Consider the following 47,129-nt stretch of genomic DNA (forward strand, 5'->3'; position numbering starts at 1 on the left):
AGAAATCCATTGACATCTCTATAATGACAAAATGCAGACTCAAAAATGGCGGGGTTTAAACCGACCATCAGTGGCGGGGTTTAAAGCGACCGGTGACAAAGAAAGAGGAAAAAGAAAAGATATTAACCGCAGGATGAACGCTGATGGACGCAGACGTAGAGGCGCCTGTCGCTGACTTGCGCAGGCGGGAATCTGATCGAGAAGAAAAACGAACCGCGAATGGACGCGAATGCACGCGAATTATTACATCCAGTCAAAAGATTGGAACATGTTCGCCGGCAATACGGCACCCCAATATGTTCTCAATCTCAAAGGAGAAGATAAGAAACAGGAGTGGGATCAAGCTATAGCAAGAAACTTTTGAACGGGAGGGACAGAGAAAAGAATACTCGGAGACTACTGAATCAGGCGCGCCTTTCGCCAGTTTCCGTGAAAGAACGCCAAAGAATTTCCTTCTGGGATAATTTTTCTATTGACAAGGCCACAGGCGAGTGATAAATTCTTATGCGCGGGATTCACGTCCGTTTTATCTCTTGAGCTATCCAGTTCAATTGAGCAACATCAAGAAAGTTCCGAAAAATTCTTGGAGGAAAAAGATTATGGCTTCACGCCTCTTGTTGCGTATGCTGTTCCTCCTCATAGTTTCGTCTGTTGCACTTAAATGTACTGTAGCAAGTGCTTTTTCAGAAACACCAGTAAACAAGTGGTATCAGATTGGCCCTTGGGGAGGTAGTATTCTCTGCCTTGCCATTGATCCAGTAAATATATATGCGGGAACATTTTATGGTGTTTACAAGAGTATGGATGGGGGGGAGAACTGGTATCCTGCTAACGCGGGCTTGGAGGATATTAGGGTCATAAGCCTTGCGATTAACCCTATGAGTCCAAAGACGATATACGTTGCTAAGCCTGACGGATTATGGCAGTTGAATCAAGAAATTCTGCCCGAGACTTTTGCAGCGCCGATAGTCGAATGGGACAAGACATTTGGTGGAATTGAACCAGATGAGGGACAAGATGTAAAGCAGACGTCGGACGGTGGCTACATTATTGCAGGATGGACTACGTCATTTGGAGCTGGCTCGTCCGACATATGGCTGATAAAAACCGACGCCAGCGGAAATAGCATCTGGGAGAGGACCTTTGGCGGAGAATCATGGGATTACGCCCACAGTGTTCAACAAACTATTGACGGTGGGTACATTATCGTTGGAGAGTCTTACTCATGGAGCCCAGGAAATTGCGACATATGGCTAATTAGAACCGATTCCTCCGGAAATATTATTTGGAGTAAATTTTTTGGGGGATTACGAGATGATTATGGCGAAGATGTACAACAAACCGCCGACGGCGGTTACATAGTTACAGGCAGCACTTGGTCTTTTGGATCAGGCGATAGCGATGTATGGTTGATAAGGACGGACTCCTCAGGAAATAAGCTTTGGGACCAGACGTTTGGAGGACTGGAAAATGATGATGGATATGGCGTGCAGGAGACTAGCGGTGGCGATTTCATAATTGTCGGGGATACTCAGTCTTTTGGATATCAGGATGTGTGGTTGATTAAAACCGACGCTTCCGGAAATGAACTTTGGAATAATACTTTTGGGGGAACAATTGGTAGTGCGGCGGGTCGAAGTGTACAGCAATGCTCTGACGGTGGATATATAATATCTGGTTTTATGCTACCGTCCGGATCAGGTTACTGGGACGTTTGGTTAATAAAAACCGATGCTTATGGAAACAAGGTCTGGGATAAAAACTTCGGAGGCTCTGATCACGATCTTGGATTCAGTGTTCAGCAGACACCTGATGGCGGATATATAATTGGCGGATACTCTCTTTCTTTTGGAGCGGGCAGTTATGATGTCTGGCTCGTGAAGACTGATTCTTTCGGAGAAATGATTTGGAATAAGGCAATCGGGGGAGTAAGTTGGGATTACGGTATAAATGTTGAACAAACGCGCGACGGCGGCTTTATAGTAGTAGGATGTACTACTTCTTTTGGAGCAGGTGATTCTGATATATGGCTTATTAAATTAGCCCCACCTGTCTCTGTCGTCAGCAAATATTGGTCAACAGGGGATTATCAGTTACATTTAAAGCTGAAGATCTCTCGGACGGATATTGTCTCGGTGACACTGACCGGGCCGGCTTATCTTGATACGGCGACTGTTAATAAATTTGGGGACCCGTACAGCCAGGATGACCCGAAGCGGCTGTATAATGACGGATTGCACTGGGATGGCGAGGCGGATGATACCGAATGGGCGGTTTTGCTGAATCTGGATACCATTCCCGTTGTCGGCGACCAGATCACGTTCCACATTACCTACGCCGACCTTACCACCGAAACCCGCACAGAGTCAGTCGCCAGCGTTCTTACCGATGCGCCTGCTCTCGTCTCTCCTTCTGATGGGGCTGCTCTGGCGACGACTACCGCAACCTTCGAATGGATATGCTCTTCACAAACTGGATTGACTTATTCCTTGCGCATTAACGATGGGAATCAGGCGACAATTTACTACACTTCCGGCTTGCCGGATGGAACCACGTCTCATACTGTGCCCGAAGGCTATCTGGTCGACGGGCAGGCCTACCATTGGCTTGTCGAGGCCACCGATATCTATGGGAATCAGGCGCTCACAGCATGGCGATCATTTACCATAAGTGGGACGGGACTGAACTGTGAAATTGAACTTCGAGAGCAGGGGACTTCAAATCTCGTAGAATCCATCGATATTGGAGACTTTTTTGATATCTACGTTGGAGATTCGACCGGCGAAATCGTAACTGTGCGCTTCCTGAGCGACGACTATCAAAATGATGCTGTCGATGATCCCGCTGGGTGGACCGAGAACAGTTGGGACCTGAGCACAAGCGATTGGAACCATGAGACAAAGATAAAATCGTGGTCCTTCAATACGCCAGGTGAGAAAGAAATCTGGGTGGAGGTGGAAGATGTATACGGGCAGTTCTCCAGGAATCGCGCTCCCATTTTCGCTTCGCCCGGAACGTACATGCCGCTCGACTGCATGATCGAACTTCGCGCGCAGGGGACGCATACTGCGGTAGAGACAGTCGAAATCCGAGAAATCTTCGACATATACGTTGGTGATTCATTCGGCCAGATAGCGCAGGCGCGGTTCCTGAGCGATGAACTTCAGAATGGTGTGGTGGATGATCCGGCAGGCTGGACAGAACCTTTCTCCTGGACGGAATCCTCCGGCGGATGGAATCATCTCGCAAAAAAGATGGCATGGTCGTTTGCGACGGAGGGCCCGAAAGAGATCTGGGTCGAGCTGACTGATATCTACGGAGAGACCGCAAGCTCCTGCAAACCGATCTATACGGGAAATTTTCCGGTGGTCATTATTCCGGGCACTATGGGCACGTATCTCTATAATGATGAAAACAATAATGGTTATCCGGATTTTAGCCCAGAGTGGAAAGATGATGAACTGATTTGGCTGGATGAACAGTTAATACTAAGCGTTGAAGACCTCTTTTTAAAAGCGCTTCAGCTGAGAGATGATGGAGGCGACTATAGGAATCCCTGTGGACCGGATGACCATTCCGGATGTTTTCGAATCGACACGTGCGGCATTTTCGATAATAACGACGACGAACGCCTGAACTTTTACGGCCCTCTCATGATTAAATTGACCGGCAATGGATATTCGGAGCAGACTAACCTTTTTACCCTGCCCTACGACTGGAGGAAACGAATCGAGGGAACAGCCGGCGCCGCTGAAAAGCTAAGGGATCTGGTTTCGACGGAATTGGGAGAAAATGCAAGAATAGATATAGTAGCTCACAGCATGGGTGGGCTCGTCGCGAGGGAATTTGCGAGAAAGAATCCAGGGCAGGTGCGGAAACTGATCTTTCTGGGAACGCCACAAAATGGCGCTCCAGCGGCTTATCGTACGTTTCTTGATGGAAGCCTTGCGCATGCGGGGATACTGGATTTGCTAACATGGAACGCAACTATCGAATCCCTTGTCTGTAATTGGCCAGGATCGCATGAATTGTTGCCGAACAAAAGATATCGGGTGAAGCGTTGGGATACCTGGCATAATACGTTTCTTTTCACCCTGAATGAGCCAGTCGAGTTGGAAGTTATTTATGGGCCACATAATCCTGATGTCGAAGATCTTCCCGGTCGGCTGCATGTTCCAAACCCGTATCTGAACTCGCAGGCCATGCAGTTTCATGATTCTTTCAATTTTACAGAAGGCGGGAGCGAAAATTATCTCATCATGGGGAATTTTGACAAAGGAACAATAGGAGGATATGTCTACGTTCCCTTGGCAAGTCCCTTTGTACTATCCGGCCCGGGTGATAAGACTGTCCCTCTCCAAAGCGCATTAGGGATGCCGGCCGGGTATTACAACGATACCTTTATAGAAGACGGGGTGGAGCATGGCGATTATGCCAAGAACGACGCGGTCAATAATACGATTCTGAGCCTCCTGCAGAGCGACGGAACGCGTCTGTCGGATCGCGAGTTGGCGGATATCGGGATTCGAAGATACACGGGAGAGGAAAAGGAGACGTACATCAGGATATTCGTGACTGCGCCCGGAAATCTGAAAATTTCGAATTCTGTTGGAGAGGTCGCTATGAAGCTGGGCCGCGAAGAGATCGAGGAGATACCCGGCAGCTCATTTTACGCGTTTCCAGGAACTCAAACAGCTTATTTGACGCAACCGGATGATTATCAGATAGAAATAACTTCCGATCAGGTCGGTGAATTCTCTCTATTCATTGAAGCCGTCCGCGAGGACGTACAGGTAGCGGCAGGCGCTTTCCATAATGTCTCGATTACTCCCGAATCCATATGTTCCCTGCACATGAACATGGACGGCTTCCTTTCCAATTTGAATATGGATGATGAGGCAGATGGTATTGACAAGGTAATCTCGCCGGGCGCCCTCCCCGATTTCTGGTGAGGATAATTTTCCGGGGTTGACGAAATAATTCCTTCCCGCTATGATACAGGCTCATGAGACGGCGGGAATTCATACGAGCGGTTTCCAAAGCGGCGGCCGCATCGGCATTTCTTGGCGTTGGGCCGTGTCTTTCGTGCGGCGGCGGCAATGAATCCGCTGCGGGCGATCGCCCGAACATCGTGCTCCTCGTCGCCGACAATCTCGGCTGGAAGGACCTTGGCTGTTACGACAATCCTGATGTAAAAACTCCGAATCTTGACCGGCTTGCCCGCGAAGGCATCCGGTTCACGAACGCCTTCATAACCGCCTCGAGCTGTTCCCCAAGCCGCGCAAGCATCATCACCGGCCAATATCCGCACACCAACGGCGTAAACGGCCTCACCCACATCCATCGGCGCATGATGCTTTCTCCCTTTGTGAACACGCTCCCAAAGGTTCTTTCAAGAGCGGGCTACAACACGGCAATCGAGGGCAAGTGGCACGTGGCGCCGTATCTGCCGACAAGCTGGTACGGATACCGCGAGCGCCTGAGTGGAATCCTGCCAAAGGATTTCCTCATCACGTCGCCGGAGAAGGCGACCGAATTCATCGAACGAAACAGAAACGGTTCCTTCTACCTCGAACTCAACTACATGGACACGCATCGCGACAGCCGCGGCGAATTTTCGCCCGTGGAAAGTTTTGATTATGACCCCGACACGATCGCGATACCGGAATACTACGCCCTGCCCGACTGGCCGGAGATACGGGCGGAAGTGGCGCAATACTACAGCCGCCTCTCCCGGATGGACGCGATGATCGGCGCAGTCCTGACAAAACTCGAAGAGGTCGGGCTTGCGGAGAAGACGCTTGTTTGCTTTGTCAGCGACAACGGCGCTCAGTTTCCCGGAGGCATCATGAGCCTGTACGACCGCGGCATCGGTACGCCGCTGGTCATGCGCTGGCCGGGTAAGATTCCCGCCGGTTCGGTGGATGACAGTCTTGTCAGCACGATCGACCTTATGCCGACATTGCTCGAAGCCGCGGGCGCCGTCATCCCAAAGAATTCCCAGGGAAAATCCTTTCTTCCACTGGCCAAACAAGAAAGCGCCGAAGGCCCGATCGAAGCCGTTTTTGCGGAGATGACATATCACGTCGATTATCTTCCCATGCGTGCAGTCCGCACGGGGAAGTGGAAATACATCCGCAACTATTCCGACGACGCCATCGGGCTCGACCAACTGGCTCACAAGCCATGGGCCCGCCGGCTGTGCGAGGAGCGGAATCCCGACTGGCTTGGGCCGCGCCCGCCTGAAGAGCTGTACGATTTGGAAGCGGACCCGAACGAGCAATGCAATTTGGCCGCAGACCCAACGTATGCTGAAACTTTAGGGGCGATGCGGACTCTCCTCGACAGCCGCATGCGCGAAACGAACGACCCCTACTTCGGGCGCGAGTTCGAACGCAACTATTCGGGACGTGAATCCGGGCGATCGAGGGAAGAGCCGTATTTTTAGGCGGGGACGAAAGAATCTTTTGGCCTTCGCCCTGTTATCTTCTTTAGAAATTGCCCATCCCCAGCGGTGAGACCGGCCGAATGAATTCGGCGCTACCAAAAGGGGTTTTGCAGCGCAACCAATATGTAGGGCCTGACCGTTTTTTCCCTTCACGGAGCAATACTGAATTCTATCTGATGAAGTGAAGAATAGCCTGTTCCGTTCATGAGCTTGTGAAATTCCAGATCAAGTTCGCACCAGCTCCCGGGCTTAAGGAAGCCGTCTGGAACGACATAATATGTAGCGGTCGGCGGCAGATAACCGGAATCAAGATCAACTTCGGATTCTATCTCCAGATAAATGCCGTCGATGCCGGCGGGCGGACTGTTCCAGGTGACGATAAAAGACGGTGAAGGCATAACCTGTCCATTGGTGGGACTGGTTATTGTTGGAAGCGCCGGCATGAAGGAATAATTTACCTCAAAAGGATGCCTGACTGTGAGGGCGCCTTGCGCGATCATCAGTTCATACAAACCATTCGGAATCAGATTCGTGAAAACGGACCATTCCTCATCTCGTACCAATTCCATTTCATCAAAGCCGGCTAAGTTCTGAAGAATTGTAATTGGCTTCGGTAGGCTCGCATGTTTCAGCGCAATAGCTGTAATTCCCTCTCCTTCGACTTCAATGCAGATGTCGCCTTCATAGACAGCAGATGAGCCGGTTTTTTCCTTAAAAATTTCTACTATACTCTCAATTTCCTGCGAAAATGCCGGCGCCGCGAACGTAATCGCCGCCACAACCACCGCCACCATGATCAGTCTCTTGCCCATACCTCCTCCTTTGTCAATGCTAACCCAGTTGTACCGCAGCGAGAATCGCCGCCTGCATTGAAGCCGAACGGTAAACGGTTTCGATTAAACCTGTTTTCACATGTGAAAGGAATCATATTTCCTATCGGTTAATTTGTCAAGCCGAAAAGAGCCAGGGGGACAGGGCTTACACACGTCTAATTTGGCGATTTGGGAGCTTGTGGTCGAATCTTGATTCTGCTGCAAAAGTCCATTCTTTGATAAGTTCTGCCGTGGCAAATGCGAATTTGCTCGCACATTCAAGACCGGCCGAATGAATTCGGCCCTACCAACAGGGGTTTTGCAGCGCAATCTACTCTCGAGTTTTGACACGATGTGTCATAGGACGTTGGTTGATCCTATACGATAGTCCATCAAGACTGTCCAGCAAGGCGCGCGAGATGCCAGGATTCACAGCATCAGCGGCTTGATGCCGCCACATGGATTAGCCGGTTTGTCCGGGGTCTGCGAGCATGACGCAAACCGACAAAACCTCCATCGCCTGTTCGATCTCTTCAACTGTTGGAAAACTGGGCGCTATCCGGATGCTTGAGTTATTGGGTTGATAAAGTCTGGTCTTTTTATCATACTTATAAGGCGCCGGCGCCTGCAGATGGTTCGCCCGTTACAAGCCGTTGGCTCTGCAGATTGTCGAGTCCTCGCATACAGAAGCCTCGCAGGTAATATAATGGACGAGATAACGAAAAAAATTCAGGCATATCTCGATATGAAGCGGCAGGATGCGCCGGTGCTTCGCGGACGCGATTTCCGGATAACTCCTCTGGCGCAGGGCGAGTACAACTTGAATTACCTGCTTGCCTCAGAATCCATAAAGCTGGTGTTTCGGATCAATATCGGCACGCAAATCAACAGGGCCGACCAGGTCTTGTACGAGTACAGGGCTCTGGAACTCCTGAAAGATTCAGGCGTCACTCCCCTCCCATATTTCGTCGACGATTCGCGCGAATTTTTCGAGACGGGAATTCTCATGGAAGAATACATCGAGGGCGAGCCGCTGGATTACCTGCGAGATTTCACTTCGGCGGCCCGTCTGTTTGCCGCAATTCAACAGGTGGAGGTGCCGGAAGAAAATAATCACCTCATTCGGGAGGACGCGCCTTTGACCCTTATCTACAATGAGTGCAGCGGACTTCTCCAGAAATACTTTGACTCGGACCTTGCGGACGCTAAGATTCGAGATTATCTCAACGATGTGCTCGCATGGGCGAATGAGGCGCGGGCGCGTGAAAGGTATTATAAGGAGGACCCATGCCTGTGCATTGTGAATACGGAAGTCAACTCCGGAAACTTCATCGTGAATCGAGCGCGGAATTCCATTCATCTGGTGGACTGGGAGATGCCGCGCTGGGGAGACCCCTCTCAAGACCTCTCGCATTTTTGTTCGCCATTGACAACGTTATGGAAAACGTCCTATCGCATGACCGAGCGCGACAAACTGGATTTCCTCAAGGAGTACTCGACTGCCGTGTCCGACGCGCATCTCCGCGACACGCTTGCCGAGCGGGTTCGCCTGCGTGATCCGTTCGTGTATCTGCGCGGCATATCCTGGTCGGCGATGGCGTACGTGGCCTATCAAACGGATTATAACGGCCTCAGGAATCCCGACACATGGGCGACGCTCCAGCGGTACATGGACATAGCCTTCATCCGGTCGCTCTTCGATCCGTTTCTGAATCTCCGGGTCTGACGACATCCTGGATTCCTGCCCCGGATCGGGGTCCGGGGCATGCTTTAACGCTCGCAGGAATGACGAAAAGAAGGGACTTCGTTCGGGTGATTCGGCACTGATTCGATTCATTTGTGATAGTAAGGTTTTGTTTTGGCTGCGGCTGGAAGTGACGACGGAGGCGCCACAGCGGCCTTCAAAACCCATGCAAGTTTCACGCAACCAGCGCCTTACTAGGAAAGGCAATGGAGCGGGTCAGCAAGAAACTGGATTTGTCAAAAGCGGAGGGCTGACATCTTCTTCCCGAAACGCGTCGGATCGTTCACTCATGTTGTGTCTGTTTTCGGGACCAGAGATGAAACGGTCTCGTCGATAACTGACAGAAGCTCCTTATGTGTCTCAAGCTTTAGTTGCCGGATCATGTCTCTGTCCTTCTTCAGGGGCTTTGCGAACGCGAGAGCTTCCTTCATCAGCTCGGGAAGAGGGCATGCTTTCATGATGATGTGGTGTTCTTGAGCCTCTTGAGCGGTGATCCTTTTCCCCGTGTACGCCATTTCCTCGAATTTGTAAAGGGGGAGGGCCCGCTTCGAGACAGCGGTGATGACCGGGCCGAGGGCAATACCAATATCGACCTCGTTCAGACACATCCATCCTCTGTCAGCGCGCATGAATCGAAAATCATGGATGAAAGACAATACGGCGCCGCCGGCAAACGCGTGGCCACTGATCGCGGCGACTGTGATCATCGGATACGTCGGTAGGTGTCTGAGGAAACCATAGAACTCCACCAGGAATTTGTCGAGCGCCTGCGGGCCATCTTGTTCGACTGCGGGCCTCAGCCAGTCTAAATCTATTCCATTCGACCATATTTTTTCATGGGCCGATTTCACCACGAGAACCCTTGCGTCCGTGTCGCGCTCTATCGTAGCCAGTATCTCCAGGAAATCGTTGAAGAAAGAAAAGTTGAAGCGGTTCTCTCCGCTGTTCATGGTCAGGATGGCTACATGCTCATCCATCTCATATTCAAATTTTGCCATTGCTCACTCTCCCGTCTCGAATTCGCCGCCCCGCAAAGAAAGACGTTGCCATCACCACAACCCTCTCCCGAAGCGTCCCGAAGGGGCAAGGCGAAAATGTAACTGCTATTCGAGCACGCTTATCTTCATTCGTTCCACAAGGTCCATATCGATGTCGTAGCCGAGGCCGGGATTCTCAGGAGCATGGGCAAAGCCGTCCTTGTCGATCCGGATGTTCTCGACCAGGCCGTACCACCATGCCTCGTGCGGCAACAAGACCTCCATGTACGTCGTGTTCTTGATCGCCATCTGGACGTGAAGATTCGCAACGTCATTGATCGCGTTCGATCCGTGATGGATTTCGATCTTCAAATCGAATGCCTCGGCGAGATGCGCGATCTTCATTAATGTTGTGATACCGCCTTTGAGCATCACGTCCCCACGCAGCATGTCGGTCGCGCGGTTCATTATCCAGGGAGCATACATATCGAGCCAGCCGGGCGGAAACTCGGTCGCCATAACCGGAATATCGAGCTTTTCGACAAGCTTCTGATAGTTGTAAATGTCGGAATACGGCATCGGGTCTTCATACCAGAGAAAGCCAAGCTCTTCGATGGCGCGCCCCACTCTTATCGCCTCACCGATGCTGTAGCTCGCGCGCGAGTCCAGCATCAGCGTGAAATCAGCACCAACCGCTTTTCGGACCGCCTGACACGCGGCGATGTCTTCTCGCCATCGTCCGTTCGGATGCAGCTTGTATCCATGATAGCCGGCGGCCTTCACGGCGAGCGCCTGCTCTACGTAACCCTCGACCGTCGGGTGCTGCTCGGAGCTGGCATAGACGGGAATCCTGTCGCGGAACGTGCCAAGGAGACGATGAATGGGAAGACGGGCGATCTTGCCGGCAATATCCCAGAGCGCTATGTCGACGGCGCAGATGGTGTTCGGCCCCGCCTGCTCGCGTCTCACGTAGAGCGTCTGGTAGAGGCGCTCGCGATCGAGCGGATCTTGCCCCAGCAGAATCGGCTTGAGAAAACTCACGACGCGCTGGGCATCAAGGCTTGCGGGGTGGAGCGACAGGCCGAGAAGGCTGTATCCGTTCAGGCCCTCGTCGGTCTCGATCTTGACGAGCCCCAGGTTGCTGTTCGTCGTCGTTATCCTGGCCTGCGCGTCATAACTTTTCAGCGGAATGTTTTTCCATGCGAACAGCGTCACTGTCAGATTCGTGATCTTCATTCTTGCCGCCTCCGTTTTGGTTTTCTCTTATGCCGGTAACCGGCGGTATGCTGCTCTTACAGAATAAGCGTCAAGGCTAATAAAAACTGTGGGTAAGCCACTCGTGCTTCTGCCAGTATTTCCTGAAGAAGGGGGTCTTCAGGCCGCATTTGATTATCGCGCTTGCGGTTCGCAGCCCGGCGAGAGCCGTACAGCGGTTGCCAGGATACAGGAAGTTCACCACGCACCGCCTGCAAATGGAGAACCTTTCCTTAAGTATGCGCTCGCGGAATCGCTCCGCCTTCTCGTTGGTCCAGATTTCCAGCAGGCTGTTTTGGGTGACGTTGCCGATCACGTAATCGCCGATATCAGCGCAGAAATTCACGTCGCCGTCGGGCATCACGTTCACGAGAAACCACGGCGCATAACATCTGTCGTAGCTCACGAGCAGGCTCGGTTCGTCGAACCAGTTCCCGAGCGCCTCATCATCGAGATACGGCATGAGATTGAAATTGATCTTGTCGTGATCCAGCAGCGACCGAATATTTCCGGCCAAAAGCCGGGCATCGATCTTTCTCTGCTCTTTGCGAAATCCTTTCCCCGCACGCGATGCCACGTCGAAATCTCTCTTCAGGCTCTCCTCGTAATCCTTCTCCATGGCCTCGCTGTAGAAGAAGCAGAGGGTGAGCATCACGTCTCTCACTCCGAGCTCCGCCGCGACATGCGCCATTTCCGGAATGGCTTCGTAATTGTCGGGACTCACCACGAAGTTCAGCGATATCGGCTGAACCCTGTGTATCCTCAATTCCTTCTGTGCGGCCTGTACTGCTGCGATTCCCTCGCGGGCCGCGTCAAATGTGCCCGGAACCCCTCGAATCAAATCATGCACCTCGCGCGGGCCATCGATGGATACATTAATGTGATCGACGTATTTCGCGACCTCATGGGCGTATCTCTTCAGTTGAGTCCCATTCGTATCCATCGACAAAAACAAATTGCTCTCGCTGATATGCCGCATCACATCGGCTATTCCCGGATACAGGAGCGGCTCGCCGCCCCGGAGCAGAATGATCGGCCGGAAACACCTGACGTCGTCTATGAATTGCTTCCATGCCTCGACGGACAGGTTCTTGCGATGCATGTTCAGCCCCGGCGAATTGAGATACCCGTATGTGCCCCGCTGACCGCACATCCTGCATTTCAGATTGCATGTGTTCGTGATCTCGATCCAGATATGGTACGGAAGGAACGCTCGTTTATCCCTCTGCTCGAACAGCTTGAATCGGTGTTGCGGGCAGGCATCAAGCATGTTGTCCATGATATACGTTCGCTCCCGCAGTTTGCAGCGAGCAAGGACATCGCCGTTCTTCATCACCTTTCCTTTGCGGCAATGAATGCATTCGAGGCAATCGTGCGAAATCCTGATTCTCTTCAACTTGGCATCGTGCTCGCCCACTATCTTCCTCCTCCGAAATTATTCGCCATTATAGCAAATCTCGAGATCGCGCGGCTGGAACCGCCTTCACGCGATTGCACGCCTTGCAGAATTGCCTGTTCCTCGGATATCATTACGCACGAGCGGCGCATGCGACATCCACCGGTCAAACCGCCGAATAAACCGAAAACCGAAAGGAGCTGTCAATATGTTCATCACCGACCTCTGCAAAATGCTCGGAATCAAACACCCGATCATTCAAGCGGGAATGGGACCGTTCGGCACCAACAAGCTCTCCATTGCGGCGGCAAATGCCGGCGTGCTCGGGCTGATCAGTTCAAGCGGCATCGATACCAGAGACACCCAGCCGGAAATCTATCGCCATTTCGTCACGACCGGCGGCGCGACCCTCGAAGATGACAAGAAGACCGCGCTCAAAAAGATTTTCCGGCAGACCCTCGAAGGCACCCGCAAGACAAAAGGCATTTTCGGAGTCAACGTGATGGTTTCGGCCGAATTGAAGGAACGGGCCGAAGAGATCATTAACGCTGCGATCGAGGCGCGCGAAGAGGACCCGGAAATGAAAGAGCGCTTCCGCGTCATGTTCACCTCGGCCGGCGATCCTCTGCCGTGGACCGAAAAGGTCAAGAACGCCGGCTTCAAGTGGCTTCACGTGATTCCCTCAGTCAAAGGCGCGCTCAGATGCAAAAAAGCGGGCGTGGATATCATTGTCGCTTCCGGTCACGAGGGCGGCTTTCACACCGCGTGGGAACCCGTTCATTCGATGGTCCTTTTGCCGGCCGTTGTCGACGCGCTCGCGGGCTCCGGAATTCCCGTTGTCGGCGCCGGCGGATTCTGCGACGGCAAGACTCTTGCGGCGGCGCTTTCGTTGGGAGCGGCGGGCGTCCAAATGGGAACGCGTTTTCTGGCCACCAAAGAAAGCGATTTCGCCGAATTGTGGAAAAACAGTGTTGTCAAAGCAGGTGACCGCGGAACCCTGATCGCGAGAGGATTCGTCGGGCCGGCGCGATGGATAAAGACGCCGGTGACCGAAAAACATGCTGAAAACTCGCTCAAGATGTCTCCCGGTGTCTTTCTCGGCAAGCCGGACGATTACACCACAATTCCCTATGAATTAATCATAAACGAAATAGCGGGGATCAACGCTGCATATTCCGGCGATGAGAGCAAGGCAATGATGGCCGCCGGCGAATGTGCTCAGCGCATTGACAACCTGCCGCTCGTTGAAGAACTCGTAGATCGTATCGTGCAGGACGCCGCCGAAATTGTCCGGAATCTTCCGAAGCGCGTTCTCGCTTAGACTTGATATCGCTTCCGAAACATTGAATTCGGACTATCGGCTTCACGCGTTGAATGAATTTATCGATAGAAGCACGGCAGGCCATGCCCGAAAACGTGTGTGTCGTGGAAAGGCATAATCACCCACTTCCTTGAGTACAAACGGTCCGTAAGAGCGACATCATGTGGTCGCCCGCAATGTAATCACAGCAGATCGCAGAATCGATTGCAGGAGACAGTGGGTTGGAACGACCGGAAGGATTTAAAAATGAAATGCCTGCGGAATTTTGCCGTTCCTCTTAAAATATTTGCCGCCTCACTCTGTCTGCTGGTCGTGATTGCTCAATCCTCTTTTGGCGAGGAGAGCGAGGTAAAGCAAAGCAAGACCTTCTTCAAGGCCGACCTGCAATGGAAGCTGTATCAGCTCACCGACAAGTTCGACAAATATTTCAAGCTTCCCTGCATGAGGATCGAGAATGGCACACCGGACCGATACGACAGGATCGAGGTCGAGAAAAACGTTCCGATCCCGATGCGCGACGGCGTGAGGCTCTCTGCCAACATCTACCGGCCGAAAGGGCCGAAGGCCGAGAGCAAGTTCCCGGTGATCCTGACAAGGCTCCCATACGGCAAGGACGAGTATTATTGCTGGATGCCCGCCATCGGCAAGTTCTGGGCTAAGAAGGGATATGTTTTCGTCGCTCAGGATGTCCGCGGAAAATTCTGTTCTGAAGGCGAATTCGATCCTCTCATCAATGAGGCCGACGACGGATACGACACGCTTGACTGGATTGCGGCTCAACCCTGGTGCGACGGCAACATCGGCATGGAAGGAGAATCGTACTACGGCTACACGACATGGGCCGGGGCGGTCACCGGGCATCCGAATCTGAAGTGTGTCTCGCCGATGAACACCGCCATGGATTTCCATGATCTGATGTTTCAGAACGGCGCGCTCACGCTCCAGACACTGGGGCTTTATCCGATCTGGCTGCAGGGGAAAGCGTACCAGAATTTCTTCCGGCTCGACCGAATGCATCTCCCGCTCATCACGATGGATGACGCAGCCGGCATCCCCACTCCTCGATACGACACGATCCTCCGGCACCCGCTCCGCGATGAGGTCACGGAAAGCTATAATCTCCGTACGAGGCGCGAGCGCGTGGAGATACCCATACTTGTGGTAGCAGGCTGGTACGATGTTTTTCTCAAGGCGGCCATTGATGACTGGCTTATGCAAAGACAAAAGAACATGGAGACCGGCGCGAAAGAAAAGCAATGGATACTCATCGCCCCGATCGACCACGAGTGGACGCCGACGTTGACAAACCGGATTGGCCGCCTCGATATCGGCGACAAATGTGCGAATACAACATGGGAAGTTAGACAGGCCTTTTACGACAAATATCTGAAGGGAATCGATAACGGCTTTGAGAAAACATCTCCAGTCCATATCTTCGTCATCGGCGACAACGATTGGCGCGATGAGAACGAGTGGCCCCTGGCGAGAACACAATGTACCGATTACTACCTTCACAGCGCCGGGAGCGCGAACACGCTGGACGGAGACGGTATGCTCAATCCGGACGCTCCCCTCGATGAGCCGTTTGATACATACGTGTACGATCCTCAGGACCCGGTGAAAATCCACTATGACATCGACCTCTGGGCGCTCGCCGCTGAGATGAAGGATAGGCGCGCCGCGGAAGAGAGAGAGGACGTTCTTGTTTATACGAGCGCCCCGCTCGAGAATGAGATGGAGATTACTGGACCGATTTCGGTTACGCTTTATGCGGCATCATCGGCTGTGGATACGGACTTTACCGCCGCTCTGGTGGATGTTTTCCCGGACGGCTACCTGCATTTGATCCAGGAAGGCATCCAGCGGGCAAGCGTGCGCGAGTCAGCCACCGCGCCAACACCTCTCGAGCCCGAGAAGATATATGAGTACAAAATCGATCTTTGGGCGACGAGCTACGTTCTTAAGGCCGGCCACAAGATACGCGTCGAGATATCCAGCAGTAATTTCGACCGGTTCGACCGCAATCTGAACACCGGCGCCGAATTCGCAATGAGTTCGGAAACGGAACGAGCGACACAAAGGATTTACCACAGCCAGGAACACCCGTCGCACATCACCTTGCCCGTTATTCCAAGATAAGGAATCAAGAAGATAGGGCCCAATTTCTTGCGCGATGCATCGCACCCCGCAACACACCCCTCTTTAATGGTTGGCAGTAAGCCAAACGATTAACAGCTCGTTCTTTCATTCAACAAAATGAAGGCGCGCTGAAAAAAAACGGCGCGCCTCCAACGTATCAGATTCACAGTGAATCAGAAGCCCTTATTTAGAGCCGGGCATTACTGTTTGTTCCCTCTCTTACCGCCACCAGGCTCTCCCGCGGGTGAGTTCGTCTTGCACCCCGATGTCCGGGCTCGGACGAAACCGCTGAACGTCCTCTTCTCCGTAATACTCGCGCTGTTCCTCTTCAGCGCTCGGACGCGGAGCTACCCGGCCCTCCTCGCCGAAATAGGCATTGACCTCATCACTCCATCCAGGCCCCAACGTCTCACTGCGCCACATGGGCGCGTTCTGGATATCACTGGCCGACAATGTTAAGAGGACATTGGTGCGAGTGACGTTGTCGACGAACTGCCACGGAATCATCATGTACCGTTCGGCAATGTCAAAAACTCCTCCTCTGGATAACTGAAGCATAACCTTGCCGTCCGAAGAGAGCACCAGATTCTCCACTTCTCCAAGAACCGCGCCGTCACTGCTGAGGATGGCCTTCCCTATCATCGTATCCGCATAATAATGGCGGACCGGCTGATTTGAAGGACCCGCTTCCTGCTGCTGGGCAACGATAATGGCCGGCAATAAAACGAGGACGCTGACGGCAAAGGCCGCCACAATCAGAATACTTGACTTCTTCATGACACTCTCCTTCTCTTTGCTGCAAACCTTTATTACCCACTACAGCCTTTTTGTAATTATGTCACTTTCAAAAGGTACAATAAAGAGGAGAGCAATCATGAATTTTATCATCTCTGGTTGAAGCGACGGCCCAGCATCGCGCCGGCGATGTTTATCCGCTGCATTTGGACGGTCCCGCCGGCCACCGGCCACCCGCGGCTGTCCCTCAGCATTCGCTCGATCGGGTATTCCTTCGAGTAGCCGTACCCGCCGAATACCTGCAGCGCCATATCTGTCACCTCTTTCGCCATCTCGTTGGCGAAACACTTGGCGACGGATGATTCAAATATCGAGGGCAGCCCCATCCCCGCATTCACCGCCGCCCGGTAAATCAGCAGTCTGGCCGCCTCGACCTTCATCGCCATATCCGCCAGAAGGAACTGAACGGCCTGGAATTCACATATCTGCTTGCCGAAAGCCGTCCGCTCCTGTGCGTATTTCTTCGCCGCTTCCAGCGCGCCCCACGCGATTCCGAGCGACTGCGTCGCATTTCCGCAGCGCTCCACGTCAAACGCCTGCATCAACATCGCGAACCCGCCCCCGGGAATTACCAGGTTCTCTTTCGGCACAATGCAATCTTCAAAAATCAAATCGCAGCTCGGGATGCCGCGAAGTCCCATAAATTCTTCCTGTTTGCCGAAGCTGAAACCCGGCGCCCCCTTCTCGATCACCAATCCGCCGATGCCCTTGTGCCCCTTCTTCTCGCTGAGCCGGACGTACACCATGTACCATTCTGAATGACCTCCGCCGGAGATAAACCGCTTTCGACCATTTACGACATAATGATCTCCCTCAAGCACGGCCCGCGTCGTCAGATCGGTCAGCGCCGAGCCGGCGCCCGGCTCCGTCATGCCGACCGCCATGAATTTTTCTCCTTTGCAGCACGGAGGGATGAATCGCTCTTTCTGTTCTTCCGTGCCGAATTGCTCGACGACGCGAATTGGTCCGAAACTTGTCTCAAAGACCGGACCGGACGCGACGCAACTCACCCGCGCCAACTCCTCCATCGCCAGGATGGCGTCAAACGCCGTCAGCCCGCCGCCTCCGTATTTCTCGGGAAGCGTGATACCCAGCAGGCCGCGGTCCGCATATTCCTTTATAAGCGTCAAGTCCCTGACAAAACCTTCTCGCTCCCACGTATCGACCAGCGGAGCAAGCCGCTCGTCCGCAAAATCATGCACCATCTTCTTGAAAATTATCTGCTCCTCACTCAGTTGGAAATCCATTCTCGCCTCCCTTTGCGCTCACTGTTTATCTGGGCTTGCCGTTTCCCTGAATTGCTCGACCAGTTTGCTTTTCATTATTTTTCCGCCCGGATTCCTCGGCAGATCCGGCACGAGGAAAACCTTTCGCGGCATCTTGTAATCGGCAAGATGGCCGGCGCAAAATTCCCGTATCTCGTCCACGCCGATCGTTTCGACGTCCGGTCGAAGGATGACCGCGCATGCCACCGCACTGCCCATGACAGGGTCGGGCAGTCCGAAAACCGCCACGTCGAGAATTTTCGGGTGGAGATGCAGAACGTTCTCCACCTCGACCGGATATACGTTCTCGCCGCCCCGATTGATCATCTCGCGCGTCCGCCCCACGATAAAAAGGAATCCGTCTTCATCCCGATACGCCATGTCGCCGGTGTGGAACCAGCCGTCGCGATACACCCTCGCCGTCTCCTCCGGCAACTTGTAATACCCCTTCGAAACAAGCGCGCCCCGCACCGCCAGTTCACCCACCGCATTCGGCCCCAATTCTTTCCCGTCAAGAAGATCAACGATCCTGACTTCCGAACACAAATTCGGTTGGCCTACCGACGTGGGATGAACTTCGCTGAAACGGTCATGGAGCGTGCTGATGACCGAGGCTTCCGTCAAGCCATATCCGTTCAGGCAGATCACGCCGGGAAAACTCTCCCTGATCTGCTTCAACAGGTCCGGCGGCATTGGCGCCCCGCCATACGTGATAATTCTGACGCTGTCGAGTTTGGCGTCGCGAACAGGCGTCTTGTTGAGAAGCAGCCAGTACATGGTCGGCGTTCCCGCCAGCACATTCACTCGCTCGCGGCTTAACAGTTCGACCACCTCCCACGGATTGAAGGAGGGAACGAGGATACAACTCCGGCCCAGAATCAAGGCCGACATTAATTGCTCCTGCAACGCCAACACGTGGAACAGGGGAGCAACCATCAACATCGTCTGCGCGCCGGATTCCTCCAAGCCGGAATATTGAGAGGTTATATGCATCGCCTTGAGAGCGCTGGTGATGATGTTCCGGTGAGTGATCATTACGCCTTTCGGCGTGCCCGCGGTCCCGGAAGTGAAGAGAACCAGAGCTGTGTCGTCTTCCGCTATTCCGTCCTGCGAATGCGCACCATCCCGTTTCGGAAGCTCATCCTGCCAATTGTCCCCGAGCACGATTTGGCGAAAAGCCAAAGAGGCGGAATCGATCTCCTGCAGTTTCGGCGATAACAGCGGAGATGTGAGCAAAATCTTCAGGTCCGAAAATCGCAACTGCCGTTCCAGTTCGGCGGGCGCCAAACGAGTATTGAAAACAACCGAAGTCGCCCCCAGCTTCTGGATCGCCCAGAAAGAAATAACGAAGCGGAGGGAATTCTCCATCAGGATTCCGACGTGGTCGCCTTTTGCCGCCCCAACCTTTTCGAGGCGCGCAGCCATGCAGGCCGCCAATTCCGCCGTTTGCCGAAAGGTGAGGCGGGTCTGGCCCTCGATCAGAAAAATCTCGTTCTCGAAGGTAGCGGCGCATCTTGAAAACATTTCCCAAATAGTGCGGAAACGGTTTTTGAATGTTTGGATCGGATGCCCTGCGACCTCGACTGTTTCGACGGAAAAATCTTCGATTATCATATCTGCGCGCCTTTCCAAATTTTCTCAAACGTGCCCCGCTCGCGCCTCAATTGGATCGGGTGAACTTTCAATGCTACACCCCCAGCAGACGAGGCGGATTTTCGACCAGCATCGTTCTGATCTCGCCCCGGCTAATGCCTTCCGTCATCAGAGCCTCGATGAAAGTCCGCATTCCTGCTACCGGATGCGGAAAAACCGACTGGCCCAGGTCGGTCACGAGAACACAACTTTCGGCGCCGATCGCCTTGATGCTCCCGGCCATTCTCTTGCCGCCGCCCTCCTGCGATAACAACATCGCGAGATAACATTTCTCCAGAACCGCGCCCTTTCTCGCCAGATCCACTTGTTGTTCAAGGGTCAACCCCACAAAAAACATGTCGGCGTGGGTGATCAGGATTTTCTCGACGCCTGCAGCCAGCGCGGCATCCGTCAAAACAAGAATTTCGCGGGCTGAAAGATGACCCGTTCCCAATATGGCTTTGTTCTCCGCAATCTTTCGCAGAATCGGTCCAATCTCCGGCTTCAATCGACCGGCTTCATCGAGAACGCTCAGGCCGGCCAGCGCCGCTTCGGCTGCTGTGTCACTGTGCCCCCCGTAGTGGGAAAGGTGATTCTGAGAATCAAAAGTGGGGAACCACACGAATTTGCCGCCCATCCTCAGCGCCGCATCTACGGCAGCCGCATTGAATCCGCCCACCGAGTGGTTTAAAACGACTCCGCCGCAGGCAGTAACCCCTTCCATTCTTGCGTTCACCAGTGCGGCGCGTCCGGCGGTCGGGCATTCATGCGCCTTTATCACCACCGCCCGCATGCCGGCTTCCTTCGCCTCGGCAGCCAGCCCGAAATCGTCCAGCGCCCGATCATACAGGCTCGGCCCGCTGTGAGTATGCAGATCAATCCCGCCTCTAAGCAGATTGTCGGTTGTCATTTGCTTCTCCAGAAAATTGGGGACAGAGAATCTCCCCCTAATTTAGGCGGTCCTATCCTTCAATAGCCTTTCCGCCGCCGACTGCGTCATGAATAATCCGCAGTGACAGCAGCCTTGCTCCTTGATTTGCGCGCGATGCTCCGCGCACGGACATACCGTCTTCTCAGCTTCCTGTGACATCTTAAGCAAATCATCCGTTACCACGTGGCACGAGCAAAAGGGGCGCCCATACCGCTCGAGATTGCGCGCCAAGCCGGCGAGAGTCGCCTCTTTGATGGACTCAATCGGATTCAGAAAATAGCCGGCTGCGCGGGCATGCTCTACCGCCATCTCTCGCACCTGAGCCAACGCCTTTGTATTCGGTTCGGCCACTTCATACTCCCTTGGGACGAATCGCCCGCGTCACCGAATAGGTGATCCCGAACGTGGGAATCCACATCGAGTGTTTGCCGGGACCGCCGGCAACTATCACATTGATTGCGCCGGCCATCTGTGCCACCCGCAAGGTTCCGTCGGGTTCGACAAAGTCTTCTCTTCCGGCCTGTATATGGCTCAACTGTTCGGCCGACATCTTTCGCGTCGATACTCGCGCGTGCTCAAAGATATATTCCTGGACATCTTTCTTGGAGAAGCCTCCCGCCGCTATTGTCGCGGCGTGCTCGGGCCCGAGGACCACGAACAGATCGCCCACTCTGTACAGATTGTTATTGCCCGCGCTGCCAATCGCGCCGCAAATTGTGGTGAGAACCGCTTCCGCGGTCGTGCTGCCGTGGTCGTTGATGTTATGCGGCGGTTCCGCAGCCACGACGGTGACTGTGCTCGCAGTTCGATCGAATCCCCGCTCGACATGCAGCGGCTCCCACGGGCTTTCCTCCTCGTTTTCGGCCATGCAGTAACTGTACTTGCCCGGATGCCCCATCGTAGCTTTGTCCAGTTCTCCCGGAATCCCGCCACCGACGTTTTGCATTGCGAGCCGGACCGCCCTGCCAATAACGGCATTCGCGCGACTCCCCTGCCCAAAACAGTTGCCCTTGCTGTTAATTCCCAGCTCGCGAGCGAGGGGACCATTCACGATGATCAGCGGACTGCAGGGATGTGTCGTCGTCTGTATGCCGTACAGGTTGAACTGGTCCTCCATCATCGCCTCGACCGCGGCCAGCACCACCGGAAAATACGACGGCAGACAACCGGCCATCACGGTATTTGTGGCGATCTTCTCAACAGTTGCGGCGGCATAAACGGGCGGAAATTCGCCAAGCACCTCTTCCGGCTCCCTGCCGGCGGCAAGAAGCATTGCCTCCACTCGCTCGCGCGTCGGCGGTATCACTGGAAGACCATCGGTCCAGCCTTTGCCGTAAAAGAATTCCTGCTGTGCGTCTGCGTCACCGCTGATACTGAACTGTCGGGGTAAATCCGAGGCGGTTGCATCGGCATTCCGCGCCTCATGTCGGGTTACGTATTCGGTAATATTCTGAAAAGCCTTGCCCGCCAGCATTGTCACGTCCGATTCGCTTCGCCCGCCGAGCGGATGCGGTATGACCGCAAGCGGAATGTCGGGCATCCCGAGCGCTCTCGCCTCGGCCGCCGCCAGTGGACGGAACTGGTCGGTCACGAGGGAAATGGTCGGGATGCCTTTCTTCTCGAAAGAGACGGAGTCGTGGATACTCCACGACGTGCACGACCCTCAGTCGCCGACGCCGCAGATCACCAGATCGGCCGCATCGGCCGCCTCCTGAAGGTATTCTTCAGGAGCCGCGAATGCAGCGTTCTCCTTTCCTTTCCTCACGGTCTTCGTGGCGGGGTACTTTGCGGCGAACATCTTCACCAGATTGTCAAACAGGAGATTCACGTTGGGCTTTGCATTGCCAAAAAACACAACGGTCTTTCCCGCCAGATTCTTTTGGCGGCCCGCCAGCGTCTGTTTCTCCGCCGTTACTTCCCCAACGGGATTCAGCACTTCCACTTTCATAACCCAATTCCCTTTCAAAAATAGGGACAGAGCCTATTTTTTTGTTATAATTCCTTGCATACCAGTATGTTAAGAAAGCCCATCGGTTGTGCCTATCTCCGTAGGGTAAAAACTTTGAATATTAATCCATCATAAAATTTCGGCTCTGTCTGCCCTCTTTTACTTTTCCTTGAGAGCTGTTTTGCGTATTTTCCAGAGGCAGTCACTGGCATCTCGTCAAGCAGGGCAAGAACGCGTCTTGCGGAGTGTGAAGATCGTCCTTTTTCCCCCTTTATCTCAGTTATTCGCGCCGACATGCTGATTGATGACGCCGACAATCTCGCCGATATCCGTGCCCGATGTGAAAACGCCGGTGACGCCCATCTCCTTGAGCACCGGAATATCGGCCTCGGGAATGACTCCGCCGACCAGAATGATGACGTCCTCGATGCCTTCTTCCTTAAGCTTGTTTATGACGCGCCTGGTCAGCGGTACGTGCGCTCCGGAGAGAATGGACAGGCCGATGACCTTGACGTCCTCCTGGATCGCGGTGCTCACGATCTTTTCCGGTGTCTGCCGGATGCCAAGGTAGATCACCTCGAAACCGGCGTCGCGCAGGCCATACGCAATCACCTTCGAGCCGCGGTCGTGCCCGTCAAGTCCTATCTTTGATATGAGAACTCTGACCTTATTCTCCATCGTCGTCTCCTTCAATCAAATATGGGATCACATTCGACCAATCTCACCGGAATCTTCAGAGCCCGTTCAATATCCAGATAAACCCGCCCTGTCAGGTCTCTCCCCCATCGGCTGAGATGGAACGGGGATGTGGGAATGACAACGAGGCCGGGCCGTATCCTCTCTTCTTTAACAAACGTCTCGGCCGCTCGGATGAAATCCTCGACCACCATCAGGTCGCCCATAAAAATGTTTCCCCCAAAGAAATCGTTTTTGGGGATGCGGATATGCAGCTTCACGCCGGAGAAGCTGCCGTTGTGCGCCAAGAGCCGCTCCAAAGCGGGGCGCACAAGCTTTGAGGTCAGCAGCAGCACCTCCCTCGCCCCGTGACTGACGATTACATCTTTAACCTTCGCTACCCATTCATGGGGAATGCCTGAAGACGCAAACACGATTCCCAGGTGTGTCGCTGTCCTCGGCGTGTAAGGATACTCGTAATCCTGCAAGCCGACCGTCACATCAAGCAGATTTCCGTTCCGCTCAATCAAAACAGCAGTCTCCTTGAGGTCGCTTTGATGGACAGTCGTCAAGAGCGACCGCACCTGCGGGCGCGTGCTCACGGGAAGACCGTTCACCCGGACGATACGGTCGCCGCGACGGATGCCCGCCCGGCAGGCGGGAGAATTTTTCATCACACCGTGCACGAGCGGATCATTCGGCGCCGCGGGATCATCGAATTCCTCGAACAATCCCGGACGAATCACCAGCGGGCAGTCGACCATGTTCCTCAGTTCTCCTGCCTCGGCTCTGAGTTCGGTCCACACCTCATCAAGAGGAAACGCTGCTTTCTCATGTAAGGAGCGCGCGCAGCCGGGCAGGCTGATCTGGATGAGAGTGGGATCAAATGACGCCGCGAAAGCAACCGTTTCCCGCAAGTCCTCCAACATCTCTTTCCGCGACGGGAATGGCCACGGCACGATTACGACGGAGAACGGAATCTTTCCGGCTTTCAGACGTGCGAGCGACCCAATTGCTACCTGGGGCGAAGGATCATTCATCAGCCAACTTCGCCTCTCCGTCGACGACGAGTTAAGTGATACATCCAATAAAACCGGCTTGACTTCCGCCAGGATTCCCACCATGGCCGGCGTCAACGCCGCGCCGTTGGTCGGGATGCGGAAAACCTCTGTGGTTTTGGCACGCAGTTGCCGCAATATACCCTCAATCCTGGGATGAGCAAGCATTTCCTTCGGGCTGCCCATGTTCGGAAATATGTTTAATTTGCCGTTCGGCGCGTAGTGCTTGATGCGAGCCTCCACGTGCCGGTACTCAACTTCAGGATCGGCCGGCTTCAATGACAGGGCGGGAGGCGCATCGCTGTTATAGCAAAACCGGCAATGCAGGTTGCACCGGGACGCCGCATGAGCCAGGATATCATTGGCGCCGCCGCCGGGTGTAAGCCACTGGGGCGGATGCTTCAGCCGAAAACCATCAACGTCCACCGGCTTTCCGCCCGACTCCAGTTGCACCACCTCCATCAGCGATTCCAGCATCCTCTTGATGTACCCGATGCGAGGCTCGTACAATTCCAAAGGATCAGAGGCACAGCCGTTCCTGTCCGCGTGAACCCGATCGACACGTTGCACGATCTGCCGCTCGCTCAGAAGCTTGTATCCGTCAACGCTCAGCTCGCGGCCTCCCCCCGTCGGGATCAGTAAATCGAGCAGCTCGCTCAAGTGTCGGCCCAGGAGATCGCTCGGACTGCACAAATGATTGCCCGAAGGATTCAGGGAAAACCTGAGGATGTCGTCGTCTTTGGTCATAAAAAATGGTTTGATGTCCAACGTATCCGACATGTCCGACCAGTCGGACGCGTCCATGAGTCCGTTCGCCCCTCGCGCCTACAATATCGACGCTGGCTCGTATTCGCCAAACACGCCGCGGAGAACGTCGCACACTTCCTGAATGGTGACATAAGCCTTGGCGCATTTCACCAAGTGCGGCGCCAGATTAACAGCCTCCTGCCGGGCCTGCTCATCCAACTCCTTCAACAGTCGTTCGACCTCTGCGTTGTCGCGGCTTCTCTTCACTTCCGTCAGTGCGGCAATCTGCTCGTCTTCAGCGCGCTCGCGCCGTTTCGGGTCATACGGATGAGGCACCAGACGTGTTGTCTCGACCTCGAGCTCGTTTTCGCCCGTAAAGCAATTGACCCCAACCACCAGCTTCTGTCCGGAACTGACCGCCTTTTGACGCTCGTATGCGCTCTTGGCGATCTGTCTCTGCATGTAGCCTTTCTCGATCGCCGCGACGGCGCCGCCCAGATCCTCCACCTTCTTCAGCTCTTCCCACGCTTCGGCTTCGATCTCGTCGGTCAGCGCCTCCATGCAATATGAGCCGGCAAATGGATCCTCCACGTCGAGCAGTCTCGCCTCGCAGATGAGTATCCGGCCGGCATCCTGCATAAGCTGTTGCGCTTCGAGGCTCCATCCCAGCCCGAGCGGTTCGTCATACGGCGGAAATGGAGCCGCCGTTCCGCCCGAAAGCGCTCCCATCACGGCGCCCATGACGGCGCGCGTCAGATTGTTGAGCGGGCGCTGAATGGTCGTGTCCGACGGCCCGATGTGAGCGGTTATCGGCTGCCTGATCACCATGCTTCGCTGATCCTTTGCGCCGAATCTTTCTTTCACGATTTTCGCATACATGCGCCGGGCCGCTCGCTGGAAGGCGATCTCGTGCAGAAATTCCATGCTGCCGCCGAACGCGTTGAAGGTGAACCGCGGAGCGAAGGCGTCCACCTCGAGGCCCGCGTTCACGCCCTCCTGCAAATAGGCGATCGCATTCGCCATGCTGTAGGCGAGGTCCTGCACGCGAGTGGCGCCCGCCTCTCGAATATGATAGCCGCCCATGCTGGTGATGTTTACATGCGGCATATGCTCGTTGATGAAAACAAGCGTGTCGCGAAACAGCCGCATCGCCGGCTTCGGCGGAAATATGTACGTGCCGCGCGCTATGTATTCCTTCAGGATGTCATTCTGCGGCGTCGCCCTCAGTTTATTGAGAGGCACTCCCCTCTTTTCGGCCAGTGCCGCATACATCGCGATCAGATAGATGGCGGGCGCGTTGATCGTGAAGTTCGAGGCGATGCGGTCCAGATTCAAATCGCCCTGATACGGCTCGTAAATGACTTCGAGGTCCCGAAGCGTATCGATCGAAACCCCGACTTTTCCGACTTCACCGGCCACCAGCGAGTTGTCCGAGTCGTACCCGCACTGCGTCGGCAGGTCCATAGCGAGGTTGGGTCCCTGCTTGCCGCCTCTGTCGATCAGGCTCTTGTAATAGTCGCGCGTGTCCTCCGGCTTGCCGTAACCCGAATATAAAGCCGCCCGCGTCGTGGCCGCGCCCGCCGGTGCTATGGCGGCGAATTTCGAGAGGCCGGCCATCGGGTCAAATGGATACGCTCCGGCGGTAAAAGGATACTGGCCCGGAAAGCCCACTTTCTCGATAAAATCGAAATCATCTTTCATGTCAAGCGGCGTATAAAAGCGGCTCGGACATTCACTCAAAAGCGGAAACCTCTTGAGCGCCTTCTCAACGCACGCCGCCTTCCATTCCTGTTCCTTTTTCTTGATCTCTTCTTTGCGCTCCTCCATGGCAGATCTCCTATCTTTTATGCAAATGGGAAGAGTCCTGTTGCGTAACCCTTTCAAGTATTGTGATCGGGCCGTAAGCGTCTCCCGGCAAGTGCGTCTCAGACACCTGAACCGCCCTGTCCAAAGCCGTGAAAAAGATGCGCCTCAACACCAGGATCGGATGACCGACTCCAACACCCATCGCCGATTCATGTTCTGCGGCGGCTACTTTCGCGCAGATGGTCTGATGCGCTCGCGTGACCCTCTGCAGCGACGCCTCCTCTACCGCGGCAATAAAGAACGGACTACTGAAATTCCCCAGCGTGATCTTTTCACCGATATCCCCGGGAACCCATGCCCGGAACAAACCCTTGAACTGCATCTCATCAAAAGATCGAATCCCCTCGAAGAAGTACACTTCCTCATCTTCGTCCAGATGCATCTCTTCGGCCAGTTGGTTATCGACCTTCATCAGGGTTCTTGTGTGCAGTTCGAGCGTCGTCTTCGAGCCGAACAGAAAAAGGTCGTCCATGAATCCATACGCCACAAATAAATCGTCCCGCCCATTCCTCTCATTTATGAAGGTGCCGCGGCCCTGCTCTCTGACGAGCAGGCCGTCCCGCTCCAAAATCATGAGCGCCTGCCGGACGGTGGCCCGGCTGACACCGTACTCCTCGCACAGCTCCCGCTCATTCGGAAACGCCTGCACGCCGTTCTTGCGGTTCGAAAGGATTCGCTTGCGCAGCGCCCGCTCAAGCTGATAATAAAGGGGTATCGGCCCTTTTTTCAGTTTCATGCGATCTTCTCCTGCGTGAACTCCAGCCCTCAGTTTCCTCCCGGACAGCTCAGGAGGAAAGTAGTCACCGATCCGCTGGTTCGCGGCCAGTATATTATAATGTCCGTACCAATTGTCAAGGAAAAAAGACGGCCCACTCTCAAACAAACGCCTGCTCCTCCCTTTTATTCACCTTTCTGGCGCACTGGCGCAGGCAACTTGCCTGCGACTTCAAAGTATATTACCCCGTTCCCTTCGTCCCCTCCTGTTTCCATCTTCTCTTTTTTCAGTTCAATTGTCTCTATTTCAGTTCTCTTTTTGGCCGCGCGGCGCAGTTGTGGTAAAATCCCTTTGATTCCCTTCAAAAAGGAGAGACCCCATGAACAAGCCAAATCTGAAACAGCAGTTGCTGAAAAAGTGCGAGGCGCTGGGTGCGACGGAAGTCAAAGTGCTCCAGACTGAATCATTCAACGATTCGGAGGCGCTTCATGCAAACATGCTGAAGATACTGCCCGAAGCCAAAAGCGTTGTATCATTCCTTGTTCCCTTCCCCAAAGGATGTCTACATCTCCTGAAAGACCCGCAGCGGGCGATGCCTTTCTATGTTCGTCTCGCCGGAATCGGCGGGAGAAGGCTCGATGCAATGTCCATCGATATCTCTCTGTATCTGGAGGAACAGGGATTTGTCGCCGCGCCGGTTTTCATTTGTACTCCACTCGAGATGCCCAAGAGCTTCGACCTGTGGGGATATCTCTCGCAGATCGATCTGGCGGCCAGGTCCGGCCTCGGCTGGATCGGAAAAAACGGACTGCTCGTCTCGCCGAAGTACGGCCCGCGAGTCGGCCTCGGAACCGTCGTAACAGATGCGGTCCTTGAAGAGGACCGTCCGCTGAATGAAAGATGCCCCGACGACTGCTCCATCTGTGTCGACAAATGTCCGGCCGGAGCCCTCGATGGGACCGGAAAAGTGAACCGCATCAATTGCACGATGACGCAGGCGCTCGCGCCGCTCTCTATCATGCTGATGAAAGAGTATTCGATGAAGGAGCACCGCGACATGATCGTCAACATGGGGGCCGTCGACGAACACACATGGTACCGTTGCAATGCCTGCGTCGTCCACTGCCCCATTGGATTATAGAAGAAGGACGCACGTCAGTTTTTAGGGAAGCTGTGCATTGGGAGGTAATCGATGAGCGAACTGATCAAGATCAATAGGAATGATGAGGTGTGTGAAGTTCTTTTGAACCGGCCCCAGTCGTTCAACGCCTTCAATCTCGAAATGATCGAGCTGCTCGCAAACCGCCTGATCGGCATTGCGATGGACGATACCGTTTTGGCGGTGATCATTTCAGGCGAAGGAAAAGCGTTCTGCGCCGGAGGCGATCTGAAGTGGGCGCTCGAACAGCCTTCAGGCCGACCAGCGGCCTTCCACGAACTCGCCGCGCGATATCATCAGGCAATCCTCGAAATCCGCCGGATGAAAAAACCCGTCGTCGCCGCGATCAATGGAGTCGCCGCGGGCGGCGGTTTCTCGCTGGCGCTCGCGTGCGATTTTCGCGTGATGGCGAAATCAGCCATCATGCGGCAGGCCTACACCTCCGCCGGCCTGTGCATAGACGGCGGCGGCACCTTCTCCCTGCCTCGCGTCGTCGGCGTCGCGCGCGCAATGGAAATTATGGCATTTGACAAACCGATCTCCTCGGAGCAGGCGCTGGCATGGGGGCTGGTGAATAAGGCGGTCGACGACGGCCGCGTCATGGAAGAGGCGCGCACGATGGCGCACGACCTGCTCAAAGGCTCGATCCATTCTTTTGGGTGGTGCAAGGAACTTATCGCCGACTCATTCAACACGCCGTTTGAGATGCAGCTCGAACGCGAGCGCGCCGCGCTTTCCACCTGCGCCGCCCATCCCGACGGCAAGGAAGGCCTTACGGCTTTCGCGGAGAAAAGAAAACCGGTTTTCAATCGCAGATAGTCGGGCGCCGTTGCAATGAGCATATTCTTAGCATCACGACGCGTTTAGAAACACAATAATGTAGTAGCGACGCGAGGGGGATTGACTCCGTTTACCTTCTCTCTGGCTCCCGGGATCCTATCGACGAGGGACTTCGTATGCACAGGACGCCAAGCCCGAGCTATGGTATTCTCATTCGCCTCGAGATATCGAACAAGCCGGGCAAACTCGGAACGGTGACATCCGCCATCGGCAAAGCCGGCGGCGATATCGGCTCCATCGATATCATCGGCTTCGGCAAAGACACCATCATTCGCGATGTCGTTGTCAATGTGGGCGATATCCCGATGGGGCAGACCGTGGTCGATGAGATCAAGCAACTGCCGGGTGTCAAGGTTCTCAACGTGACCGACCGCACGTTCAGGGCGCATCAGGGCGGGAAAATCGAGATCAGAAACAAGCTCCCCCTCAAGACGCGCGAGGACCTCTCGATGATATACACGCCCGGAGTAGCAAGAGTCTGCACCGCCATCCGCGAAGACCCGAACCGAGTCTATGACTTCAGCATCAAAAAGAATTGCGTCGCCATTGTTACCGACGGACCGGCCGTGCTCGGGCTCGGTGATATCGGGCCGGAGGCGGCATTGCCGGTAATGGAAGGAAAGGCGATGCTGTTCAAGGAATTCGGAGCGGTCGACGCGTTTCCTATCTGCTTGAATACAAAAAATCCGGATGAAATCGTTTCCGCGGTTCGCTGGATAGCGCCCGCCTTCGGAGGCATCAATCTTGAAGACATCTCCTCCCCGCGGTGCTTCGAAATGGAGGAGCGCCTGAAGAAAGAACTCGATATCCCCGTGTTTCACGACGACCAGCACGGAACGGCCGTCGTGATATTGGCCGGCTTGATCAACGCCCTGAAACTCGTTGACAAACGCCTCGAAGATATCCGGATCGCCGTTTGCGGCCTCGGCGCCGCAGGAATCGCCTCGATCCGGCTGCTCCTGGCCGCGGGAGTGAAACACATAGTCGGGTCCGACCGAGCCGGCATCCTCTACCGCGGCCGAAAAGAAAACATGAATCCGCAGAAAGAACTGCTGGCCCGGCAAACGAATCCCGAAGGCCTTCGCGGTTCCATATCGATCGCAATGAAAGGCGCGGACGTCTTCCTCGGCCTTTCCCAGCCATGCACCATAGGTTCTGCGGAAGTCGAAAGGATGGCGAAGGGCGCAATCGTTTTCGCCATGGCAAATCCCGATCCCGAAATCCTGCCCGAGGACGTTGGACCGAACGCGCGCATCGTCGCCACGGGAAGATCGGATTATCCGAACCAGATCAACAACGTGCTCTGCTTTCCGGGCCTGTTCCGCGGCCTGCTCGACTGCCACGCGAAAGAGATCAATAATGAAATGCTTTTTGCGGCGGCTCATGCTATCGCCTCCGTTGTGGCGGAAGAGGAACTGACGGAAGATTACATCATCCCCAGCGTCCTGAACCGGCAGGTGCCGGAAAAAGTGGCGCGCGCCGTTCGCGACGCAGCTATCAGAACAGGCGTGGCCCGCCTCGAGGAGCACTATCTGACCTTCTATCGGGTATAATTGATGAAACGTTCGATTGCGCTGCGACAATAATCTAAGATCGTTGCGCTGCTCTTGTTCACAACATCTTGAGGAGGAGGCCGAAAAATGGCGGTGAATCCGGATTTGCTCGCTCCCTGCGGGCTGTACTGCGGCGTGTGCGGAGTCTACATCGCGCACCGGGATGATAACGACAAATTCAAGGAGCGGCTGGCGACCGTCTACGGCGTGACACCGGCGGAAGTCCGCTGCAAAGGATGTCTTTCAAACGATCCGTTCGGATACTGCCGCATGTGCCCGATCAAGAACTGCTCTACGAAAAAAGGCTATCAGGGCTGCCACCAGTGCTCGGATTTTCCCTGCGAATTGATCGAGAATTTTCCGCTGCCTGTCGGCAAGCGCGTCATCAACCGCGCGATACCGCAATGGCGCGAGATGGGGACGGAAAAGTGGGTCGCCGCCGAAGAGGCGCGCTATGTTTGCCCCCATTGCGGCGCCAGTCTCTTCCGCGGCGCCAAACGCTGCCGCGAGTGTAAAGAAGCCGTGGACATGGATTGATTCGCCGCCTTCATTATTTGTTTTCCATTACGATGCGGTGTCTGTCAATCCGCCTCTCTCCATCCCCGCATTCCTTCTGGGTGGGCGCCGCGTCCTGGTTGATCTGCGAGTCCAAATGTTATATACTCCGCCCAGCATGATCTATCATCTATAAAATAAGCAGCAGGGAGAATCTTATGAGCGGACCAAAAGGGAGAATACAGACAGTCCTCGGATTGATCGAGCCGTCGAAACTGGGCTTCACGCAAACGCACGAGCATCTGCTGGTGAACCTGATCCCGCCGGGAATACGCGAGGGAATGGAAGGGGAGCCGATCACGCTCGAGAACATCGGCTTTTTGCGGCGGAACTGGCTTTCGAATGTTTACAATTTATATTTGGATGATGAGAAAGTGGCCATCGAGGAATTGAAGAGATACAAGAATTCCGGCGGCGGCGCAATTGCCGAGCTGACCGTTATCGGCATCGATCGCAATCCGGAAGCGCTGGTGCGGATATCAAAGGCTACGGGCGTGCACGTCGTCATGGGAACCGGCTACTACACTGCCGCCTGTCACCCCGCGGAAATAGAAGACCTCCCGCCCGAACAGATCGCGGATATTCTTGTTTCCGAATTCCGAGAGGGCGCAGGCGACACCAAAATCAAACCCGGCATTATCGGCGAGATCGGACTCGATTGGCCGCTGCACCCGAAAGAAGAGAAGGCTCTGCGCGCGGCCACTCTGGCTCAGATCGATACCGGCGCTTCACTTAATATCCATCCCGGCCGCGCTCCCGAGGCCCCATTTGATGCCATCGGCATCGTGAAGGAAACCGGCGGAGACCCCGAGCGCGTCGTCATGAGCCATCTCGACCGGACGCTGTTTGGCCTCGACGAAGTCCTCAGGCTGGCCGAAACCGGCTGTTACCTCGAATATGACCTCTTCGGACAGGAATCGAGCTATTACCCGATTTCCGACATCGACATGCCGAATGACGCCACCCGCATCGATTACATCATGGGGCTGATCGAGCGCGGTTATCGCGACAAGATTCTCGTCTCAGAGGATATCTGTCACAAGACCCAGCTTGCGCGGTATGGCGGCGACGGCTACAACCATATCCTCGACAACGTGCTCCCGATCATGCGCCGAAAAGGCATGACCGAACAGGATATCGAGGCGGTAACCGTCAAAAATCCGGCTCGGATGCTGGCGTTTGTGTGATAGTTTCTTGAATCTGATCAAGGGTTGCTCTATAAAGAATGTTCCTTAAGGAACTTTTCGACCTTCCCTAAAGTCGGGATATCGCCCCAGCCGTTCATGCCGGAGACCATTATCGCGGCCGCCGCGTTGGCGAATTGCGCCGCCCGCCGATGCGGCCATCCCTGCAAATAGCCGTAAAGATACGCCCCCTGGAAGACGCCACCCGCGCCTGTCGTGTCCGCCGCTTCAACCTGAAAAGCCGGCGCCTCCACCGTCTCGTCGGCCGTGACCGTAACGCTCCCCTTTTTCCCGCGGGTCACCACGACCAGATCGAGGTTGTATTTCTTCAATAACTTCTCCGCTGCTGCGCACGGGTCCTCCTCGCCGACCAATTCACAGCCGATCTCGCGCGCCGGCATGAAGATGGTCGCGAGCTCAAGCAACTCCTCCAGCCCCGGGTACAGTCCATCTGCATCGACTGAGATTGGAATGCCGGCCTCTCGCGCAATTTCGCACGCGGCGCGAACCGCTGGAGTGAACAAATCCGCATGAAGCAGGCGAGCGGATTTTATTGTTCCCGGATCGATATGTTCTTCCGATACGGTCAGCGCGCAGCCGGGATTGAAAGCGATCGAGCGCGCTTTCGTTGAGGCGTCAACGAGCACCATCGAAAAAGGCGTGCTCTCGCCGTCGGCAAGGCAAAGCGAGCCGGTATCGATTCCCTCGGTTTTCATTCCGTCAGCGATAAAATTCCCGTATTCATCATTCCCGAGTTTGCCCATGTAACTCGTCTTCAGTCCGAGCCGCTGCAGCGTCACAAGCGCGTTCGCGACCGGCCCCCCATGATGTTTATGAAAATCGAGCACCAGCACAGTCTCCTCACTTTTTGGAATGCTGGTGACCGTCGCCTTCAGATCGACTACGGCAAGCCCCACGCCAACAACATCGACCGCCATCACTTCCTCCTCCCTTTCCTTTGGACCTGATGAAACGCCAAACTGCGTCCTGTGCGAAACGAGTGTATCATCTTTCTTTTGCCATCACAAATGGGTGGTTAATTTGCCTCCACTACTCAAGGCGGAAAACGATCAATCGGCAAACGAAAATGAACATCCCAGATATCTTTTCCTAATCGGAAAAACGGGAGCTTGTTCCTGAAACAATCGCAAGTCTTTGAAGTCAAGTGTCTTAGAAAGCTCGAACCGCGGACGGCACTCATGGCATGCATATTGCCTCTTTTCGAATGAGAAACACTCCATATCATGTTTTGGCGCGCGGAAGGGTTGATCTTTCCCGGCGCCTTCATTCTAATCATTCTATTTAGGAAAGCTTTCATATGCCAATGGAAGAAAAGGTTGGGAATTTTGAAATAGTTTCTCCCATAGCATCTGGCGGAATGGGAAGAGTATATCTGGCGAAGCACAGCCTGAACGGCGGCTTTATAGCCATCAAGGTGCTGCCCGACCATTTCCTCAATGACCGCAAGCGGTCGCGCTATCTCGAGCGCGAAGTAAAAATAGCGAAACAACTAAACCATCCAAATGTCATCAAGATTTACGGGCTTCACGTGCAAAACGGGGTCGGCTATCTTCTCATGGAATACATGGACGGCGGAAATCTGCGGCAGTTTATGAAGGCGCAGACCCTCGACCTGTGCGATGTCATAGATATCAGCCTCAAGATATGCGCCGGCCTCCATTACATTCACCATCATCGGTTCGGCCAAGGTCGCTTCCACAGCATCATCCACATGGATATCAAGCCGGAGAATATCCTGCTGTCGAAAAACGGGGCGCTCAAGGTTGCCGATTTCGGATTGAGCGTCGCCGAGGATTTCTTCTCGTTGCTCGGTCCGCGCTCGCGGGCCGGAACTCCGCTGTACATGTCGCCGGAACAAATCCGCGGCAGAACCCTCGATATCCGCACCGATATCTATTCGCTCGGACTGGTTATCTATGAACTGATTACGGGGCAATTGCCGTACAAGGCTCAGGACAGGAAGCAGTACATGAAGATGGTCATCAGCAAGAGCGTCAAGCCGGCGCCCCCGTCATACACCAACAAGAAGGTCCCGCGCCAACTCGATGAGGTGACGATGAAGGCGCTGGAGAAAGAACCGGCCAAGCGATACCAGACGGTAACTGAAATGATGCTCGATCTGCAGCGGGTCCCGCTCGTTTTGAAACGCGCCTACGAGCAACTGCAACCGGCCGCCGACGATATTCCCGCCAGCGCAGATGCCGGCACATCTGACCTCGAAGAAGACTCTTTAGCCCTTTATGTGCGGGCCGACCTGCCGAAACAGCGGGAAAGTATCGATTCGAAAAAGGTTCCTCCGCAAAAAGCGGGTGGGCGCGCCTAAAATCTATCCTCGAAACCGCTCATCCAAAGCATACTTTTCGCTCAGGCCGATCACTTCGGCGAATTCATTGAAGTCCATCATGCGGTCTCGCATCGGTTGCGATGTTCCATGCTCGAGCAGGCACGCGTACACATCGCTCAATGCCTTCGCCGCGGCGTACAGGCCAGAGAGCACATAACCCACTGCAATAAAGCCGAGTTCCTTCAGTTGCTCCAGCGGCAACAGGGGCGTCTGCCCGCCCTCGATACAATTGATCACCAGCGGGGGCGGCACCTGGCGCGCGATCTCGCGAAGGTCCTCTACGGTCCTCGGCGCCTCTACAAAAATCAAATCGGCTCCGGCTTGCTTGTACAAATTCGCTCTGCGAATCGCCTCATCAAGCCCGTGCGTAGCCAACGCGTCTGTTCGCGCAGTTATCATCAAGGCGTAGTCGCCGCGCGCCTCGACCGCGGCCCGAATCTTCTGCTCGTGCTCCCCCGCCGGAATGACGTCCTTTCCCCTCATGTGCCCGCATCGCTTCGGCCACACCTGATCCTCCAGCAGCACCCCGCGCGCCCCCATCTCCTTGAGCGCTTCCACCAGCCGAAAAACGTTCAGTGCGCCGCCGTATCCCGTGTCGCCATCCACCGACACAGGAATACTCACGGCATTGCAGATTCTGCGGGCGGCATCAATGAGCTCGGTCTGCGTCATCAGCCCGAAATCGGGCTCCCCCAGCGTTGACGCCGACACCCCGTATCCCGTCACGACAACGGCGTGAAAGCCGGCACGCTCGGCAAGTTTCGCCGATAGGGCGTCATACACTCCTGCCGCCAGGAATATTTCCCCCTGCGCTATCATTTGATGCACTCTCCTGTCGCTGCTCATCATAAAACTCCTTGCGGTTCGATCCGCTAAAAGACTTGGCCCGGAGACGTATGCGATGCTATCCCGCTGCCTGATTGTTTGAAAATACACCTTCATTTCGAGCTTGTCAAGCCGCCGTTCGGCCCAATGATCGCTAGCAATCATGAACCGATGTAGTCAAAATGGAACAAGGATACCTGTTTTTTATCACGTAGGTGAAGGGCAAATTCTATGGTGGAAACGAAACAGTACAAGCTGGTCTGCCTGGATTCAGGCATTGAACGACCCTACGAGATTGCGCCGGAGGGGGCCGACATCATCTCGCGGTGGCTGAGTCTGCTCAACGAGACGGAAGTCGATTATGCGGTGGGCGGCGCCTTCGCGATGCACGCACATACCGGCATCTGGAGAGATACAAAGGATTTCGACGTTTTTGTCGCCCCGCAGGATTTGAAGAAGGTGCTCAACAGGCTGAGTCAGGCCTATTTCAATCCCGATATCCGGGACACGTCCTGGCTGGCAAAGGTCGAATCCACTCCTTATAACTTCGATATCATATTCGGCTTTCGCAACGGCCTGATGAAGATCGATCGGCAATTCCTTGAACATTCCGTGCGCGTCGAGGTCATGGGAGTCCAAACCCGAGCGCTTGAAATCGAGGAGCTGATTGCCTCGAAAGCCTATATCGCCAGACGATACCGGTTCGACGGAGCCGATATCGCGCATCTGATCCGGGAATCAAAGGGCAAACTCGATTGGGAACGCTTGCTGCGCCTGATGGACGGGAATCGCGACGTCCTCTTCTGGCACTTGATATTCTTCCTGATCGTCTATCCGGGTCATTCGGATTTTATCCCGCGCGATCTGCTGGCCGACTTGTTCAACCAGCTTGTGGAGCGCGGCCAAAAAATCACGAACCCAAAGCTCTTTCAGGGAACCTTGCTCGATCCGGTCTCCTTCGGGATCGATTACCTGAATTTCGGGTACGAGGGCTATTACCGCGCAAAACCGCTGGTCAACCATCAGGGAGAAGTCCTGTGAAGATCGCCGCCGTCGCCGATGTCCACTGCACCGTCAACTCGCGAGGCCATATCCGCGAACTCCTGCGCGATGTCGAGGAGGCGGACGTCCTCGTGCTTGCGGGAGACCTCACCGACGTCGGCAAGATCGAGGAGATGGAAGTGCTGATGGATGAATTGAGCCATTTCTCGCTGCCGATCATCGCAGTCCCTGGCAATCACGACCACGAGGCCGACCAGACCGATCTCCTCGTCGCGATGATGGAATGGAGCGGCATACATGTGCTCGATGGCGCCTCCTTTAACATCGATGGCATCGAGTTCATTGGAACCAAGGGATTCTGCGGTGGGTTTGGACATCTGCTCGTGCAGCCGTTTGGCGAGCCGGCTCTGAAGGCTTTTATCAACGCCACCATAGAAGAGGTGTTGCGATTCGAAAGGTTATTGAGAAATGTAAAAGCGGACCATAAAGTGGCGGTAATGCACTACGCCCCGATCAAGGAAACCCTCTCCGGCGAAGAGCCCGAATTGTTCCCCTTCCTGGGAACCTCCCTTTTCGCCGATGTCCTCGATGCCCATAAGGTGGATGTCGTCTTCCACGGACACGCCCATAACGGCTCGCCCACCGGATTCACAAAACACAAGATACCCGTCTATAACGTCTCGCGCTTCGTCCTCGCCCGCAGTGGCCGCACCCCACCCTATTTCGTGTTTACGCTGTAGAGCGAACAGGCTGGCTCCATTTGCGAAATCGCGCAGGGGACTGACTCCGATTGCGGAATCCTGTCTTTTGGATTCGGAGAATTGTGCCTGTCCCCGGAGCGCCAAAAAAAGAGCGGGAACGGCATTTCTTCCGTTCCCGCATGAACTTCAACCTGCTAACGATCGTCTAGAGCATCTCTTTTTCCATCTGGGGTATTGAGGAATCGATTGCATCTACGATCATGTCTATATCCTTCTTTGTTATGGTGAGCGGCGGGGCAACCGCGATGGTCTCGAACATCGCTCTTGCGAAAACGCCTTTCTCCCAGGTCAGTTCTTCCAGCCGATGCGTGCTCTCCATGGGAAGCTCGCCTATCTGCTCTTTCGTTTCTTTATCCTTTACAATCTCGACCGCCGCCATCAATCCCTTCACGCGGATATCGCCGACCGACTTGTGATCGTACAATCCCTTGAGGCGTGCTTGCAGATATTCGCCCATCTCGGCGCCGTTCTGGACAAGTTTCTGGTCTTCGATAATCTTTATATTTGCCAGGCCGGCCGCGCAGCCCGCAGGATGGTTCTGATAGGTATACCCGTGCAGGAACGGCAGGTATTCCGGAAGCTCGTTCACGAGCGTATTGAAGATTTCGTTGTTCACGACGGCTGCTCCAAGCGGGAAGTAGCCGCTGCTGATTCCCTTGGCTATGGAAATGAGGTCCGGCCGCAAATCCCAGTTCATGCACCCAAACATTTTCCCCGTTCGCCCGAAACCGGTGATCACCTCGTCAGCGATAAACAATACATCGTACTTATCACAGATCGCCCTCATTTTCGGCCAGTATTCGTTCGGAGGACAGATCACACCGCCCGTCCCCATGACCGGCTCGCCGATAAAGGCCGCAACGGTATCCGGCCCTTCTCTCAGAATGGCCTCTTCGAGCTGATCGGCGCATGCGGTATTACATTCCGGGTATGTAAGGCCCAGCTCGCAGCGGTAGCAGTACGGCGGCATGATATAGATGAAGTCAGGAGGAACGGGACCAAACCCATGGTGGAAGAACGTGATGCCCGTCGCGTACATCGAGCCGAGGCTGACCCCATGAAACGCATAATTGCGCGAGATGATTTTCTTCTTCTCTTCCTTTCCCTTCAGCGACCAGTACAGGCGCGCGATTTTCATGTTTGTGTCGTTCGTCTCAGAGCCGCCGCACGTGAACGTGACATGGCCCATGTTCCAATTCTTCGGGATGAGGCTGATCACTTTGGCGGCAAGCTCGATGGCCGGCGGATTCGAGAAGCCGAAGAAACTCGAAAAGTATTCGAGCTTGTTCATCTGCTCCACCACGGCATCAACGACAGCCTTCTGCCCATGCCCGATTACGACGTTCCACAGCACGGAGAATGCGTCGATATATTCTTTCCCGTCTATATCCTTGACGCGATTGCCGTTGCCCTCAACAATAATTCGAGGGCCCTTCTCCTGGATCTGCTTGAGTTGGCTGGTGGGATGCAACACATACTTGCGGTCCATTTCGCTCAATTCTTTTTTCGATCTCATGTCAATGCGTCTCCTTTTATATGATTCCAGAGGAAAACTCCGTCATACTAACGGCAGGCGCTAGTTTATCACATTCTATCGCGACTGAAAAGACCTTTTGCAAATAAACAGTCCTCGCCGCACCGGTTGAGTGGATAAGACGGATTTTAACTGTTATGGTTACCCCTAACCCGCTCATTTGACATTTCTCATCCATTTCTATAACATTTCTAGTATTAATATGCTCCCGGCCTGCCTGAGACTGGGCGTATAGCTGAAAAAAGACGTTCACGCCGTGAATATACGGCTTTTATAGATGCGTTATCAGTAAAGCGATGTTTGCAGCACCGTGTATCCAAAACATCCCGCCAGAGGGAAGTCCCCCACTGATTCCCGCGCTCGAGATTTCTCCTTTTCTGATCTTCCCGGTGATGGTTATCTTGTCCCAGGCATCCATTCCATTGGGAGCCAAGAGCCCCTCTTTTCCCGTCCCTCCTTTGTCGATCTGCGCGAACCGTCCGACATTGCCCAGAAGGCCGGATTATCCGGATTTCCACTTGCGCCATGAGGTATCACCTGCCCAAATAAGAAGCTAATGGCGCACCTGTTAATGATTATCCAGGATTACCACAAAAATGCTCAAAGAGGTATTTAATTCATATCGGCTGAAGAAAGAAAATTGTTTGCAATGCCGGCTCGCCTGCTGATATCCGGCATTACTGTTCATTTTTATCTGGGACGGGAGAGAAAGGCATGAAGATAGAAGACTCGAAAAGCGGCGGCTACGCTCTCGCGAAAAGGACGCTTCCTTTTGTGCGGCCATATCGGGTTGGAGTGCTGGGCGCCATATTCCTTACGGTGCTGACCTCCTCCATGGATGCGGCCGAGCCTCTTTTGATGAAAGTTCTCTTTGATTCGTTCGCGGTAAAACATCTCAACATGCTACTCGGGGCAGCCGGCGGTCTGATCGCGCTCGGAATGAGCCGGCAGGCGATCGGGGGATTGCTCAGCGTTATCATGTGGTACGTACACATGGGAGTCAATGTAAACATCCAGAAGGCAGTGGTCGAGCGCCTGTATTCGCTTCCGCTCTCTTTCTTCCGCAATGAAAATGCAGGCGGCATAATCACGAAAATGAATCAATCGATTGCCGGGTATCTTGCGGCTCTGTCTGAAATAACGACAAAAGTCCTGCCCAACATCCTTTATCTCCTCTTCTCTTTGATTTCCATGTGTGTTCTCGACTGGCGCCTGTTCCTGCTGGCTCTTGTCTTTGCGCCGCTTCCTTCCCTCATCGGCGTATGGGCTTCGACCGAACAGACGCAGAGAGAAAAAAAGCTGCTTGTCCGCTGGGCCCAGGTGTATTCCCGTTTCTACGAGGCATTGTCCGGCATCGCCGTCGTAAAAAGCTTCGCGAAGGAACATGAGGAGATGCTGAATTTTATAGGCAGAGTGAGAGATACGAACCGGATTGTCATGAAAGGCGTGATCAGGGATAATACGATCGGCTCGACCAACAACCTCATCGTCACCTTTAGCCGCGTGCTGGTGGCGGCTGTCGGCGGCTATATGGTGATCCAGGGGAAAACCACCGTCGGGACCGTTGTCGCGTTCATCAGCTACATGGGCGGCCTCTACGGCCCGGTCCAGGGGCTCACCGGCACGTATCAGATTCTGCGAAAGGCTTCGGTGTTCCTGAAGTCCATTTTCGGCATCCTGGACGCGCCCGACCCGCTCAAGGACGAACCGGATGCAATCGCAATCTCGAAAATTCGAGGCGAAATCCAGTTTTCAAACGTCTCGTTCAGCTATAACGGCACACAACCGGTGCTCAGCGACATCTCCTTTCACGTTCATCCCGGCGAGACTATCGGGCTCATCGGCCCGAGCGGCTCGGGCAAGACCACGATCATCTCGCTTCTCCAACGTTTTGAAAATCCGGTCTCGGGAGAGATTCTCGTTGACGGCATCAATGTCAAGAGTCTTCGCATCGGCTCCCTCCGTTCTCAAATCGGATTCGTTCTCCAGGACAATATCCTCTTCAACACAACGATCCGCGATAACATCGCCTACGGCCGGCCCGACGCATCCACGGAGGAGATAGAAAAGGTCGCCGTCGCCGCCAACGCTCATGACTTTATCATGAGCCTGCCGAAAGGTTATGACACATTGGTGGGTGAGGGAGGCAAATGCTTCTCGATGGGACAGCGCCAGCGCATCGCAATCGCGCGCGCGCTCCTGAAAGACCCGCCAATCATTATTCTCGACGAAGCCACATCGGCTCTCGACATCGAGTGCGAATCGCTCGTCCAGGAAGCGCTCAACCGGCTGATGCAGGGGCGCACGGTCATCGTTATCGCTCACCGGCTGCAAACGGTAGTCAACGCCAATCGCATCATGGTGCTGCGGGAAGGCCGTATCGTCGAAGCAGGCTCCCACAGCGAGCTCATAACTGCAGACAGCTATTATGCTTCACTGATCAAAAAACAAAACGGCGGCTGGCAGCAATCAGAAACGTCCCCGATACAATTGGACAAAATGCCGGTCACACAAATGCCGGTAGACATATCGGTTTGTAATTAGGCAATTGCCTTGAGTTTTTCCTGTCTGAGTCCGCGGCTCTGCCGCCGGGACGTATTTCAATGATCCTTTCTCTCACAGACAACGATGCCGTTTGCGCCCGAATGCGGGAGCTGAATCTGAAAAAAATTCCTCTTTACCCGGAACTTTTTTCCCTTCTCACAAAGTCCGCAACAGGAATTCCTCCCTGAATGATATTGGAATTTTCTTCACAAATAACTGAAGGAAGCGGTCTTGGACCAGCCTCTCAGTGCGGCTTAGCCCGTGGCACTGAATTTGCCTTTGCTACAGATGGTGATTTGTAGGCATTGTAAGCGGTCCCGAGCGCAACCGCCTGGTCGAGCAATGAGCTTTGGCAGCCTTTGAATGGCCGCCACCCGCGTGAAAAATGAAACTATGTTTTTGCCCCCGCCAGACAGTCTCTGAGCAAGCCCCCATAATGATAGATGCTTCGCCCTTGGTGGGTTCCCGCTTTGGATCGCTTCGCCTGATCGGATCACAAGTGAACGCGAGCAGAAAAACCGGGTGCATACCTGTCGCGGCCGTGAGACTGAGGCCGGGTGTCATTCCGGCTCTTACGCTGGTTATGGTCCTTTTCCTGTCAACAGCGGCCGCAGGAGAAATCCTTCACGTACCGGATAATTTCCCAACCATTCAGTCCGCTTTGGACGCGGCGACGGACGGCGATACCGTAATCCTCAGCGACGGTCTATACTCAGGCATCGGGAATAAAAACCTGAGCTTTCAGGGAAAGGCAATCCTTCTGCGTTCGCAGAACGGGCCAATCACTTGCGTTATCGACTGCGAGAACGACGGAAGAGCTTTTCTCTTCAACAAGGGCGAATCAGCGGCATCGGTTGTAGATGGTCTCACGATCACCCGGGGTTCCATCTTCGGCGGCGGCGGTGCTATTTATTGCTATAGATCGTCTCCAACGATTTCCAACTGCGTCATCACCGGGAACTCCTCCAGCGGTTTTGGCGGCGCCATCGCTTGCGCTTACTCCTCATTTCCCTCGATACACAATTGCGAAATCAGCGGTAATTCCTCTTCGCTGGGCGGCGCAATCTATTGCAGCGCATCTTCCTCGCCGCATATCAGCGGGAGCACGATAAGCGATAATTCGGCGGATTCCGGTGGAGCCATTTACAGCAGGACGGCTGCCCCCAGCATCACAAATTCCATTTTGTGGAATAATTCGGCCGCTGCAGGAAGTGAAATCGCGCTTGCAGTTGACTCAACCCTTGACGTTGATTTCTGTGATGTTGAAGGCGGAGAGGCGGCGGTATCCGCAGAGGACGGCTCTAGCCTCATTTGGGGGGCAAACAATATCGATTCCGACCCTGTGTTCGTGGATGCGCGGCAGGGAAATTATCGGTTGGGTTACGGCAGCGAATGCATAAACTCCGGAACGACCAACGGCTCCGTCGCTGACGGCTTTACGGATATGGGAGTGTATCCCGCGGTGACCGCGGACGACGAGCCGGGCCAGAATCATGCAACCATCGGAGCTGCCCTGGCAGATCTGGCCTTCATTGACGCATGGGGCGGTTCCGTCGTGGTCTTCCCGGGCCGCTATTTTGAAGACATCTCCATCAGAGAAGGGATAGACCTCATCGGCGCCGGTCCGCACCAATCGATAATCGAGGCGCCGAAAGGGATTTCCTGCATCGGCATAGGGAGCGCGCATATCAGCGGTTTTATGATACGCGATGCGATAGACGGAATCACGATTGACGCTTCCTCGCCGGTTATCTCGAATAACGTTTTCACCGGCTGCGTGAATTCCGCTCTTACCTGCAAAGCTTCGTCCAGTCCAACCATAAGAAATAATACGATCGATAAGATTGCCGGCGGCGGCATCATCATCGGCCCGGGCGCCTCTCCCGTCATGGTTAACAACATCATTTCCAATACCGTACGCGGGATCACTGCGACAGGGGGAGACGGCTTTCGAATCGACTACAACAATCTGTATAACGTATCCGAACCTTACTCCGGCTGCTCAGCCGGCCCGCATGACATCGCGGCGGACCCAATGTTCATCGATTCGGCAGCCAACGATTATCGTCTCAACAAATGCTCGTTCGCCATTGATGCGGGGGACGCGGTCGAGGCGTTGACGATGGACTATCTGGCGTTGAGTCTGGAGATATACGTCAACGAGGTGACCAATATCAGCACGGGAGACATTATCTGGATAACCGACGGCGTGAATATCGAAAACGCAACTGTCGCCGGGTTTGACGCAGACTTGATCTACATCGAAAACGGTTTCGAGAACAGTTACCGCGCGGCCGACGGAGCGTATGTCGCTTCTCGATTTTCGATCTATTCGACCGAGCCCGCCCCAGACGGAGGCAGAGTCAATATGGGAGCATATGGCGGCGCCCCGGAGGCCGCAACCAGCGAATCTGTAACGGATGACGACGGCGACGCCTGCTCCGAGTGTGAGAGCGATTGCGATGACGCGAATGGACAGGTTTATCCCGGCGCCCAGGAGACATGCAACAGCATCGATGATGACTGCGACGGCCTCGTGGACCTCAATGACCCGGACTGCACCGGCCTCATCTATTACTACAATGACAGCGACCAGGACGGCTACGGCGTCGACGGCGATACGCGGCAACGCTGCGCGCCAGAGTCTCCGTACACTGCCACGAGCGCCGGCGATTGTGATGACGCGAATGAAAACATCAATCCCGGAATTCAGGAAATATGCAATGGGATCGACGACGACTGCGACATGCTTGTTGACGCAGAAGACCCGGACACCATCGAAGCCGGCACCTACTACAGGGACGACGACGATGACGGCTACGGCGTCGACGGCGACATGCAACGACTCTGTGCGCCGCAGGCTCCCTATACCGCCCTGGAAGCAGGTGATTGCGATGACGAAAATATTCAAATCAATCCCGGCTCGCAGGAGATATGCAACGGCGCAGACGACGACTGCGACAGCCGTATCGATGATGACGATGACAACTGTATCGGACTCAGCAGCTACTATAAGGATGAAGACGAGGACGGCCATGGCGTGGAGGGCGAGCTGCAACAGCGGTGTGACCCGGAATATCCCTACACCGCGCTGGTAGGCGACGATTGTGATGATACGGCCTCGACCGTGTATCCCGGGGCTCTCGAAACCGCCTGTGACGGAATCGATCAGGATTGCGACGGAAGCGATTCGTGTTCCTGCCGGATCATTGCGGAAAATGCCGCAGTTTCAGGTGGAAATCTTGTCCGCGTGCCGGTGCGGCTCGAGACCGCCTGCAATATCGTGGATGCATTCAGCTTCGATTTCGATTATTCGGAATGTCATCTCTTGGGCTACCTGTCGTTTACCGGAAACTACACGCGCGGCGACCTGACTGCTAACTGGGATTATATCGACGCATGGGAGGTCTCCGCCGGCGTGGTGCGCGTTGCAGGTCTCACTCTGAATGATATAATCCTCGAGGGAGAAAGAGGCGTACTCGTTGAATTGGAATTTGAATTGCTGCAGTGCACGCCCGATGACACCTGCAGCAATGCTCTCACAAATCTCGCCAGTGACATAAACGGGTGGGGCGTCGTTCCCGGCACATTCGAGTGCGACTGCCCGTCTGACGGCGATGTGAATGGCGACGGACAGGCGACCCCCGGCGACGCGCTCCTCGCATTTCAGCATTATCTGGGGACAGTTCAACTGACGCCATGCGAAGCCGAGCATGCAGATGTGGACGGAGACGCGCTCGTCAGCCTCTCAGACTCACTGTGCATATTCCAGTGCTATATGGGAAACCCGTGTCCCGAACTCTGCCCATGAGGTGAAACCGCTTCCGCGGCCTGAAAAGCGAAGGAGACCGCAGAGGAACTGTTAATGAGATATCAAAGCTTTCTCAGCCTTTGCCTGCTCATCCTTATCATATTTGCTCAATACACCGGCGCGCTGGCGCAAGAGTGCGCGATTTCATTGGACAGCCGGCAGGCGCAGAGCAGCAGCAGCGTAACGCTCTGTGTCACCATCGATCAGGCGCCAAATGTCGTGGACGCATTCGGCCTTGACGTTATATATGATACCGGTATCCTTACTTATACGGGGAACTGGCTGGAGGGCGATCTGGGGGCCGGATTTCAATTCCTGGACGTGAACGAGCTCGTCCCCGGACAAATCAGAATCGGCGGCTTCACCACTGAGTATCCCATCGGGCAGCAATCGGCCGGTACGATATCCTGCCTCGAATTCGTTGTCGGCGAATGCGGCTCCACCACGCTCACGCTTTCAAATCTGGTCGATGATATTTCCGGATGGCCAAAATGTGATGGACAACTCTCCTGCCTGTCTCACGAGTTGACGAACATACACCTTCAATTCCCGGTGAACCAGGCACTACTGTCACAGCCTCCCACCTTCACTTGGTCCGCCGACGGTGGAACCAGTAATGTCTTCGCCGTCGACATTGGCGGCTCCCCGGGTTTGCCGAAGTACTGGTCCACCTATGAAGATCTTCATCAAATCATCAACAACTCGGCGTGGACAATACCAGCGCCGATATGGAATTCAATCCCGTCCGGTACTGAACTATTCTGGCGCGTTCGCGGCGTTGATCTCGATGCCGCTCCGCCTGATATCATCATCAGCGATGAAATATGGTCCTTCAGCAAGCAGTAGCGGCGCTGCGCCCTCTGCTTGATCCGCAGATCCCACTGATTTCCGCGGACTCTTTCCAAAATCCAAAATCGGCAATAGAAACTAAAATGGAGGAACCGTGATCAACGCCGTTTTGGCGCAGGAATGACATTTTAAGGTTTATCATCGGCGTTCATCGGCGGTTGAAGAGAGAGATTCTTCCCCCGCGAACCACGCGAAACGCGTGGCAGGTCAGCGGGGTCAGAATGATGAAAGAGGCAGGTCAAAATGACGCGACCACGGATGCCCCTACGATGGATAAATAAATTGGTTCAAGAAATTCGTTAGTCGAGTAGACATTCCAAAGGTTTCCTGTAGGTCTGCTTTGTGTTCCCCGTTTGCTCCTCTCTTTCGATATGAGGAGTGTCACAAGATTCGACCCTGGGAACCATTCTAATGCCCCTCACAG

At 54.5% G+C, this 47,129-nt stretch carries 37 protein-coding genes; 16 read left to right on the forward strand and 21 right to left on the reverse strand.

Translation table 11 applies throughout. The features are described 5' to 3' along the window. The first annotated feature begins 599 nt into the window (after positions 1-599). Together C4520_06420 and C4520_06425 are read left to right on the forward strand one after the other, a co-directional pair. Positions 600-4,952, forward strand: a complete 4,353-nt coding sequence (locus C4520_06420; GenBank protein RJP23279.1) for a hypothetical protein — start codon at positions 600-602, stop codon at positions 4,950-4,952. 53 nt (positions 4,953-5,005) lie between these two features. Further along, positions 5,006-6,448 (forward strand): hypothetical protein, encoded by a 1,443-nt coding sequence (locus tag C4520_06425; protein RJP23280.1) that lies wholly within the window; start codon positions 5,006-5,008, stop codon positions 6,446-6,448. Positions 6,449-6,597: 149 nt separating this feature from the next. Here C4520_06425 and C4520_06430 read toward each other — a convergent pair whose 3' ends face one another. Together C4520_06430 and C4520_06435 are read right to left on the reverse strand one after the other, a co-directional pair. After that, entirely contained in the window at positions 6,598-7,260 is a 663-nt protein-coding gene (locus tag C4520_06430) for a hypothetical protein (GenBank protein ID RJP23281.1), read from the reverse strand. A gap of 463 nt (positions 7,261-7,723) precedes the next feature. After that, positions 7,724-7,891 (reverse strand): hypothetical protein, encoded by a 168-nt coding sequence (locus tag C4520_06435; GenBank protein RJP23314.1) that lies wholly within the window; start codon positions 7,889-7,891, stop codon positions 7,724-7,726. Between C4520_06435 and C4520_06440 the strand changes: the two genes are divergently transcribed. After that, positions 7,892-8,986: an aminoglycoside phosphotransferase family protein gene (locus C4520_06440; GenBank protein RJP23282.1), complete on the forward strand. Its 1,095-nt coding sequence runs from the start codon at positions 7,892-7,894 to the stop codon at positions 8,984-8,986. Between the two features lie 305 nt (positions 8,987-9,291). Here C4520_06440 and C4520_06445 read toward each other — a convergent pair whose 3' ends face one another. The 3 genes from C4520_06445 to C4520_06455 form a co-directional block, all read right to left on the reverse strand. Continuing rightward, complete coding sequence (locus C4520_06445) at positions 9,292-10,002, reverse strand: enoyl-CoA hydratase/isomerase family protein (protein RJP23283.1); 711 nt, start codon at positions 10,000-10,002, stop codon at positions 9,292-9,294. A gap of 105 nt (positions 10,003-10,107) precedes the next feature. Further along, on the reverse strand, positions 10,108-11,217 hold the full coding sequence (locus C4520_06450; protein ID RJP23284.1) for a mandelate racemase: 1,110 nt from the start codon (positions 11,215-11,217) through the stop codon (positions 10,108-10,110). A gap of 76 nt (positions 11,218-11,293) precedes the next feature. Continuing rightward, a complete protein-coding gene (locus C4520_06455; protein RJP23285.1) occupies positions 11,294-12,652 on the reverse strand; it encodes a radical SAM protein in 1,359 nt (452 codons plus the stop codon). Positions 12,653-12,839: 187 nt separating this feature from the next. Between C4520_06455 and C4520_06460 the strand changes: the two genes are divergently transcribed. Both C4520_06460 and C4520_06465 read left to right on the forward strand, forming a co-directional pair. Then, complete coding sequence (locus tag C4520_06460; GenBank protein RJP23286.1) at positions 12,840-13,952, forward strand: nitronate monooxygenase; 1,113 nt, start codon at positions 12,840-12,842, stop codon at positions 13,950-13,952. A gap of 246 nt (positions 13,953-14,198) precedes the next feature. Continuing rightward, positions 14,199-16,091 (forward strand): CocE/NonD family hydrolase, encoded by a 1,893-nt coding sequence (locus C4520_06465; protein RJP23287.1) that lies wholly within the window; start codon positions 14,199-14,201, stop codon positions 16,089-16,091. 219 nt (positions 16,092-16,310) lie between these two features. Here the strand turns inward: C4520_06465 and C4520_06470 are convergent, their stop codons facing one another. The 12 genes from C4520_06470 to C4520_06525 all read right to left on the reverse strand — a co-directional run bounded on the left by C4520_06470 (position 16,311) and on the right by C4520_06525 (position 28,088). Further along, on the reverse strand, positions 16,311-16,868 hold the full coding sequence (locus C4520_06470) for a PRC-barrel domain containing protein (protein RJP23288.1): 558 nt from the start codon (positions 16,866-16,868) through the stop codon (positions 16,311-16,313). A gap of 107 nt (positions 16,869-16,975) precedes the next feature. Next, positions 16,976-18,133, reverse strand: a complete 1,158-nt coding sequence (locus C4520_06475) for an acyl-CoA dehydrogenase (GenBank protein RJP23289.1) — start codon at positions 18,131-18,133, stop codon at positions 16,976-16,978. Between the two features lie 18 nt (positions 18,134-18,151). Further along, positions 18,152-19,765, reverse strand: a complete 1,614-nt coding sequence (locus C4520_06480) for a long-chain fatty acid--CoA ligase (GenBank protein RJP23290.1) — start codon at positions 19,763-19,765, stop codon at positions 18,152-18,154. 73 nt (positions 19,766-19,838) lie between these two features. After that, positions 19,839-20,693 (reverse strand): hypothetical protein, encoded by an 855-nt coding sequence (locus tag C4520_06485; protein ID RJP23291.1) that lies wholly within the window; start codon positions 20,691-20,693, stop codon positions 19,839-19,841. 42 nt (positions 20,694-20,735) lie between these two features. Next, positions 20,736-21,065, reverse strand: a complete 330-nt coding sequence (locus tag C4520_06490) for a ferredoxin:thioredoxin reductase (GenBank protein RJP23292.1) — start codon at positions 21,063-21,065, stop codon at positions 20,736-20,738. A 1-nt stretch (position 21,066) separates the two neighbouring features. Next, positions 21,067-22,086 (reverse strand): hypothetical protein, encoded by a 1,020-nt coding sequence (locus tag C4520_06495; GenBank protein ID RJP23315.1) that lies wholly within the window; start codon positions 22,084-22,086, stop codon positions 21,067-21,069. Positions 22,087-22,377: 291 nt separating this feature from the next. Continuing rightward, on the reverse strand, positions 22,378-22,662 hold the full coding sequence (locus C4520_06500) for a hypothetical protein (protein ID RJP23293.1): 285 nt from the start codon (positions 22,660-22,662) through the stop codon (positions 22,378-22,380). Positions 22,663-22,938: 276 nt separating this feature from the next. After that, positions 22,939-23,340 carry a cobalamin B12-binding domain-containing protein gene (locus C4520_06505; protein ID RJP23294.1) on the reverse strand — a complete coding sequence of 134 codons (402 nt, stop codon included), beginning with the start codon at positions 23,338-23,340 and terminating at the stop codon, positions 22,939-22,941. Positions 23,341-23,351: 11 nt separating this feature from the next. Next, entirely contained in the window at positions 23,352-25,199 is a 1,848-nt protein-coding gene (locus tag C4520_06510; protein ID RJP23295.1) for a radical SAM protein, read from the reverse strand. Between the two features lie 21 nt (positions 25,200-25,220). Continuing rightward, positions 25,221-26,969, reverse strand: coding sequence for a methylmalonyl-CoA mutase (locus C4520_06515; GenBank protein RJP23296.1), 1,749 nt, complete (start codon positions 26,967-26,969; stop codon positions 25,221-25,223). Between the two features lie 10 nt (positions 26,970-26,979). Next, positions 26,980-27,891: a GntR family transcriptional regulator gene (locus C4520_06520; protein RJP23297.1), complete on the reverse strand. Its 912-nt coding sequence runs from the start codon at positions 27,889-27,891 to the stop codon at positions 26,980-26,982. 17 nt (positions 27,892-27,908) lie between these two features. Continuing rightward, positions 27,909-28,088 carry a hypothetical protein gene (locus tag C4520_06525; GenBank protein ID RJP23298.1) on the reverse strand — a complete coding sequence of 60 codons (180 nt, stop codon included), beginning with the start codon at positions 28,086-28,088 and terminating at the stop codon, positions 27,909-27,911. Positions 28,089-28,102: 14 nt separating this feature from the next. Here C4520_06525 and C4520_06530 point away from each other — a divergent pair, with 14 nt between their 5' ends. The 5 genes from C4520_06530 (at position 28,103) to C4520_06550 (ending at position 33,017) form a co-directional block, all read left to right on the forward strand. After that, positions 28,103-28,864, forward strand: a complete 762-nt coding sequence (locus C4520_06530) for an epoxyqueuosine reductase (protein ID RJP23299.1) — start codon at positions 28,103-28,105, stop codon at positions 28,862-28,864. Between the two features lie 51 nt (positions 28,865-28,915). Then, positions 28,916-29,701, forward strand: a complete 786-nt coding sequence (locus C4520_06535) for an enoyl-CoA hydratase/isomerase family protein (GenBank protein ID RJP23300.1) — start codon at positions 28,916-28,918, stop codon at positions 29,699-29,701. A gap of 137 nt (positions 29,702-29,838) precedes the next feature. After that, positions 29,839-31,275 carry an NAD-dependent malic enzyme gene (locus C4520_06540; protein RJP23301.1) on the forward strand — a complete coding sequence of 479 codons (1,437 nt, stop codon included), beginning with the start codon at positions 29,839-29,841 and terminating at the stop codon, positions 31,273-31,275. 87 nt (positions 31,276-31,362) lie between these two features. Continuing rightward, complete coding sequence (locus tag C4520_06545) at positions 31,363-31,812, forward strand: DUF3795 domain-containing protein (protein ID RJP23302.1); 450 nt, start codon at positions 31,363-31,365, stop codon at positions 31,810-31,812. 176 nt (positions 31,813-31,988) lie between these two features. Beyond that, positions 31,989-33,017, forward strand: a complete 1,029-nt coding sequence (locus C4520_06550; protein ID RJP23303.1) for an aryldialkylphosphatase — start codon at positions 31,989-31,991, stop codon at positions 33,015-33,017. A gap of 29 nt (positions 33,018-33,046) precedes the next feature. Here C4520_06550 and C4520_06555 read toward each other — a convergent pair whose 3' ends face one another. Both C4520_06555 and C4520_06560 read right to left on the reverse strand, forming a co-directional pair. Beyond that, positions 33,047-33,952, reverse strand: a complete 906-nt coding sequence (locus tag C4520_06555; protein RJP23304.1) for a carbohydrate kinase family protein — start codon at positions 33,950-33,952, stop codon at positions 33,047-33,049. A 116-nt stretch (positions 33,953-34,068) separates the two neighbouring features. Beyond that, positions 34,069-34,302, reverse strand: a complete 234-nt coding sequence (locus C4520_06560; GenBank protein RJP23305.1) for a hypothetical protein — start codon at positions 34,300-34,302, stop codon at positions 34,069-34,071. Positions 34,303-34,332: 30 nt separating this feature from the next. Between C4520_06560 and C4520_06565 the strand changes: the two genes are divergently transcribed. Then, positions 34,333-35,358, forward strand: coding sequence for a serine/threonine protein kinase (locus C4520_06565; GenBank protein ID RJP23306.1), 1,026 nt, complete (start codon positions 34,333-34,335; stop codon positions 35,356-35,358). Positions 35,359-35,361: 3 nt separating this feature from the next. Here the strand turns inward: C4520_06565 and C4520_06570 are convergent, their stop codons facing one another. Further along, the gene (locus tag C4520_06570) at positions 35,362-36,228 is read right to left on the reverse strand and encodes an oxaloacetate decarboxylase (protein ID RJP23307.1); all 867 of its coding nucleotides are present in this window, start codon (positions 36,226-36,228) and stop codon (positions 35,362-35,364) included. A 207-nt stretch (positions 36,229-36,435) separates the two neighbouring features. Between C4520_06570 and C4520_06575 the strand changes: the two genes are divergently transcribed. Both C4520_06575 and C4520_06580 read left to right on the forward strand, forming a co-directional pair. Continuing rightward, a complete protein-coding gene (locus tag C4520_06575) occupies positions 36,436-37,245 on the forward strand; it encodes a nucleotidyl transferase (protein RJP23308.1) in 810 nt (269 codons plus the stop codon). Continuing rightward, on the forward strand, positions 37,242-37,946 hold the full coding sequence (locus tag C4520_06580; GenBank protein ID RJP23309.1) for a metallophosphoesterase: 705 nt from the start codon (positions 37,242-37,244) through the stop codon (positions 37,944-37,946). The genes C4520_06575 and C4520_06580 overlap by 4 nt, the downstream gene beginning before the upstream one ends. A 166-nt stretch (positions 37,947-38,112) precedes the next feature. On the opposite strand, the gene C4520_06585 is transcribed toward C4520_06580, so the two are convergent. After that, positions 38,113-39,483: an aspartate aminotransferase family protein gene (locus C4520_06585; GenBank protein ID RJP23310.1), complete on the reverse strand. Its 1,371-nt coding sequence runs from the start codon at positions 39,481-39,483 to the stop codon at positions 38,113-38,115. 732 nt (positions 39,484-40,215) lie between these two features. On the opposite strand from C4520_06585, the gene C4520_06590 reads away from it, so the two are divergent. The 3 genes from C4520_06590 to C4520_06600 all read left to right on the forward strand — a co-directional run bounded on the left by C4520_06590 (position 40,216) and on the right by C4520_06600 (position 46,702). After that, complete coding sequence (locus C4520_06590) at positions 40,216-42,045, forward strand: ABC transporter ATP-binding protein (protein ID RJP23311.1); 1,830 nt, start codon at positions 40,216-40,218, stop codon at positions 42,043-42,045. A 385-nt stretch (positions 42,046-42,430) separates the two neighbouring features. After that, positions 42,431-45,856, forward strand: coding sequence for a hypothetical protein (locus tag C4520_06595; protein RJP23312.1), 3,426 nt, complete (start codon positions 42,431-42,433; stop codon positions 45,854-45,856). Between the two features lie 54 nt (positions 45,857-45,910). Further along, on the forward strand, positions 45,911-46,702 hold the full coding sequence (locus C4520_06600; GenBank protein RJP23313.1) for a hypothetical protein: 792 nt from the start codon (positions 45,911-45,913) through the stop codon (positions 46,700-46,702). The last annotated feature ends 427 nt before the right edge of the window (positions 46,703-47,129 follow it).

It is taken from the genome of Candidatus Abyssobacteria bacterium SURF_5 (assembly GCA_003598085.1).
Lineage (GTDB): Bacteria > Abyssobacteria > SURF-5 > SURF-5 > SURF-5 > SURF-5.

Coding starts and splice junctions, on each gene's coding strand:
- C4520_06420 (RJP23279.1), top strand. CDS start 600: ATGGCTTCACGCCTCTTGTTGCGTATGCTGTTCCTCCTCATAGTTTCG.
- C4520_06425 (RJP23280.1), top strand. CDS start 5,006: ATGAGACGGCGGGAATTCATACGAGCGGTTTCCAAAGCGGCGGCCGCA.
- C4520_06430 (RJP23281.1), bottom strand. CDS start 7,260: ATGGGCAAGAGACTGATCATGGTGGCGGTGGTTGTGGCGGCGATTACG.
- C4520_06440 (RJP23282.1), top strand. CDS start 7,892: ATGGTTCGCCCGTTACAAGCCGTTGGCTCTGCAGATTGTCGAGTCCTC.
- C4520_06445 (RJP23283.1), bottom strand. CDS start 10,002: ATGGCAAAATTTGAATATGAGATGGATGAGCATGTAGCCATCCTGACC.
- C4520_06450 (RJP23284.1), bottom strand. CDS start 11,217: ATGAAGATCACGAATCTGACAGTGACGCTGTTCGCATGGAAAAACATT.
- C4520_06460 (RJP23286.1), top strand. CDS start 12,840: ATGTTCATCACCGACCTCTGCAAAATGCTCGGAATCAAACACCCGATC.
- C4520_06465 (RJP23287.1), top strand. CDS start 14,199: ATGAAATGCCTGCGGAATTTTGCCGTTCCTCTTAAAATATTTGCCGCC.
- C4520_06470 (RJP23288.1), bottom strand. CDS start 16,868: ATGAAGAAGTCAAGTATTCTGATTGTGGCGGCCTTTGCCGTCAGCGTC.
- C4520_06475 (RJP23289.1), bottom strand. CDS start 18,133: ATGGATTTCCAACTGAGTGAGGAGCAGATAATTTTCAAGAAGATGGTG.
- C4520_06480 (RJP23290.1), bottom strand. CDS start 19,765: ATGATAATCGAAGATTTTTCCGTCGAAACAGTCGAGGTCGCAGGGCAT.
- C4520_06485 (RJP23291.1), bottom strand. CDS start 20,693: ATGACAACCGACAATCTGCTTAGAGGCGGGATTGATCTGCATACTCAC.
- C4520_06500 (RJP23293.1), bottom strand. CDS start 22,662: ATGAAAGTGGAAGTGCTGAATCCCGTTGGGGAAGTAACGGCGGAGAAA.
- C4520_06505 (RJP23294.1), bottom strand. CDS start 23,340: ATGGAGAATAAGGTCAGAGTTCTCATATCAAAGATAGGACTTGACGGG.
- C4520_06510 (RJP23295.1), bottom strand. CDS start 25,199: ATGGACGCGTCCGACTGGTCGGACATGTCGGATACGTTGGACATCAAA.
- C4520_06515 (RJP23296.1), bottom strand. CDS start 26,969: ATGGAGGAGCGCAAAGAAGAGATCAAGAAAAAGGAACAGGAATGGAAG.
- C4520_06530 (RJP23299.1), top strand. CDS start 28,103: ATGAACAAGCCAAATCTGAAACAGCAGTTGCTGAAAAAGTGCGAGGCG.
- C4520_06535 (RJP23300.1), top strand. CDS start 28,916: ATGAGCGAACTGATCAAGATCAATAGGAATGATGAGGTGTGTGAAGTT.
- C4520_06540 (RJP23301.1), top strand. CDS start 29,839: ATGCACAGGACGCCAAGCCCGAGCTATGGTATTCTCATTCGCCTCGAG.
- C4520_06545 (RJP23302.1), top strand. CDS start 31,363: ATGGCGGTGAATCCGGATTTGCTCGCTCCCTGCGGGCTGTACTGCGGC.
- C4520_06550 (RJP23303.1), top strand. CDS start 31,989: ATGAGCGGACCAAAAGGGAGAATACAGACAGTCCTCGGATTGATCGAG.
- C4520_06555 (RJP23304.1), bottom strand. CDS start 33,952: ATGGCGGTCGATGTTGTTGGCGTGGGGCTTGCCGTAGTCGATCTGAAG.
- C4520_06560 (RJP23305.1), bottom strand. CDS start 34,302: ATGAAGGCGCCGGGAAAGATCAACCCTTCCGCGCGCCAAAACATGATA.
- C4520_06565 (RJP23306.1), top strand. CDS start 34,333: ATGCCAATGGAAGAAAAGGTTGGGAATTTTGAAATAGTTTCTCCCATA.
- C4520_06570 (RJP23307.1), bottom strand. CDS start 36,228: ATGATGAGCAGCGACAGGAGAGTGCATCAAATGATAGCGCAGGGGGAA.
- C4520_06575 (RJP23308.1), top strand. CDS start 36,436: ATGGTGGAAACGAAACAGTACAAGCTGGTCTGCCTGGATTCAGGCATT.
- C4520_06585 (RJP23310.1), bottom strand. CDS start 39,483: ATGAGATCGAAAAAAGAATTGAGCGAAATGGACCGCAAGTATGTGTTG.
- C4520_06590 (RJP23311.1), top strand. CDS start 40,216: ATGAAGATAGAAGACTCGAAAAGCGGCGGCTACGCTCTCGCGAAAAGG.
- C4520_06595 (RJP23312.1), top strand. CDS start 42,431: ATGAAACTATGTTTTTGCCCCCGCCAGACAGTCTCTGAGCAAGCCCCC.
- C4520_06600 (RJP23313.1), top strand. CDS start 45,911: ATGAGATATCAAAGCTTTCTCAGCCTTTGCCTGCTCATCCTTATCATA.